The 54634-nt window shown below is 64.8% G+C and carries 54 protein-coding genes and 6 pseudogenes (1 of these 60 cut by a window edge); 26 read left to right on the forward strand and 34 right to left on the reverse strand.

Annotation, left to right across the window (positions count from 1 at the left end; translation table 11 throughout):
• Positions 1-181: 181 nt before the first annotated feature.
• The 3 genes and pseudogenes from AC3A6X_RS33965 to AC3A6X_RS33975 form a co-directional block, all read left to right on the forward strand.
• Positions 182-1183: pseudogene (locus tag AC3A6X_RS33965) on the forward strand (IS110 family RNA-guided transposase); the annotation flags it as partial.
• A gap of 761 nt (positions 1184-1944) precedes the next feature.
• A complete protein-coding gene (locus AC3A6X_RS33970) occupies positions 1945-3516 on the forward strand; it encodes a DUF1501 domain-containing protein (RefSeq protein ID WP_487846295.1) in 1572 nt (523 codons plus the stop codon).
• A 12-nt stretch (positions 3517-3528) separates the two neighbouring features.
• On the forward strand, positions 3529-6813 hold the full coding sequence (locus tag AC3A6X_RS33975; protein WP_487846296.1) for a hypothetical protein: 3285 nt from the start codon (positions 3529-3531) through the stop codon (positions 6811-6813).
• Between the two features lie 687 nt (positions 6814-7500).
• Here the strand turns inward: AC3A6X_RS33975 and AC3A6X_RS33980 are convergent.
• Positions 7501-7824: a hypothetical protein gene (locus AC3A6X_RS33980; RefSeq protein ID WP_487846297.1), complete on the reverse strand. Its 324-nt coding sequence runs from the start codon at positions 7822-7824 to the stop codon at positions 7501-7503.
• 457 nt (positions 7825-8281) lie between these two features.
• The gene (locus AC3A6X_RS33985) at positions 8282-8599 is read right to left on the reverse strand and encodes a hypothetical protein (protein ID WP_487846298.1); all 318 of its coding nucleotides are present in this window, start codon (positions 8597-8599) and stop codon (positions 8282-8284) included.
• Positions 8600-9190: 591 nt separating this feature from the next.
• Between AC3A6X_RS33985 and AC3A6X_RS33990 the strand changes: the two genes are divergently transcribed.
• A complete protein-coding gene (locus tag AC3A6X_RS33990; protein ID WP_487846299.1) occupies positions 9191-9946 on the forward strand; it encodes a hypothetical protein in 756 nt (251 codons plus the stop codon).
• Positions 9947-10242: 296 nt separating this feature from the next.
• Here the strand turns inward: AC3A6X_RS33990 and AC3A6X_RS33995 are convergent, their stop codons facing one another.
• Positions 10243-10506: a hypothetical protein gene (locus tag AC3A6X_RS33995; protein WP_487846300.1), complete on the reverse strand. Its 264-nt coding sequence runs from the start codon at positions 10504-10506 to the stop codon at positions 10243-10245.
• A gap of 457 nt (positions 10507-10963) precedes the next feature.
• Here AC3A6X_RS33995 and AC3A6X_RS34000 point away from each other — a divergent pair.
• Positions 10964-11269, forward strand: a pseudogene (locus tag AC3A6X_RS34000) (Hsp70 family protein); the annotation flags it as partial.
• A gap of 68 nt (positions 11270-11337) precedes the next feature.
• Here AC3A6X_RS34000 and phaP read toward each other — a convergent pair.
• On the reverse strand, positions 11338-11871 hold the full coding sequence (phaP, locus tag AC3A6X_RS34005; protein WP_487846301.1) for a TIGR01841 family phasin: 534 nt from the start codon (positions 11869-11871) through the stop codon (positions 11338-11340).
• Positions 11872-12209: 338 nt separating this feature from the next.
• Complete coding sequence (locus AC3A6X_RS34010) at positions 12210-12674, reverse strand: hypothetical protein (RefSeq protein ID WP_487846302.1); 465 nt, start codon at positions 12672-12674, stop codon at positions 12210-12212.
• Between AC3A6X_RS34010 and AC3A6X_RS34015 the strand changes: the two genes are divergently transcribed.
• Complete coding sequence (locus AC3A6X_RS34015) at positions 12556-13317, forward strand: hypothetical protein (RefSeq protein WP_487846355.1); 762 nt, start codon at positions 12556-12558, stop codon at positions 13315-13317. The genes AC3A6X_RS34010 and AC3A6X_RS34015 overlap by 119 nt on opposite strands.
• Before the next feature lie 105 nt (positions 13318-13422).
• Here AC3A6X_RS34015 and AC3A6X_RS34020 read toward each other — a convergent pair whose 3' ends face one another.
• Entirely contained in the window at positions 13423-13932 is a 510-nt protein-coding gene (locus AC3A6X_RS34020) for a hypothetical protein (protein ID WP_487846303.1), read from the reverse strand.
• 722 nt (positions 13933-14654) lie between these two features.
• On the opposite strand from AC3A6X_RS34020, the pseudogene AC3A6X_RS34025 reads away from it, so the two are divergent.
• Positions 14655-14911 (forward strand): annotated as a pseudogene (locus tag AC3A6X_RS34025) (transposase); the annotation flags it as partial.
• 210 nt (positions 14912-15121) lie between these two features.
• Here the strand turns inward: AC3A6X_RS34025 and AC3A6X_RS34030 are convergent.
• Positions 15122-15885 (reverse strand): IS5 family transposase gene (locus AC3A6X_RS34030; RefSeq protein WP_487845368.1). Its coding sequence is split into 2 segments (ribosomal slippage): positions 15122-15570 and positions 15570-15885, totalling 765 coding nucleotides; the frame shifts between segments, so codons are not numbered across the junction.
• 32 nt (positions 15886-15917) lie between these two features.
• A complete protein-coding gene (locus AC3A6X_RS34035) occupies positions 15918-16100 on the reverse strand; it encodes a hypothetical protein (protein WP_487846304.1) in 183 nt (60 codons plus the stop codon).
• A gap of 146 nt (positions 16101-16246) precedes the next feature.
• Here AC3A6X_RS34035 and AC3A6X_RS34040 point away from each other — a divergent pair, with 146 nt between their 5' ends.
• Both AC3A6X_RS34040 and AC3A6X_RS34045 read left to right on the forward strand, forming a co-directional pair.
• Positions 16247-16540 carry a type II toxin-antitoxin system Phd/YefM family antitoxin gene (locus tag AC3A6X_RS34040; protein WP_487846305.1) on the forward strand — a complete coding sequence of 98 codons (294 nt, stop codon included), beginning with the start codon at positions 16247-16249 and terminating at the stop codon, positions 16538-16540.
• Positions 16537-16929, forward strand: a complete 393-nt coding sequence (locus AC3A6X_RS34045) for a hypothetical protein (protein WP_487846306.1) — start codon at positions 16537-16539, stop codon at positions 16927-16929. Before AC3A6X_RS34040 ends, AC3A6X_RS34045 begins: the two co-directional genes overlap by 4 nt.
• 1049 nt (positions 16930-17978) lie before the next feature.
• Here AC3A6X_RS34045 and AC3A6X_RS34050 read toward each other — a convergent pair.
• The 4 genes from AC3A6X_RS34050 to AC3A6X_RS34065 form a co-directional block, all read right to left on the reverse strand.
• A complete protein-coding gene (locus AC3A6X_RS34050; RefSeq protein WP_487846307.1) occupies positions 17979-18800 on the reverse strand; it encodes an alpha/beta fold hydrolase in 822 nt (273 codons plus the stop codon).
• Positions 18801-18906: 106 nt separating this feature from the next.
• Positions 18907-19992 carry an NHL repeat-containing protein gene (locus AC3A6X_RS34055; RefSeq protein WP_487846308.1) on the reverse strand — a complete coding sequence of 362 codons (1086 nt, stop codon included), beginning with the start codon at positions 19990-19992 and terminating at the stop codon, positions 18907-18909.
• Positions 19989-20510: a DUF2306 domain-containing protein gene (locus AC3A6X_RS34060; protein WP_487846309.1), complete on the reverse strand. Its 522-nt coding sequence runs from the start codon at positions 20508-20510 to the stop codon at positions 19989-19991. Before AC3A6X_RS34060 ends, AC3A6X_RS34055 begins: the two co-directional genes overlap by 4 nt.
• A gap of 17 nt (positions 20511-20527) precedes the next feature.
• Positions 20528-21349: an alpha/beta fold hydrolase gene (locus tag AC3A6X_RS34065; RefSeq protein ID WP_487846310.1), complete on the reverse strand. Its 822-nt coding sequence runs from the start codon at positions 21347-21349 to the stop codon at positions 20528-20530.
• Between the two features lie 170 nt (positions 21350-21519).
• Between AC3A6X_RS34065 and AC3A6X_RS34070 the strand changes: the two genes are divergently transcribed.
• Positions 21520-24381: an ATP-binding protein gene (locus AC3A6X_RS34070; protein WP_487846311.1), complete on the forward strand. Its 2862-nt coding sequence runs from the start codon at positions 21520-21522 to the stop codon at positions 24379-24381.
• 276 nt (positions 24382-24657) lie between these two features.
• Here the strand turns inward: AC3A6X_RS34070 and AC3A6X_RS34075 are convergent, their stop codons facing one another.
• The 4 genes from AC3A6X_RS34075 to AC3A6X_RS34090 all read right to left on the reverse strand — a co-directional run bounded on the left by AC3A6X_RS34075 (position 24658) and on the right by AC3A6X_RS34090 (position 26933).
• Positions 24658-25701, reverse strand: coding sequence for a serine hydrolase domain-containing protein (locus AC3A6X_RS34075; RefSeq protein ID WP_487846312.1), 1044 nt, complete (start codon positions 25699-25701; stop codon positions 24658-24660).
• Positions 25702-25992: 291 nt separating this feature from the next.
• Positions 25993-26241, reverse strand: a complete 249-nt coding sequence (locus AC3A6X_RS34080; RefSeq protein ID WP_309972962.1) for a DUF1272 domain-containing protein — start codon at positions 26239-26241, stop codon at positions 25993-25995.
• Between the two features lie 133 nt (positions 26242-26374).
• Positions 26375-26575 (reverse strand): hypothetical protein, encoded by a 201-nt coding sequence (locus AC3A6X_RS34085; RefSeq protein ID WP_487846313.1) that lies wholly within the window; start codon positions 26573-26575, stop codon positions 26375-26377.
• Positions 26576-26696: 121 nt separating this feature from the next.
• The gene (locus tag AC3A6X_RS34090; RefSeq protein WP_487846314.1) at positions 26697-26933 is read right to left on the reverse strand and encodes a DUF6429 family protein; all 237 of its coding nucleotides are present in this window, start codon (positions 26931-26933) and stop codon (positions 26697-26699) included.
• Positions 26934-27198: 265 nt separating this feature from the next.
• Between AC3A6X_RS34090 and AC3A6X_RS34095 the strand changes: the two genes are divergently transcribed.
• Positions 27199-27678, forward strand: coding sequence for a hypothetical protein (locus AC3A6X_RS34095; protein ID WP_487846315.1), 480 nt, complete (start codon positions 27199-27201; stop codon positions 27676-27678).
• Between the two features lie 74 nt (positions 27679-27752).
• Here AC3A6X_RS34095 and AC3A6X_RS34100 read toward each other — a convergent pair whose 3' ends face one another.
• Entirely contained in the window at positions 27753-28211 is a 459-nt protein-coding gene (locus AC3A6X_RS34100) for a hypothetical protein (RefSeq protein WP_487846316.1), read from the reverse strand.
• A gap of 276 nt (positions 28212-28487) precedes the next feature.
• Between AC3A6X_RS34100 and AC3A6X_RS34105 the strand changes: the two genes are divergently transcribed.
• On the forward strand, positions 28488-28583 hold the full coding sequence (locus AC3A6X_RS34105) for a hypothetical protein (RefSeq protein WP_487846354.1): 96 nt from the start codon (positions 28488-28490) through the stop codon (positions 28581-28583).
• Positions 28584-29013: 430 nt separating this feature from the next.
• Here the strand turns inward: AC3A6X_RS34105 and AC3A6X_RS34110 are convergent, their stop codons facing one another.
• The gene (locus AC3A6X_RS34110) at positions 29014-30783 is read right to left on the reverse strand and encodes a winged helix-turn-helix domain-containing tetratricopeptide repeat protein (RefSeq protein WP_487846317.1); all 1770 of its coding nucleotides are present in this window, start codon (positions 30781-30783) and stop codon (positions 29014-29016) included.
• Positions 30784-30908: 125 nt separating this feature from the next.
• Here AC3A6X_RS34110 and AC3A6X_RS34115 point away from each other — a divergent pair, with 125 nt between their 5' ends.
• On the forward strand, positions 30909-31235 hold the full coding sequence (locus AC3A6X_RS34115; protein ID WP_487846318.1) for a hypothetical protein: 327 nt from the start codon (positions 30909-30911) through the stop codon (positions 31233-31235).
• 30 nt (positions 31236-31265) lie between these two features.
• Here AC3A6X_RS34115 and AC3A6X_RS34120 read toward each other — a convergent pair whose 3' ends face one another.
• Entirely contained in the window at positions 31266-31634 is a 369-nt protein-coding gene (locus tag AC3A6X_RS34120) for a hypothetical protein (RefSeq protein WP_487846319.1), read from the reverse strand.
• A gap of 763 nt (positions 31635-32397) precedes the next feature.
• Between AC3A6X_RS34120 and AC3A6X_RS34125 the strand changes: the two genes are divergently transcribed.
• The 3 genes from AC3A6X_RS34125 to AC3A6X_RS34135 all read left to right on the forward strand — a co-directional run bounded on the left by AC3A6X_RS34125 (position 32398) and on the right by AC3A6X_RS34135 (position 33560).
• A complete protein-coding gene (locus AC3A6X_RS34125; protein WP_487846320.1) occupies positions 32398-32685 on the forward strand; it encodes a hypothetical protein in 288 nt (95 codons plus the stop codon).
• A gap of 245 nt (positions 32686-32930) precedes the next feature.
• Positions 32931-33257 carry a DUF1330 domain-containing protein gene (locus AC3A6X_RS34130; RefSeq protein ID WP_487846321.1) on the forward strand — a complete coding sequence of 109 codons (327 nt, stop codon included), beginning with the start codon at positions 32931-32933 and terminating at the stop codon, positions 33255-33257.
• A 9-nt stretch (positions 33258-33266) separates the two neighbouring features.
• Positions 33267-33560: a GYD domain-containing protein gene (locus AC3A6X_RS34135; protein WP_487846322.1), complete on the forward strand. Its 294-nt coding sequence runs from the start codon at positions 33267-33269 to the stop codon at positions 33558-33560.
• A 48-nt stretch (positions 33561-33608) separates the two neighbouring features.
• On the opposite strand, the gene AC3A6X_RS34140 is transcribed toward AC3A6X_RS34135, so the two are convergent.
• The 5 genes and pseudogenes from AC3A6X_RS34140 to AC3A6X_RS34160 all read right to left on the reverse strand — a co-directional run.
• Positions 33609-33752: a hypothetical protein gene (locus AC3A6X_RS34140; protein ID WP_487846356.1), complete on the reverse strand. Its 144-nt coding sequence runs from the start codon at positions 33750-33752 to the stop codon at positions 33609-33611.
• A 393-nt stretch (positions 33753-34145) separates the two neighbouring features.
• Complete coding sequence (locus AC3A6X_RS34145) at positions 34146-34382, reverse strand: hypothetical protein (protein ID WP_487846323.1); 237 nt, start codon at positions 34380-34382, stop codon at positions 34146-34148.
• A gap of 71 nt (positions 34383-34453) precedes the next feature.
• A complete protein-coding gene (locus tag AC3A6X_RS34150) occupies positions 34454-34822 on the reverse strand; it encodes a hypothetical protein (RefSeq protein ID WP_487846324.1) in 369 nt (122 codons plus the stop codon).
• A 552-nt stretch (positions 34823-35374) separates the two neighbouring features.
• On the reverse strand, positions 35375-35707 hold the full coding sequence (locus AC3A6X_RS34155; RefSeq protein ID WP_487846325.1) for a hypothetical protein: 333 nt from the start codon (positions 35705-35707) through the stop codon (positions 35375-35377).
• A gap of 460 nt (positions 35708-36167) precedes the next feature.
• Positions 36168-36806 (reverse strand): annotated as a pseudogene (locus AC3A6X_RS34160) (response regulator); the annotation flags it as partial.
• Positions 36807-37014: 208 nt separating this feature from the next.
• Here AC3A6X_RS34160 and AC3A6X_RS34165 point away from each other — a divergent pair.
• Both AC3A6X_RS34165 and AC3A6X_RS34170 read left to right on the forward strand, forming a co-directional pair.
• A complete protein-coding gene (locus tag AC3A6X_RS34165) occupies positions 37015-37530 on the forward strand; it encodes a hypothetical protein (protein ID WP_487846326.1) in 516 nt (171 codons plus the stop codon).
• Entirely contained in the window at positions 37506-38495 is a 990-nt protein-coding gene (locus tag AC3A6X_RS34170; RefSeq protein ID WP_487846327.1) for a lysophospholipase, read from the forward strand. Before AC3A6X_RS34165 ends, AC3A6X_RS34170 begins: the two co-directional genes overlap by 25 nt.
• A 25-nt stretch (positions 38496-38520) precedes the next feature.
• Here the strand turns inward: AC3A6X_RS34170 and AC3A6X_RS34175 are convergent, their stop codons facing one another.
• Positions 38521-38646 carry a hypothetical protein gene (locus AC3A6X_RS34175; RefSeq protein ID WP_487846328.1) on the reverse strand — a complete coding sequence of 42 codons (126 nt, stop codon included), beginning with the start codon at positions 38644-38646 and terminating at the stop codon, positions 38521-38523.
• 142 nt (positions 38647-38788) lie between these two features.
• Between AC3A6X_RS34175 and AC3A6X_RS34180 the strand changes: the two are divergent.
• Positions 38789-39028 (forward strand): annotated as a pseudogene (locus AC3A6X_RS34180) (MFS transporter); the annotation flags it as partial.
• A gap of 346 nt (positions 39029-39374) precedes the next feature.
• Here AC3A6X_RS34180 and AC3A6X_RS34185 read toward each other — a convergent pair.
• Complete coding sequence (locus tag AC3A6X_RS34185) at positions 39375-40292, reverse strand: LysR substrate-binding domain-containing protein (RefSeq protein ID WP_487846329.1); 918 nt, start codon at positions 40290-40292, stop codon at positions 39375-39377.
• Between the two features lie 109 nt (positions 40293-40401).
• Between AC3A6X_RS34185 and AC3A6X_RS34190 the strand changes: the two genes are divergently transcribed.
• The gene (locus tag AC3A6X_RS34190; protein WP_487846330.1) at positions 40402-41415 is read left to right on the forward strand and encodes an NAD(P)H-dependent flavin oxidoreductase; all 1014 of its coding nucleotides are present in this window, start codon (positions 40402-40404) and stop codon (positions 41413-41415) included.
• Between the two features lie 329 nt (positions 41416-41744).
• Entirely contained in the window at positions 41745-42905 is a 1161-nt protein-coding gene (locus tag AC3A6X_RS34195) for a pyridoxal phosphate-dependent aminotransferase (RefSeq protein ID WP_487846331.1), read from the forward strand.
• Between the two features lie 593 nt (positions 42906-43498).
• On the opposite strand, the gene AC3A6X_RS34200 is transcribed toward AC3A6X_RS34195, so the two are convergent.
• On the reverse strand, positions 43499-44389 hold the full coding sequence (locus AC3A6X_RS34200; RefSeq protein WP_487846332.1) for a LysR family transcriptional regulator: 891 nt from the start codon (positions 44387-44389) through the stop codon (positions 43499-43501).
• A 104-nt stretch (positions 44390-44493) separates the two neighbouring features.
• Here AC3A6X_RS34200 and AC3A6X_RS34205 point away from each other — a divergent pair, with 104 nt between their 5' ends.
• Both AC3A6X_RS34205 and AC3A6X_RS34210 read left to right on the forward strand, forming a co-directional pair.
• Positions 44494-45471 (forward strand): Bug family tripartite tricarboxylate transporter substrate binding protein, encoded by a 978-nt coding sequence (locus AC3A6X_RS34205; protein WP_487846333.1) that lies wholly within the window; start codon positions 44494-44496, stop codon positions 45469-45471.
• Between the two features lie 30 nt (positions 45472-45501).
• Positions 45502-45801 carry an MmgE/PrpD family protein gene (locus AC3A6X_RS34210; RefSeq protein ID WP_487846334.1) on the forward strand — a complete coding sequence of 100 codons (300 nt, stop codon included), beginning with the start codon at positions 45502-45504 and terminating at the stop codon, positions 45799-45801.
• On the opposite strand, the pseudogene AC3A6X_RS34215 reads toward AC3A6X_RS34210, so the two are convergent.
• A pseudogene (locus AC3A6X_RS34215) lies at positions 45745-46562 on the reverse strand (putative Na+/H+ antiporter); the annotation flags it as partial. The gene AC3A6X_RS34210 and the pseudogene AC3A6X_RS34215 sit on opposite strands and share 57 nt — an antisense overlap.
• Positions 46563-46894: 332 nt before the next feature.
• The gene (locus AC3A6X_RS34220; RefSeq protein ID WP_487846335.1) at positions 46895-47776 is read right to left on the reverse strand and encodes a hypothetical protein; all 882 of its coding nucleotides are present in this window, start codon (positions 47774-47776) and stop codon (positions 46895-46897) included.
• A 931-nt stretch (positions 47777-48707) separates the two neighbouring features.
• On the opposite strand from AC3A6X_RS34220, the gene AC3A6X_RS34225 reads away from it, so the two are divergent.
• A complete protein-coding gene (locus tag AC3A6X_RS34225) occupies positions 48708-49241 on the forward strand; it encodes an H-NS family nucleoid-associated regulatory protein (RefSeq protein ID WP_487846336.1) in 534 nt (177 codons plus the stop codon).
• A 312-nt stretch (positions 49242-49553) separates the two neighbouring features.
• Here the strand turns inward: AC3A6X_RS34225 and AC3A6X_RS34230 are convergent, their stop codons facing one another.
• Genes AC3A6X_RS34230 through AC3A6X_RS34250 form a run of 5 tightly spaced genes read right to left on the reverse strand, consistent with a single transcriptional unit; the run spans position 49554 to position 52721 of the window.
• Entirely contained in the window at positions 49554-49847 is a 294-nt protein-coding gene (locus tag AC3A6X_RS34230) for a hypothetical protein (RefSeq protein WP_487846337.1), read from the reverse strand.
• Positions 49831-50178, reverse strand: a complete 348-nt coding sequence (locus tag AC3A6X_RS34235) for a hypothetical protein (protein WP_487846338.1) — start codon at positions 50176-50178, stop codon at positions 49831-49833. The genes AC3A6X_RS34230 and AC3A6X_RS34235 overlap by 17 nt, the downstream gene beginning before the upstream one ends.
• Positions 50175-51083, reverse strand: a complete 909-nt coding sequence (locus tag AC3A6X_RS34240) for a ParB/RepB/Spo0J family partition protein (protein ID WP_487846339.1) — start codon at positions 51081-51083, stop codon at positions 50175-50177. Before AC3A6X_RS34240 ends, AC3A6X_RS34235 begins: the two co-directional genes overlap by 4 nt.
• Positions 51080-51772 carry a ParA family protein gene (locus tag AC3A6X_RS34245; RefSeq protein WP_487846340.1) on the reverse strand — a complete coding sequence of 231 codons (693 nt, stop codon included), beginning with the start codon at positions 51770-51772 and terminating at the stop codon, positions 51080-51082. Before AC3A6X_RS34245 ends, AC3A6X_RS34240 begins: the two co-directional genes overlap by 4 nt.
• 49 nt (positions 51773-51821) lie before the next feature.
• Positions 51822-52721 carry a LysR substrate-binding domain-containing protein gene (locus AC3A6X_RS34250; protein WP_487846341.1) on the reverse strand — a complete coding sequence of 300 codons (900 nt, stop codon included), beginning with the start codon at positions 52719-52721 and terminating at the stop codon, positions 51822-51824.
• A gap of 177 nt (positions 52722-52898) precedes the next feature.
• Here AC3A6X_RS34250 and AC3A6X_RS34255 point away from each other — a divergent pair, with 177 nt between their 5' ends.
• On the forward strand, positions 52899-53648 hold the full coding sequence (locus AC3A6X_RS34255) for an SDR family NAD(P)-dependent oxidoreductase (protein ID WP_487846342.1): 750 nt from the start codon (positions 52899-52901) through the stop codon (positions 53646-53648).
• A gap of 27 nt (positions 53649-53675) precedes the next feature.
• Positions 53676-54634, forward strand: the 5' portion of a protein-coding gene (locus AC3A6X_RS34260; RefSeq protein ID WP_487846343.1) for a TRAP transporter substrate-binding protein. Its footprint extends 31 nt past the window's final position; only the first 959 of its 990 coding nucleotides appear in the window; it begins with the start codon at positions 53676-53678; its stop codon lies beyond the right edge, outside the window.

Genomic DNA, 54634 nt, shown 5'->3' on the forward strand with positions numbered 1-54634 from the left:
TTGATCTCACCGCCGCCTGAGCGGCTCCTATCCAACCTCCGCCGCAGTGAGAAGGGCGTGGTTCATTGACCGCTTACGATTAAGCCGCTGGTATTGCGGCTCCCGGCAACTGAGTGCCACGATGGGGTTGCGAAGCTCCATCAACTCACTCTGAAGGGGAAGCCCCATGACGATTTAGTACGTTGGCGTCGATCTCGCCAAGAACGTATTCGCAGTCCACGGGGTGGACGAAGCCGGCAAGCCTGAGCTCGTACGCCCGAACGTCGCGCGTGCCAAGTTGCTCGAACTGATCGCGTCGCTGCCGCCCTGCATGATCGGCATGGAAGCGTGCTCAGGCGCACACCACTGGGCGCGCCAGTTCAAAAGCCATGGACACACAGTGCGGCTCATGGCGCCTAAATTCGTCAGCCCGTATCGACTTTCTGGCAAGCGCGGCAAGAATGACGCAGCCGACGCCGCAGCGATCTGCGAAGCAATGCAACGGCCGAACATGCGCTTCGTCCCGATCAAAAGCCTGGAGCAGCAATCGCAACTGAGTGTGCATCGCGTGTGCCAAGGATTCGTCGACCAGCGCACGGCAACCATCAACCGGATCCGCGGGTTGCTCAGCGAATTCGGTGTCGTGTTGCCGTTGAGGGCATCGACCGTGCGCAGCCAGGCCATGGCGTGCCTGGAAGATCTACCAGGATGGAGCAACACCGTCATCGGCGACTTACTCAGCGAGTTGACGCGGCTGGACGAGCGGATCGCGCTCTACGACCAGCACGTCGCGCAGATGGCGCGCGAAGATACCCGGGCCCAGCAACTCATGCGCTTGCGCGGGGTTGGACCAACCACCGCCACCGCGCTGCTGGCGATGATCGGTAACGGGCATGAGTTCAGATGTGGTCGTCAGTTTGCCGCTTGGCTCGGGTTGGTGCCCAGCCAGTACAGCTCGGGCGGAAAGGCACGGCTAGGGCACATCACGAAGGCTGGGGACCCGTACATGCGATCCTTACTGGTCTTGGGCGCCCGGGCGGTTCTCAACTCAGCCAAAAATAAAACTGATGCGATCAGCCAATGGGCCGCGGCGCTGGCCGAGCGCCGCGGCTACTGGCGTGCGATCGTGGCGATAGCTGCCAAGAATGCACGCATGGCGTGGGCAATAGTGTCCCGAGGGGAGCAGTTCACGATGCCGGCATGACCCAGTCACTAGAACATCCGAACCGAGGAACTGCAACGAACCGATTTCCACCGCCGCTTGACGGCTCGCAGTGATGAAGCAAGGTTGGACCTGCGCGGGGTGTGCCTGAGAAAAATACGGAGACGACAATCGCCGTTCTCGCTAATCGAATGAGGTTCCCGCGTGCGTCTCTCATCCGGGTCCGCAGCAACATGCGTGCTGCATCAATGACCGCTTGTAGTTCAGCCTGTCCGCACCTTGTCTACGCCCTCACGCCATGCTGCCCGGCCGATCGGTGTCGCATATCAAACCTTCAATGTCGACGCCCTTTTAAACGAGGGCCGTCAAGGTGAAGCATCGCTTGCATTCTGGGGATGCCCTTGTAGTATTTGTAGTTGCCGCCGAGCGCCGGCAAACATTGGACGGCGTGACACCGTTGAGCCAGATCGCGCCGAAGGAGTAGATTGGCGGCCCCATCCCCGTGGAGGAACCCGCCGTGTCGTTCGCCCAGCGCTTCATTGGCGCGGAGATCCTTCCCTCCAGGATGTCCGAGCTCGACGTGCAGCAGTTCTTTAGTCTGAGCAAGCGTCCGCCTGGGTATCCATCGGGATCGACTACCTATTCTTCAATCGCCTGACGGTGCGCTGGATGGCCGCTTCGTTCCGTGCATGCAGGTCGAAGTGCGCCATCGGTTGGAATGCCTCTACTCAATTTGAGTGATTCGCGAGACCAGCGGCTGTGGCCTAGTCCAGTTCGAGGACGGGCAAACCGGAGGCGTTGCGATGAACGATCGGTCGATGGGTTCGATCAACCTGGGGCGACGCAACACCCTGGCCGCGGTCGCTGCCTGCACGGCCGGCTTGTTGCTGCCGTCTACCGGCCGCGCCGCGGTCTGGGGCAGCATTCCGGCCACAGCCGGCGCGGTGTGGGCCACTCCACCCGACCTGCGCATCCTGGAGATCCACCTCTACGGTGGTCTATCCATGTGGGAGACGTTCTACGCCCGCGCTCCGGCCGCCTCCAACCGCTTTCGCGGCTTCGACGCCGAGGTGGCCGCCCTGCCCTTTGCCGGCTGCGACGCCGGGTTCACCGACCCGGCACCGTCGCCCTTCGCCACTGACGCCAACGGCCGCCCCGTCCATCTGGGCCCCGCGACCAGGCCGCTGTGGAAACCATCGATCCTCGACAAGATGCGCATCGTCGCGCTGGCGCACGAGTTCCAGCCGCACGAGGCCGCAATCCCGCTGACGATGACCGGCCAGCGCCTTGGTAACCCGAAGCTCGCCGGCTTGGGCGCCGCCATCCAGCACCACTTTGTCTCGCGCGACATCGATGTCGGCCCGCCGCCGCCGCGGCCGTATTCGTATGTGCTGTGGCCCGAGACCTTCAGCTTTCCGACCGACAACCTCCAAGCCTCGGCATCGATTGGCCTGCACCCGGCCTACTCGCGGCCGCTGGTGCTGAAGGTAGGGGCGGGCCTGCCTGGGTTCCTGAGTTCGCTCACCCGCAGCGGCATTCGCACCGACCGCGACGCGTTGCTGCGCCAGTACGTCGACCAGTACAGCGCCAGCTTGCGGCACAGCTCGATGCTCTCCACCACACCCCCGGGGCGCACCCGCTCGAAGGGGTTTGCCGCGTTCGAATCGAGCAGCGCGATGGTGTTCGGCGCGGCCTCGCTGCACGGCCTGCTTACGGCCGCTGGCTCCCCCGCGCCGCTGCCCCTGCCGAACGATCCAGCCTGTCCGGGCGGCAGCACCACGGCAACCTTCGAGAACATGCCTGGCCACGGCATCAAGCTTGCCGCCTACCTGCTGGCGCAGACCGGCACCAACGCACCGCGCTATGTGTGCGTGATCGACAAGGGCATGCAGACCGCCTCCGGCGGTGGCGCTTACGACACGCACGGCGGCGCGCATGCGAGCGTGACGAGCGTCAACCTGTTCAACATCTGCAAGACGCTGCGCCAGCTGATCGACGCGGGCACGCTGAACCTGGCCAGCACGATGGTGGTGCTGACCACCGAGTTCGGGCGCACGCCGGCGCGCACGGGCAGCGGCCGTGACCATTGGCCCGAAGGCTTCTGCCAGGTGCTGATCGGTGGGCCCGTGACACGCGGCGTGTCGGGCGCATTGCTCGACAGCAACTTTGCTGGCGTGTCCGCGGCCGACGACGGCCGCGCCGACCCGGCTCACCACTTCAAGCCTGCTGATCTGCGCGCTGCCATCCTGACCGCATGCGGAATCATGCCGTTCGAGAACGACGCCTACGCGGTTCCCGACATCAGCTTCTCGACTGCGGCATCGACGCACGGCGACCTGATGCGCGGGCTGAAGAGCCAGGTGCTAGGTGCATAGGGAACAAAGATCATGACCATCCTCACTGCTCGCGCCCGCTCCTGGCTCGGCGCGCTGCTGGTGGCTGCACTTGGCGGATGCAGCCCTAGTTGCTCGCTGTTCACCACCATTCCCAGCGACGACGCGGGTGACGCGTCGTTCGTGCGCCAGGCCGTTCCCAAGCTGCTGGGCCGCAAGGTGCGCGGGACCGAAGAGACTCGCATGCTTGTCGACGTGATCGCCGCCACTCCCAATGGGCGCGGCCGCGAAGAGGTCCTGGACGCTCTGATGCACGACCCCGAGTTCAGCAGCCACTGGCAGGAAAACCTCGCCGACATGCTGCGGGTCAACCGCAGCGGCGACAAGCAGCAGACAGGTTGCTACGGCGCACCGCTGCGTGCGAGCAGCGATGCCGCACTGGCGGACTTCCTGCTCGCGCGGCGAGCCGATCTCTCGGGCTTCGGCGGTGCGCCGCCGGCCGCCTTCAACATGAGCGACGTGCTTGCATCCTCGTTCGCGTCCGACAACCTGTTCCCAGCCTACTCGGCGCACTTGTTCGCGATGCAGAGCAAGCCGCTGCAAGGCGCCGAGGCGAACGAGGCGAACCGGCGCACCGACATGGCCGAAGGCTTCTCTCACATCTACCTTCGTCGGAAGAACGAGTGCATGCAGTGCCACAACAGTTCGTTCTCGACCACCGGACCGCAGACCTACTGGAAGCGCTCCTGGCCGGTGCTGGGCAAGTTCGAGAAGGCAGTGTTCGCGAACGAGCAGGGTGGCGCCCCAGGGCAGCTGTCGTCGTTGTTTCGCACCGGCGTATCTATCGGCGGCTCGGACGATCCGAGCAGCGCAGCGCCCCGCACGCCGTGGGGTTCGCTCACGGGATGCGGCTCGTTCCGCAGCGCCGCCGCGACAGTGGACACGCACGGGCCGGCGCCCCACCTCACGCAGGCGCTGCCGGTGGGCAGCTCGATCTGGACCGTGCAAAGCCTGCTCGACGACGGTCGCCGCAGCCTGGCGATGAACGGCTTGCTGCGCCGCAAGCCGAGCAGCTGCAATGTGTGCGGCACCCCAGCGTGCACCGGCGGCAGCGGACCGCCGCCGTTGCCGGAACCCGCCACGAGCAACGTCAAGACCTTGCTGACCAACAAGGGCTGCATGGGCTGCCACAGCGGCGGCACCGGCGCGGCCGGCGGCATGGACCTCGACGCGGCCAACTGGACCGCCAACGTCATCGACCAGCCCAGCCAGCGTGATCCCTCCGTGCTGCGTGTCGAGCGCGGCAACGCGGCGGCGAGCATGCTGTCGCGGAAGGTGCACGGCACAGCAGGGTCGGGCACGCGCATGCCGCCGGGCGGCCCGTATCTGAATGCCGCGGAGACGACGCAGATTGACAACTGGATCGCCGGCCTGCCGCCAGGTTCGTCGGCGATGGCGTGTGCCGTATGCACCACGGATGTGTGCACCGCAACCGCCAGTGAAGTCGATGGCCCGCCCGCACTCGCCTTCCTGATGGCCATGAGCGTGACCGACAACGTCTGGACCGAGACGATGGGCGCACCGCTGACGATCGCGAACAACTTCCCGCGCAGCCAGGCGCAATCGAACGTGCTGTGGTACCTGTCCGAGTACACCCTGGTGTCGAACGACTGGTCGCTGCGAGCCTTGCTCAAGCGCATGCTGCTGAGCGACTACTTCAACCGCAAGTCGCCGCAATCGACCAGCGCAGCCTCGCCCTACGACGAGCCCCTGGTGCTGGACCCGTGGACCGAAATCGACCCGCGGTTCCCGCCGGTGGCGCAAGCCGGCTGGACGGCCGCGTCGATGGCAGCGCCGGTGCTCGACCCGGCCTACAGCGCGTCGAGCCAGCCCGCGAGCCACAAGAATTCGATGGCCGAGGGCATCCATCGCTACAGCGCGCGGTCGCTCACCTACTCGATGCACGCCGCGCTCGGCTGGCCCGCGCCTAAGCGCTTCGCGGACGGCAGCTACCCAAGTGCGGAGCTCGCGAAGTCCATCGGCCAGTTCGTGCGCGACGCCGAGCCGGGTTTCCGCGACACCGACTTCCAGGGGCTGTTGACCTGGGAGGCGCAGCACAAGACCTGCACCAAGCAGTCGGGCGGGCCCGACTGGATCAACCGGCTGATCGACGCGGTGGTGGCCTTCAATGCCGCGAACCCGGGCGCGCCGATCCGCCTGCGCGACGCGGTGCTGACGATGAAGGACTGGCTCATCAACGACCCGCAGATCCGCGTGGATGCACTGGCGCAGGACGGCGGGCAGCTGGAGAAGGGGCTGCTTAACTCCTTCTTCGGCGTGGCCGACCTCGACACCGCGCTCGCGGACGTGTCCGACGCCACGGCGCGCAGCGCGCTCGAAGGCCAACTGCGCGAGTACTGCGGCGTGCTCGTGCAGTCACCGCAGTTCTGGCTGGCGGGCATCGCGCCCGGCGGGAGCCTCGGGCCAGCGCCGCGCCTGCGGGTGTGCAACGGCGCGCCCTGCACCTACCTGGAGATGTGCCAGCGACTCGCCGGCGGCATGACAAGCGCGGGCTCGGCTTTGCAGCTGAATTGCGCGGCCGGCAGCGTCACGGTGACCGACCGCCCGCAGCGTCGGCCGTGGCGCGAATGGGCGGCGATCTGCCCCGGCGGGCAATGCGCCTTTTGGCGCTTGCCCATCGAGCTGGACGCGTGCATTCGCAAGCTCGACGCGCACCTGTGCATGCCGCAGCAGCCGCCGCGCTTCGACATCGGCTGCCAGCGCATCGACTGTGGCGGTGGGCCACTGCCGCCGCTTGACCGGACCGGCCGCTTCGCTCCGGCGCTGATGCTGGGCTGGTTCGAAGGTGCCAAGGTCGAAGCGGTTAGCGGTGTTCGCCTGCTGCGCGCGGGCGAGCGTGCGCCGCTGCCGCAGCCCGGGAACGAGGCCCGTCAGGACGCCATGCCGTCGGGTTTCAAAGCGCTCGAGCAAGGAGCCACGCTGGCAGTCGGCGACGTGATCGAGATTCCGCGCGACGCAACGCTGTCGGTCGATACCGCCCGCGGTGCCTTCAAGACGCCGAAAGGCGGGCTGCCGATGGAGGATGGACAGCAGGCCTGGTACCTGATGGTCACCGGCCCCAGCGTGACCCGGGGGAATCACCAGGCGCCGCCGGAGCTTCGCTGGGGACTGTCGGTCCAGGACGAAGCCTTCATCCACGCCCAGCGTGCGCTGGTCATGGGCCTGGGGCCGCAGGAATTCAAAGGCAAGAGAGGCGCGTATGACGAAGCGGTGCGCAATTCGTCGCGGGTGGACGAAGCACCGGAATCGCCGAGGTAGCCGGGATCCGGGGTGTGGGGCTGCGCGACTTCGCTGCCTGCATGTGCCGCGGCACGGTGTGGATGGAGCACTCGCACAGCTTCCGAAAGCGCGACCGGTTACTCACACCGCCGGCTGCGGCGCCAGACGGCTTCCGTCGGCGTGTACAGCCACGTACTGGACCGCGCGCAGCCCCGTGCCCATCTCGCGACAGATCGGCGTCGCCATCGAAGGTCGTTCGACGGAAACGGCTCGAGACGTTCACCATGGAGAGCATCACATTCCTGGGTGTTGGCGCCGAAGTAATACTGACCCACTGGGGGTGTGCACTGCAACAAATCCCCGGCGGCACGACGGCTTGCCCAGATGGCCGGCCAGTGGCCGTCCCCGAGCCGATCTTTGCTGCACTGCACACCCCCAGGAATGTGATGCTCTCCATTTTCGCTCTCATCGTGTCATTCCGAACCGAAAGTACGATCACCCCGAGGCAGGGGTTACATGGACACGTCTTGCATTCTGTTGGGGCGACTTGACTACCGCAGCGCGAGAGCCCCAGCGCCGAGAGGCAGAATGCGGCTAGGAACGGACATTCCGTTTCCTCCGCTGATGAATATCATCCGGTCTCTCGGCCCCATGCCGCTTCAGGTCGCGAACGCAGCCAGTGACCAGCCGGTTCCGTGCGCGCAGGCAGGGCGCGCACAACGCCCTCTAGAGCCCCGTCTTGGTGGTCTTGCAGTTCTTCTGATCAGCGATCACGTCCGATAGATAGCTGACCGTACCCTCGCCTGCGACGCGATCAATTCTCAGATCGGCACGACCGGCTTCCTCTTGCCACTTGAACTCGGTGTCGGAGATCGTGCATGGCTGCCCGTTGCAAGTTCGTGCGTCCATGTCAATGCGGTTCGTTCTGTCGTCAAGCTGACCCAAGCGCTTGTGCCAATACTCACATTTCACTTCAAGCTTTTCGGCGCTCACCGTGGGCGTCCAGAATGCCAGCACTGCGACTGTCAACAAAACCTGAACGTTAGTCATTGAGGCCTCCTTGGCCAGAGTGCCCACGTTGGAGATGAGTCGGAATCGCTCGCTATTGCATTCCGTCTTTCTTCTTCGGTTACGCACTTGCGGAACGCCCGAACGGCGTCGTCGCCGCAGCCAACCGATCAGAAGAACTTGTCGCGTGTTTGTGGCCCCCACCACCTCCTGACCAGAGCTTGGTTGCCCGCTCGAGCGTTGTCAATACAGGTCGCCCGTCAGCGAACTCACGTCAGGTTGGGACCAGAGCTCTTCGCCAGCATGCGGCCAAAAGGCGACTCCACGGACCGAGGCGCCGGTTTCGAAGGTCCTCTTCGTGGTTCGAGAAATGTCTCTTCTGGGCCCTGTACGGCTGTACGGCCCGCTCCAAAGGGTGAGCAAGTACTCGTTTGGGCATCCCGGCGGCCGAGCTCGAATCCTGGGCACTGGGAGTCGTCCGGTGGCGCGCGTAATCGGTCTACTCCAACGCGGCGTTCCGGTACTCAGCCAACGTCGTGCGACGGAAATCGATCACTGGTACCAGCTTGTCGCCCGAATCAGGAAAGCGGGCACGAATGTTGGCTCCTTCGCGGACCCAACATCCGCGCGAAGTCGTGCCATCCCATGACGTCAGGTAGCAAAGTCGATAGGGCGTGACGCATTCTTCCTCGGCATCGGTCAACTGCAGCATGTGAAACACGCTTCCCTGCGCCAAGAACAAAACGCTGGGCTGCGTTTCGCAGCCGAGAACGAATGTGCAAGTGGCGACACATGCCACGACTGAAGATGCCTTCATACCTGGCTCCAGTCGACGTCGGGGAAAGATCGATTGAGCGCTTTAGTACTGGGCTAGTCAACCTCGACATGAGGAGCCACGCTGCATTCGATGGTCGGGATGCCGCCCTGGCTCCGTCAGCGCGTGAGCCAGCCGTTGATTTCGTCAATGACTTCGGTTTTGGCGCCGCCCGAGAGTGCCTACAACCGTATCCGCGACATCAGGTAAGTAAAACGAGCCTGCGCCAGATCACGCTGGGCGGAGACCTTTTGATGCTCCGCGTTCAACACATCAGGCAAGTTGCGGCTGCCAGCTTCCGTAGAGGAAAGTAAATCTGGTTCAACGGTAAAGGTAAATGTGGTTTGTCGCCTGTTGCGAAGTGCCGAGATAGCTCTAGGGGCCGCAGCCCTCGCATCATCCTGCGCAGCGGCGGTCTGTTGGACTTGATGCGAAGTCCCAAAATTGCTTCGCACGGATGCGAGGTACCAGATTTACTTCGCTTTGAGTGACAGTAAATGTGGGACCATCGGACGGGTTCCCAGAGGCAGGCTTGGCTTAGCGGCGGTACCAGATTTTCTTCTACGACGGCCGGCCGGCAACGATCCGGACGGCATGCCTGTGGGCGTGCGCAATGCCGCGAAGCTGCTGTGGGAGACGGCGCGCCGGGAGGCCGAGGAAGTCCAGCGCGGTGAGCTGGAATCGGTGCGCTCGGAGCTTCAGGTGCGGGAGGACGCGCTCGCCGAGGCCCAAGCAACGCTCGCGCAGCGCGAGGAAGCCTTCGCCCAGCCGCGAGTGAGCCTGGATGCGGCACTGGCCTCCTCGCAGCAGGCCCGCGAGGCGCTGGAGCGCCAACTCAAGGAGCACGCCCTCGAGGCACACCGGGTGCGCATCGGCCTGGACGAAGAAATCAAGCGGCTGACCGCCCTGCTCTCCCACGCGGCCGAAAACCAGGAACGGATGCGCCGGGAGCACGCCGAAGCGATGGCAGAGCGCGACCGGGATCTGCGCCAGGCCGAGGAGCGGCACGCCGGCCAAGAGCGGCGAATGCTGGCGGAGGTGGATCGGGCCAGGCAAACGGCCAAGACGCTGGAATCCGAGTTGGCCAGGGAGCAGCAGCGGCGTTCCAAAAGCGAGAAAGCGGCGGCAAAGCGACTGGAGGCAGAGCTGGAGAAGCTCCACCAGCTTCGGGAAGCGGCGCGGCAGGCCGAGGCCGGGCTTCGTGAGCAGCTAGCCTCCCAAGGCATCGACCTGGCGCAGGCGCGGACCCAGACAGAAGCGCTAGCGGCGAGCGTCGAAGCGCTCGAGGGCCGGATCGACGAGGAAAAGCCTCACACGAGAAAACGCGGCGAATGCTGGCCGAGGCCTTGATCAGCAAGGCGGCTGCGAAGGGCGATGCCTCCGTGCGTCGACGGCGGAAGCCTTGAGCGGGGGGCGGGAGAGGTTTTCGTCGTCGCTGATGGCGCCGGTGGAAGTTCCCCTGTACGGCGGGTTCGCTGCCAGCGCGCACTGTTCCGAATCGGTGCACGTCTGGAGTAGAACGTTCCGCCACTGATTTGCTGCAGTGCGCACCCCCAGCTTCTGGATGCTCTTCAAGGAAGCAATTGCCTGAACCAGAGGCCCGTCGTGACGCGCCGCATCGCGCTCCCCGACGTTGCCCTGGCGTGTCAAGTGCCCTGTAGACTCTTGCCCTCGTTGATAAGCAGGCGCTTGCCGACGGCATAGCGATAGATCCACTTCAATGCAACCGTCTCTGCGAGGCTCTCGGCTGCGTCCTCCGCAGCGCGGAGCTCCTCGGCCAGGCTCATGACGCGGTGGCGCGCAAGGCTATGGACGGTGCCCTCGAGGTTGGGGCCCAAGGCTGCAAGCTGATCTTTGGCGCGAACCAGATCAGCACGAATGACGGTGACGGGGCGGCGATCGTCTTCCATGTCGTTCTCCTTGTCTGACACTGAGTTGCAGCAACCTCAGATTGAGTTCTGTTTGATTGACAAAATGGCTCTCGCTTCGCCTTGAGCTGGCGGGCGGCACCGTCGGGCACTTCTCCGCCCAGCGACTCCGGTCGGTTTGCACGAGCTCATTTCGTGGGCAAGAGGCCACCACCACGTAACAGAGACCCCAGGTGCGTACTCGCCGCTCGCGATGGCCGAGAAGATGCGCTCGGCGATCTGGTCGGGCAGCGTCATCAGCTGGCGGGTGACGGGCTTGGCGCGCGCCGCCGACACTTCGGCTTCAGCGCCGTTGGTGCCGAGAGCATCCAGAATTTGGGGGTGTGCGGCGCAGCAGAAGTAGGCTTTAGGGATGGAGGCTGGGGCGCGATCTGGGCAAGAAGGCCCGCAGTTGAAGATTGCTGCAGTGCACACCCCCAGGAATGTGATGCTCTCCCCTTACGGCAGTGCCCACGGCGTGGTGCCGGCCGACGCCGCCGCCGCCTGGCTCGACGCGCTGCTCGCGCTGGACTGGAAACGCATGGAAGGGGCTGCGGCCGCCGCCGCGAACCTGGCCCGCCTGAGCGGTGATCGCGCGCGCGACCTGTCGCCCGACGTGCGCGAGCGTGTCATCACCCGGCTCGAGGCCCATCGGGCTGCGCCGGCCTGGATCGCCCGCGTGCGCGAGGTCGTACCGCTCGACGAAGCCGGCGAACGCGGCGTGTTCGGCGAGGCCTTGCCGCCAGGCCTGAAGCTGATCGCCTGAGCGCCGACGAGAAAAAGGGGGGCCGGTCTTTATCGGCCCCCCTCATCGGGAACGCGAGGCTCGAAGGATCAGTCTTCGATTTTTGCGAGCGAGGTTTCCGCCACAGTCTCGCTGACCTTGGTGACGTTGGCAACCACGGCGTCGGAGACTTGTTTCGATGCCTTGTTTGCGCCTTCATAGGCGTTATTCGCGGCAGCCACTGCGGACTTCGCCAGCGCCAGCATCGGCTCGAAGCCGGGGGCGTTGTTGAGGGCGCCATTGAGCGTGTCGAGGAACTTGGCTTGCACATCCGCCATCTGTGTCTCGAAGGCGGCATGCTGCGCGGCGCCCAGGGTGGTGAAGATTTCTTGCACCTGACGGCCATAGGCCAGCGCCTTCTGGGGAGCGGCTTGCAAAACGGCGGTTTGCAGTTCCATGAGTTCTGGCAAGCTCTTCGCTGACAGGGCACTCTGGCCACTCTCCTGGGCCTCGGCCAGCAGGGTCTTGATTGTCTGCAGGTTCAGTTTGGCCAGCTGTTCCGCGCCTTCGAAGGCCTGGCCGGTCAGGCCGAAGAGAGTGGCAACGGAGGCCTTGTTGGCAGCGGTGAATTTCTCTGGTTTCATGATTGGGCTTTCTCTGGGATTGAGGGTGGACCACGGTGCTTGCTGCACCGCAGCATGACGAAGTCTAGTTCGGGGGTCCACCGATGCAAGCGATGTTTGCTGCGGTGCAGCACATTAGAGGATGGAGCTTAGACGTCAATGGTTCGATAGCCTTAAGCTGGGCTTGGCGCTGTACATTGGCTTTGCCCTCATGCCCGGGCGGCCGCTGAACAGCGTGCGCGCAGTGCCCCCTGCCCTGGCCCCGTCCGTGAGCGCCAGGATCAAGGAGCCGGCGCGCACGCTCGAGGTGAGCTGCTTCCTGCGCTACTGCCTGCTCACGGCCACCGATCAACTCAACTTCATGTTCCAGCGCCGCGTGGCCGACCTGTGGCGCCACTGTGCCGACGGTGTTGCCGCCTCCGTGGATTGGACAAAGCAATACCAGGGCCTTCTGCAGCAGCTCTCCGAGCTCGCGTCCTATGACACTGTTCCCGATGCCGAACTTCGGTCACGTCTGCGCGAGATCGTCGTGGCCAAGCGCGCCCAGCATCGGCCGACGCTCCTTCCGCATGGCGGCACAGGAGGTCGTCGTCATCCAGATTCAGCAGGGTGCGGCACGCCATGGGTCGCAGCTCGTAGACCGAGCAGCGCCCCGCCCGCAGGTACGGACAAGGCGCGAGCGGACCCGCCTGCAGCTGACGTTCCATGGCAGCCAGGGACTCCATCGAGGTCTCGTCGGTGACGCGAATGCTGCGCCGTGGCGCACTCGGCACCCTGCTGCTGGCGCGGGCTAACAGCTGGGCCTCGACGAGCGAGATCGTCACCGGGATGTGGCAGCAGTGGCTGCAGCCCGTCCTGCATGCCGATACCGCTTTCATCGGCTTGGCCCAGGCCGAGGCCGCCCGCTGCAGCCAGATCACCCGTTGTGCCACGGTCTTTGCCTTTTGGGATGCCTTGGAGCAACGGCCCGGCACCGGCATCGGCAGCGAGGCTGGCCAGCTTGGACTGCGCGCGCTGCATGGCCAGCGGCAGGCGCTCGCGCTGCTGTTGAGCCAGGTTCGTTGTGGCAATGTCGGCCGTCATGTCAGGAGCTTACCGTCAGCCGCGGCAAAGAATTGCCAAGCGCTGCGCGGCGGATCACAAGGAGACCAACGGGACGCGCCTCATCGCAAGTGTGGTGCGATCGTGCACGTGCGCACCTCGGTGGGCGTGGCGGCGACGTCTCGCTGGATGTCGTCGCGCAAAAATCCCTGGCCTTGCTGCGGTGGGAACGAACAGGCTCGCCTCACCAACCCGCGCGAATCGATGTTCCTTGCCATTGAGCACAACCGACTTCACGTTCGCCCATACCCGGTATTCGTGGCCGCCGGCGACAGGCGTTGTTTGCAGGACCTTGAAAACCGGCGGCACGTCCACCGTGAAACCGATTCGCGCTGTGGCGCTGCGGGTCCTCACGCTGGACTCTGACGCACACGGGAATGCCCATGGCAGCGGGACCATGGCGAGGAGCAGCGTTCACGTCGGCACTCCTGCGGAGTTTCTTCGAAGCTGGCCCGCCCGAATCCCGGACGGCTATTTCAGGTCGCTCAACTCCATGAAGTTGCTCTCGATCCAGACCCGGCCCTCTTCGTTCAGCGCGAAGGTCAGCGCCTTCTCCTTGGAAAGCTTCTTTTCCTGAATGGCTCGGGAAAGCGGATTCTCGATGCCGAACTCACCGCGCCGGTGGTTGTAGACGTGCTCGGTCCCATCTTCGTCGCTGTAGATGTAGGAGACCGTGATGCCGTCCAGGTCGGCAAGAGGCTGCAGGAACGCGATGAACTCCGAGGCCGTGATGCCGTCGGCTCGGATGGCGTCCCAGTGCCTGAAGAGCGTCGACTTCGCCGCCATCGGTTCGCTCTGGGCGGCCACCGAGGCCTCTCGGATCTGACGGGCTTTGGCGACCATCGACTCTTGAGCGTTCGTGCCGCCGCTCTTGCGGAAGAAGTCGGCCACGGTGCCTGCAAACGTCCTGCCGTTCGCTAGGGCCCTGGGCCCGGATGGGCCGTCATCCAATTGATGGGGCTCTGTCTCGATTTCATCCATGCGTTTGCTCATTGCTCAAATCCCTCGTGTCCTCGTTCGTCCTCGACGACATCGTACGGTGGCGATCGACGATGTGTCCGCATTCTGGGGCTCCGTCCTACAGGCGAAACGTGCATATCTGACGAAGTTGGCATGGCCCCCGTTTGCAGGCATAGGAGGGCCTCATTGCGATATGAGGTCGAAAGTTTTCAAGCCGTGTGGAGTGGCCTACCGCCCGAGGCCCTTGATCCGAATAAATAGAAGAACGAGTTGAATTAACGGACATGGTCTGGCCAAGTCGCCGCATCGTGCATACGACGCGGGCTCATTGAAAGCCAGTTCCCGACGCAGCCCGCGTTCGTGGCGCGCAACGACGTGACCATGCCCTCGCTAGCGCACTTCGACGAACGTCACGTCCGTCCAGCCGAGCCGACGTGGCTGCCATCCCTGAATCGAGGCTGTTCAGGACGCGTGCGTGCCGCGAGTGTGAGTTCGCCGGCGAACCCGGCAGCAGTCCTTCGGGCCAATGGCTTGGTTGTCCAATGACTGCTGTTAGCGCACCTCGGGAATAGGCGGTCCCGGCCGACTACGGTAGTACGCGAGCATGGGCCCAAGGTCGGCAACCGCTGCGCTTTTGCCCTTGGCGGTGCGACGGTCATCGGCAGCAATGGGCCGAGGTTGTGTGGAAACTCCCTTGATGGTCGCCTGTATTGAGCCAACCCGTCTGAGCGAGGTGGCTGCCCGTGAAGCGTTTCATCGAAGGCGAAGACCGACAGCAGGTCACTCTGCTGCCAGAGTGCCTTGACGACTATATCGGCGAAGACAACCCGGTGCGAGTCGTCGATGCCTTTGTCGAGGAACGGACCTCTACGCATTGGGCTTCGAAGGCGTCGATCCGGCAGCCACCGGTCGGCCCTCCTACCATCCATCAGTCTTGCTGAAGCTCTACATCCACGGCTGCTACCTGAACCGCATCCAGTCGAGTATTACGGCGGAACGTCGAGGAACTGTCACTCGTGCCACTCGGGGAAGGCGGATCGGCCGCATCAGCTGGGTGAATAGTCCGGGTGCCATCCTGCACTTGGGCGGATTGTGCTGGCGTCTGCCGCTCTGTGGCACGGCCCCTTGCACCCGCGAGAGGTTTTTTGCGGCGTCAGGTGTCCGATTCGAATCTTGTCGAGAAGAGATCGGGAGCGGGAACTAGGGCCTGTTAACACAAACGAAGCCCGTCGGCGATCAGCGCGAAGCTGATGAAGCCAACGAACATCACGTCGAGCTTCTCGAAGCGGGAGAAGATGCGGCGATAGCCCTTCAGGCGCCGGAACAGTCGCTCCACCTCATTGCGGCGCTTGTACATCTCGCGGTCGTACTCCCAAGGTTCGACTCGCGTCTTCACAGGCGGCACGACGGGGATAAAGCCCAGATCGAGCGCGAGCTGCCGCGTCTCGTTGCCTTCGTAGGCGCGGTCCATGAGCAGATGAAGCGGCCGATCCGGCGCGCCCAGGCGGCTGAGCAGTGCGCGCCCGGCAGGTGCATCGTGCGCCTGGCCAGGCGACAAGGAAAACGTTACGGCCGTTCGAGCATCCGCGGCAACCATATGAATCTTGGTGCTCCACCCGCCTCTGGATTTGCCGATGGACTGGGGGCCGTTTTTTTTAGCGCCCCCGTGCCATCGGGATGCACCTTCACGATGGTGCTGTCCAGCGACACCGCCTCGATGCGGATGCGCACCACCTGGGCTCTTTGAAGCTCCTCGAATACACGGTCCAACACGCCGCTTTTGGACCAGCGGTTCATGCGCGTATAGATGGTGTGCCAGTTGCCGAAGCGCTTGGGCAGGCCGCGCCATTTGCAGCCGTGCTCGGCGACATACAGGATGGCGTTCAACACACTCAGATTCGACAGACTGACATTGCCGCGTTGCAGCGGCAAGCAGTGCTCGATCTGGGCAAACTGGGCTTGAGTGATCTCCATGCATGAAGTATCTCTCGTCATCCATGGTCAACTCAATTAGTGTTAACACGCCCTAGTCCCGGAATGCTGAACGCCTTCAATGCCGGTGCAATGCGATCGGACAGCTCTGGACCGCTCACCCATTCGTCCATGCGGAAGAACACGCCATCGAGCGTGACCGAAGCCGTGCGACTGCCATACAGGGCGTCGCCTTCGTGGTCGATGCCGACACGCAATCCGTCCTCTTCGCTCCGCAGAACGACCCACTCGACCGGGGGCCAACTGCGGACTTCCGCAGGGCCGAACATCTCCGGCGGCGATTGCAGGGTACAGGTTTGGCTGCTAGACTGGCATTAAAGCAAACCTTAACGGATACTGCAATATGGCGTTGAGAGCATCAGACATTGTTCCCATCAGCGAAGCGCGCGCCCGGCTCACCGAACTGGCCGAAGACGTGGTCGGCAGCGGCTCAGAGAAGGTGCTGACGAAGAACGGGGCGAGCTACGTTGCCTTGGTCGATGCGCGCCGGCTGGACTACTACCATGCCCTCGAGTCGGAGCACGCCAGCCTTGTGCTGGCTGAAGACGCCATCACCGGCCTGCGGCAGGCCTTGGCAGGACAGTTCGTGTCTGACGAGGAACTGGACCAGGCACTCGGCGTCGCATCGGCGCCGTGAGCATTCCCGTCAACGCAAGGGTTCGGGCGGTCCCGAACTTTCTGGTGTGCCTGCACGCTGCGCGTAGCTTCATGGAGGAACAGGACGCCGCTTCTGCGCCTGTGCGCTTCAAGAAATTGCAGGCTGAAGTGGTCAAAGCGCGGGCGCTTCTTTCATTCGCACCCACAAGCGGGCGACCTGCTCGATTCCTTGGTGCCAAGTCGGGCTGGGGGCAGTTTCAAGCTGAACAGGCAAGGCAAATTGCCCAGGCACTTGGCTTGCCCGAGTTGCGGGAGCTGGTGCTGGCTCGCCATGTCTTGCTATACGCACATTCTGAGGGAGACGTGGTATTGCTCTCAATGCGGCACGAGCGGGAGTTGGGCTACGGGTTGCCCAGGCCATCCACCTGACGAGCGCTGACGAAGACTTGGCCGCCGGCAGTCGGCCATTAGCAAGCCTTCTCCGCGTCGTTCCAATTTCAACGTTCATGACCACCGCCGTTCGACCTCTCTCCCGCGATGGTGCGGCTTCGTAAGCCAATCAGATGAAGAACTCAGGAGCCGGTTGTGGACGCAAATAAGGTGAGTTGGCTCAGGTTGCTGGTGGCCATGATTGTCTCGCCTGCGCTGCCGATCCTTTCGCTTGCGACTGTTTACTCAGTTGCTGCACCAGGAGGTCAAGACAGTCTCGGATGCCCAAGTCAACTCCGGCACCGTCTCGGCGACCTTCACCTGCCCCCGCTGCGGCCATCCCATGATTGTTCTGGCGATCTTCACGCGCGACCAGGCCATTCCTCAGCAGGCTCGACCACCACGACGGCAACACCGAGTCCGACTGCGCGTCACGCTCTCGCCCTTCATCTGCCAGTGCCGATGAGGGGGTGCCTTGCCCTCGACCTGAAAACCGCCCCGGCGCAGCCAACTTCGCACCGCGCAACCCGGCACGCCGCGTGCGGTCCGCGGCCCCTTGCCGCCGTTCTCACCCCGGTGATCAGCTCGCTCGTCGCCAGCAGTGCGCGCATCAAAGTTCGAATCGCCATAGGTTCGCGCCCCACTGAGTTCCTGCGCTGAATTCCGCGGTTTCCTCCCTGGGGGCTTGTCCAACACCTGGCCTCAAGCCGTTGTCGTGCCGCCGCCTGTGCGCCCCAAGGGCAGGTGTCGGACAACCCTTCACCAACTCAGTCCTTCAACCCTACGCCCCGGACGCCTGCTCTACTGGCGCGAGCGGTCGTCGAGCGCTGCATGTTCGATCTGGCAAACGGCCCTGTGTGACCGCTTGATGCAAGTCGGCTGCGCTACCTTCCGGAAGGAGTGCAGGGACCACGCAAGGGGTCGCGTCGTGATGAAATGATTCATCCGGTCCCCGCCGCGCCGGCAGGCGGCACCATAAGCAAGACGCCGAGCACTGCGGCCACGGAGAGCTTGAAGGCTTTCATGATTGAGCTCCGGAAGCGCGCACATCAGCCTTTGATGAACGCCAGCAGGTCGGCGTTGATCACGTCGGGGTGCGTCGCGCACATGCCGTGCGGCAGGCCGGGATAGACCTTGAGCTTGGCGCCTTTCACCAGTTCGGCCGACACCAGCCCCGAAGCGCCGATCGGCACGATCTGGTCGTCGTCGCCATGCATCACGAAGGTCGGCACGTCGATCTTCTTCAGGTCTTCGGTGAAGTCGGTTTCCGAGAAGGCCTTTATGCAGTCGTAGTGCGCCTTGATGCCGCCCATCATTCCCTGCAGCCACCAGTGCTGGCGGATGCCTTCGGAGATCTTCGCGCCCGCGCGGTTGTAGCCGTAGAAAGGCAGGGTGATGTCGCGGTAGAACTCGGCGCGGTTGCCGGCGACGCCGGCGCGGATGCCGTCGAACACATCGATCGGAAGCCCGCCGGGATTGGCCGCTGTTTTGAGCATCAGCGGCGGCACAGCACCGATCAGGACCGCCTTGGCGACGCGCTTCGTGCCGTGGCGCCCGAGATAGCGCGCCACTTCGCCGCCACCGGTGGAGTGGCCGACGTGGATCGCGTCCTTGAGGTCGAGCGCGGCGGTGAGCGCGGCCAGGTCGTCGGCGTAGGTGTCCATCTCGTTGCCGGTCCAGGTCTGGGTGGAGCGCCCGTGCCCGCGGCGATCGTGCGCAATCACGCGGTACCCCTGCGCCAGGAAGAACAGCATCTGGTTGTCCCAGTCGTCGGCCGACAGCGGCCAACCGTGGGAGAAGACGATCGGCTGTCCCTTGCCCCAGTCCTTGTAGAAGATCTCTGTGCCATCCTTGGTCGTGATCGTGCTCATGATGTTCCTTTCCAGTGGTGTGTCGCCGCGCGAAAGCCTCTTGGACGCCGCGCGCGGATTCGGCGGCCGAGACAAAGAAATCGTCTTGCTTTCCAGCCACGCGCGGTCAGCGCATGGCGCCGGGGATCCTGAAGCGCACCAGGTTCCACCGTGTCACCTGCTCCTCCCACTCGTCGCCCTCGGCGGTCGTTAGCGGCAAGGCCAGGTTCGTGACCACCATCCAGTCGCCCTGCACGGCGGTGGTGGCCGGAAACAGCAGGCCGCGCGGCGCACCGTCACTGCCGATGCCTTCGAACTCGCCGGCACGAACCAGGGTCCGGCCCTTTTTGTCCAGTCCGAGCACCACGTCCGCCTGGTTGGACGCGATCCACAGGAGTCCCTTGTGGAAGAGCAGGCCGTCGGCGCCGAACACGCTCTCCGCGACGATCTCGACCGCGCCGGTGGACGGCACCATGCGCAGCAGCCGGCCGTCGCCGGCATTGTTGACGTAGAGCGCGCTCTCGTCGGCATTGAAGGCCAGCCCGTTGGCGCCGAAGGGCAAGGCTCCCGCAGTGGCCAGCAGCGGATCGCGCGACAGCACCTGCAGCGCACACGGTGCGCAACTCGTCGCGCGCTCGATGCGGTAGATCGCGCCCTGGAACGAGTCGGAGATGTAGAGGTTGCGCGCCTTGTCGAAGACCATGCCGTTGGGTGCCGCGAAGCCGCTCGACCCGAAGGTGATCGCGTCCTTGCTGCCGTCGGGGTTCGGGATCGATCTCGGCGACGGTGCAGGCGGTGTCAGCGCCTTGAACTCGATCAGGTCCTCGATCGGTGTCGAGGCGGTGAACTCGGCGTCGATGCGCTGCAGCTTCGACGCACCGAAGTTCAGGATGTAGAGCTTGCCGTCGGCATGCTCGATGCCGGTCAGGGGCGTTGCCCCGAAACTCTTCTGCGCCAGCAGCCGACCGTCGTGCGAGTAGCGCAGCACCAGGTTGTTGCGCGCCGACTCGGGCGCACGCGCATCGAAGGTTGCGACGTAGATCTCGCGGGTCGCCGGGTTGGATGCCAGTCCTTCCGGATGGCGGACGTTGTCGGGAAGGCTGATGAAGGGCTCCACCCTGATGCGGAGCGGACCCTGGTCGGCGGCCTGCGCCACGCCGGCCAAGCCGAGCAGCGCGAACGCGGACCCAAGGACGCACATGAATGGGTTCATGGCCGTGCACCCCGGCCGGCCGGCATCGAGGTTTGCGAACGCAGCCCGAAAAGGCGGCGAACCTGCAGGGTGGTGCCGGCGACGAACAGGACGAAGCAGGCGCCGACGGCCTTCTGCAGAGCCGGGTCCTCGGGGCCCGAGAACAGGGGCGCGCCGAGCGGCAGACGGGTGAAAGTCTCGGTCAGTCCCGGAATCATGTGGAAGAACAAGGTGGCGCTGTAGCCGACGGTCGCCACGTAGGGCGAGACGTTGCCAAAGACGCGCCTCCTTGTCGCCAATCCTGCCAGCGCCAGCACCAGCAGCGTGACAACGCCCAGCGCATGCGGCTTGCCGAAGCCGCCATGCTGGAAGATGCCGAAGCCGGTGAGGCAGGTCAGCACCGTGGTCCAGACATAGACGCGCCCGAGCCACGTGGCGGGCGAGATCTCCAGGTGGCGCACGAGCGCGAGTACGCCCGACGCCAGCGCCACGAGGCTGATGGCTGTGTGGATTGCGCCCAAGGGTGTCAGTCCAAGCATGGTGTGCTCCTTTGATTTCAGTCTTCGAAAAAGGCCAGCAGATCGGCATTGACCCGTTCTGCCTGCGTCGAGCAAATACCGTGCGAGCCGCCCGCGTACACCTTGAGCGTCGAGTTCCGGACAAGCTTCGATGCTGCGGAGGCGGAAGCGGCGAAGGGCACGATCTGGTCGTCGTCGCCGTGGATGAGCAGCGTGGGCACGTTGAACTTCCTGAGGTCTTCGTTGAAGTCCGTCTCTGAGAAGGCCTCGATGCAGTCGTATTCGGGCCGGATGCCGCCCCGCATGCCGAGGAGGCAGAACGAATCGATCACCCCTTGCAAACGCTTCGCGCCAGGCCGGTTGTAGCCATGGAACGCCATGGCGAGTTCCTGGAAGAACTGCGGTCTGTCGGCCGCAACGCCGGCCCGGATGCCGTCGAATATTTCGATCGGCAGCCCATCCGGATTCGCGGCCGTCTTCAGCATGAGCGGAGGCACCCCACCGATGAGCACGATCCGCCCGATCCGCCGGGTGCCGTGGCGGCCGACGTAGCGGGCCACCTCGCCGCCGCCGGTCGAGTGGCCGACCAGGGCGGTGGACTTCAGGTCGAGTGCCTCGATCAGGGTCGCGAGATCGTCCGCGAAGGTGTCCATGTCGTTGCCGGCCGCCGGCTGGTCGGAGCGCCCGTGCCCGCGGCGGTCGTGCGCGATCACGCGGTATCCGTTGTGCAGCAGGAACAGCATCTGGGCGTCCCAGGCATCCGCGTCGAGCGGCCAGCCATGGGAGAAAACGACGGGCCGGCCCGTGCCCCAGTCCTTGTAGAAAATCCTCGTTCCGTCCCGGGAAGTGACGTAGCTCATGGTGTGCTCCTGATCCAGCGGGGGCGATGGCGCAACGGTACCGGGGCACCTGCCGGGCGTCCCGGATGCGCGCTGGCGAAACCTGAAAACACCTGAAACCTTGTCCATGCACCCGGGCACCGACGCCACTTAAACTGCGCCCACCCGGCTGCGCAGCCCCCTTTTTCAGGATGAAACTCGCCGCTTCCCCGAGCCCGTCGTTCGCATTCGGCCGCTGCCAGGTGTCTGTCCAGCGGCGCGAGTTGCTGCGCGAAGGCCGCCCCGTCAGCCTGGGCGGCAGGGCTTTCGACATCCTGGTCGCCCTCGTCGAGGGGCGAGGCGACGTGGTCACCAAGGACGACCTCATGCTGCGGGCCTGGCCCGGCCGGATCGTCGAGGAGAACACGCTCGAGGCGCAGATCTCGGCGCTGCGCCGCGCGTTGGGTGAGGACCGGACGGTGATCCGAACCGTCGCCGGCCGCGGCTACCAGTTCGTCGCCGAGATCGCGGACGGGCTCGGCGCGCCGGGGGCCGAGGACCTGCAGGCCGTGTCGCCCGTCGCCTCGGCGGTGCGCGCGCTGCCGGTGAGCATCACGCCCCTGATCGGTCGCGACGCGGCGCTGCGGGAGATCGTCGAGCTGGCCGCGAGCAGCCGGCTGATCACCCTCGTGGGAGCCGGCGGAGTCGGCAAGACGCGGCTGGCCATCGAGGCCGCCCGTAGCCTGGCAGGCGGCTTTCCCGATGGCGTGTCGATCGCCGAACTGGGGCCCGTGGGGGCGGTGGAATTTCTTCCCGCCACCGTTGCGGAGGCCCTCGGCTTCCCGCAGGGCGCAGGCACCCCTTCGCTGGACCGCATCGCCACGGCAATCAGCCATCGACGCATCCTGCTCGTGCTGGACAATTGCGAGCACCTGATCGACGCTGCGGCGCAGATCACCGAGAAGCTGTTGCGCGCCGGGCCATTCGCCAGCGTCATCGCCACGAGCCGTGAGGCGCTCAAGATCGACGGCGAGTACGTTTACCGGGTCGCGTCGCTCGACGTGCCCGGCGAGGAGATCCGCGACGTCGACCAACTGCTGGCCTTCGGCGCCCTGCAGCTCTTCGATGCCCGCGCCGCTTCCGCCGGTGGCGAGGAACCGACCAGCAAGGCGCAGGCTGCCGCGCTCAAGGCGCGCATCTGCCGGCATCTCGACGGCATTCCGCTGGCCATCGAGCTGGCCGCGGCGCGCGTGCGGGTCTTCGGGCTGGAGGGGGTTGCCGACCGCATCGACGACCGGTTCAACCTCCTCACCGGCGGCGCGCGGACTGCGCTGCCGCGGCAGAAGACGCTGCGCGCGACCCTGGACTGGAGCTACGAGCTCCTGTCTGCACAGGAGCGCGAGGTGCTCGGCAGGTTGGGCGTCTTTTCCGGTTCGTTCTCCGTGGCGTCGGCCTCCGCCGTCGCTTCCTCCGCGGACATTCCGCCAACTGCGGTGGTCGAGTGCCTCTCGCAGCTGGTGGAGAAGTCCCTCATCACGGTGGATGGTGCCGCAGCCCGCGCGAAGTACCGCCTGCTGGAGACAACCCAGGTCTATGCGCGCGAGAAGATGCAGTCCCGGGGCGCCCTGCGGGAGTACTCGTTGCGCCACGCGCAACACCACCGGGACCTCTTCGGGCGCGCCGAGATCGAGTGGGAGACCTTGCCCACGGCCGAGTGGGTCGCCCTGTACGCCGGCCATCTCGAGGGCCTGCGGGCGGCGGTCAACTGGTGCTTTTCGCCGGAAGGCGACCCATCGCTCGGCGTCACGCTGACCACGAGCGCCGTGTCGCTGTGGATGCAGTCCGGGCTGCTCGAGGAATGCCTGGCGCGCGTGAACCAAGCGCTGGCCCATCTCGACGACGAGGAGATCGTAAACAGCCGTTCACGGATGAAGCTGTATGCCGCGAAGGGCGCCTCCCTGCTGTACCAGGGCGTCGGCTCGGAGACCGGCGCGGCCTTCAGGCGCGCGCTCGACTACGCGGAGAGCCTGGGCGACGATGAGTACCGGCTGCGTGCGATCTGGGGGGTGTGGAGCGTCACCTACCTCAACGGCAACTACGAGGCCGCCCTGGCCCTAGCCCGGCGCTTCTCTGCACTGGCCGACGCGCGGCCTCACAATGCCGACCGCTTCATCGGCAGCCGGATGACAGGCATGTCGCTGCTCTGCCTGGGACGCTTGGGCGAGGCCCGCAGCGGGCTGCAACGCGTGGCCGAGTGCTATGAGGCGCCGGTGCGCCGCTCGCACCAGACCCGCTTCATCTACGAGCAGAAGACGATTGCGCTGAGCTCGCTGGCGCACACGCTGTGGCTGCAGGGCTGCGCGGATCAAGCCATGCGTGCGGCCCGGCAGGCGGTGGAAGGCGCACGCGCGCTCGACCACGCGCCCTCGATCTGCTACGCCCTCACGGAAGGGCTGTGCGCGATCACCGTCCTGAGCGGCGGCGTGGCCGCGCTGGGGGAGGCGGCCGCAGCGGCCGTCGCGGCCACGCGCCGCCACGGCATGTCGACCTGGAAGGCCCGCGGACGCATGTGGAACGGCCTGCTCGCGCTGGGCGCCGGCGACGGGCTGGCCTACGAGCGCGACCTGCGTCCGGCCTTCGACGAGATCGGCGAAGCGCTCTACGTGCTGCACTACACGGGCTTCGTTTCGGCGGTGTGCGAGGCGCTGGGCCGGCTCGGCCGCGAAGCCGACGGGATCGAGCTGGCCACGGCAGGCATCGAGCGTGCCAGGCGCTTCGAGGATCGATGCTCGTTGTCGGAGCTGTTGCGCGCGAAGGCGGACCTCATGGGCCACAGGCCCGAGACAAGCCACCTCGCGGAGGCCCTGCTGGTCGAAGCGGTGGAGACATCCCGGCAGCAGGAGGCCTTGGCCTGGCGGCTTCGATGCGCGACGAGCCTGGCGGGGGTGTGGATGAAGGATGGCCGGCTGGAGGATGCGCGCGGCTTGCTGCGGCCGGTGTACGAAGGCTTCTCGGAGGGATTCGACACGCATGACGTGCGGGCGGCCAGGCGTCTGCTCGAGGCGATGCGCTAGCGGCGAATCTATTCAAGTTCTGCCCAATAGCTCACATTTGCCGGATTTCGAGGTGACCAAAGCGGACGCCGACACCATTCGTACACGGTCCGCAATCAGTCCTGAAGCTGGCGTACAGCCCGCTGGCGCGAATGGGGGCTCATGGCCGCATCCTGCCACATCCTCGCGACGGCGCCGGCGGGCCTAGCGCGTCCTTAGAAGCAGTCGTTCGCGGTTCGTTTTCTCGGCGTTGCCGCGCGGCGCGTGTCCTAACCCTTAGGCAGCCCGGGTCCAAGTTCAGCCGGGCGGTGAAATCGCCCGCAGGACGTCCCTGAACACGTCGTACTGCACTTGAAACGCTTTCGGGCTGTAATCCTGGTAGTACCCAGCAGTCACCACGACGATGAGATCAAGCTTCGGGACGATGCGGATCGACTGGCCACCTCGACCCAGTGCGCCAACCCAATGGACCTGTCGTCCCTGGATCAAGGAGCGGCCGAGCCACCACAGATATCCATAAGACTGATTGTCCGTCGCCTTGATCAAAGGTGCCGTCGATGCATCGATCCAACCTTTGGAGACGATCTGTCTGTCGTTCCAACGCCCGTTCGCAAGGACAAGTTGCCCAATCTTGGCCATGTCACGCGGCCGCAAGCGCAACCCACCTCCGGCGTCGGTATTGCCGCGGACCCGGCTCCACTCTGCACCGGAAATGGCCAAAGGTTCAAACAGAGTCGCTCGCGCGAATTCGTCGAGGGGGCGTCCGGTCGTCTTGCGAACGACGGCCGACACGAGCGCGAGCGCGCCGGTGCTGTAGTGGAATTCTTGTCCTGCCGGCGCTGTCACTGCGCGACTGAGCACGAACCGGCACGGATCTGCCGCCATGCGCATGCGGGCCTCGTCGTTCCAGAAATCTCCAGTTGTTGGCGTCGCCTCAACCCACGCCAGGCCCATCGTCATCGTGAGCGCATGCAGCAGCAAGATGCGCTCCGTTTCAGGGGTGCGCAAGTCGGACAGCTCGGGGAAGAAGCTGAGGATCGGTTCGTTGACGCCGCGTATCAGCCCCTGATCGATCGCAATCCCGAGGGCTAGCGATGCGACGCTCTTGGACACCGACTTCATGGCGTGGAGCGAATCGGCATCAAAGGTGACATTTGCCTCCCGGCTGCCGAAAAAGCGACCGGGAATCTCGTCAAGACCCTCCAAGTAGCGCTCGAACACCAGCTTGCCCCCGTGGGCGACCAGGACAGCATGGATGTTTTCGCCCGAAGTCAAGAGCCGGTCAGTCGTCCTGCACAGCGCAGCGCCGTCAACGCACCGGTCGCCGTTGACAGCGGCCACGGGCCAGCCGTCGTCTCGCTCGCGTGGGACACCGCAGTCCTCGAGCGGATCCGCGTACGCTGGCCAACCGGTGAGCGACGCAAGCGCAGTCCCCCCGAGAAGTGAAGCAAACTCGCGCCGTCTCATGTTAGGACCTTCGATTCAGGTTGAAGCGGGCGCTGTTGTAGCGCCTGCCTCCTGGCTAGATCCTGACGGAGCGCTCCGAGGTCCGCAATCGAATTCTGGGCCAGCCGTGACCGACCGGTTCTAGCCGTGATGAGTCGACCAGGCGGCCGGGCTGGCAAGTAAGGCTCAGGTTGCGGCCGCGCATCCTTCAGGCTTGAACACCCGCGTGGTCGAACCAGGGTACTTCTCAAGCTTGGCCGCCGACCGCGAAGGGCGCGGGAGCAATTCACCGCCGCAGTTTGGGCACGTCCCGGCAAGGCGCCGATTCGAGCAATCGCTGCAAAACGTGCACTCGAAAGAACAGATACGGGCATCGGCCGAATCCGGCGGCAGATCTCGGTCGCAGCACTCACACCCTGGGCGCATTTGAAGCATGGCGGATTCTCAGAAACTTGGTCGTGGAGCTTAGACGAAGTCGAATTGGGCGACACCGGCGACCGTCGGGTCCTGGCTGCATTCTGCCTTCATGCTCACTTCGCAGCTTCCTCTTCACCCGGTTCGCCGGGGCCTAAAAGTTCGCCGTCGTGGTGGTGTGGTAGCCGGTGAGCCTGCCGCCCTGCGTCGCCTCAGCGCCGCGCGCCTTCCTGGTTGAAAACAGCAGTGTCGCGGCCATCACTCCGAACAGTGCGGGCAGGGTCCATGCACCGAAAGCGTAGACCAGGCCAATCGGTACGAGAGCAGCAAGAATCAGAAAAAGTGCCCTGAACATGGCCTCAGTTTGCCTCCCTGCGGCCATCTTGTATCGTGAAGAAGTGGACGCACGGCACAGAAATTGGCCGAACGCGATGGAGGCGAGCCGAGGTCCGTTGTTGGGCCGGATTCTGCCGCAGCTATTGGCGCGCCGGCGCCGCCCCGTTGGTCCCGAAGTGTTTGGCCGCGAGCTCCTTGGCACGGCGCATCCCCTCGTCCGTCAGGTAGACCGACTCCTGCCGCTTGTGGGGTTCCGTGATGAGCCCCTTTTCATGCAGACTCTCCATAGTTGCGAAGTCATATCGCTTCCATACACGTCCGTTCTCGAACTCGAAGACGCCGAGCAAGGCCAGAAGCGCCTCTTCGACCTTGACCATGTCGTATCTCATAACATCGCCCCTCAACGTTCGAAGGTGGACCGTTTGCACGGCACCGCCCCTGATTGGCCGCGGCTGCCGCAAGGCGGCAGTTCGACTTTACGATGGTACTTTGGGAATTTGGTCTGCGCCCACAGCATGGTCTCCCCGCGGCAGGAGTCGTACAGGCTTCAAATCTGGCAGCGCACAGAGATGAAAGCAAGCAAGACTAAGAAGCCCACGTCCTGGAGCGACGTCAAGGCCAGACTGACCCACTTCGACCACGATGGACTGGTCGGCCTGGTTGCATGACCTGTACACGGCCAACAAGGACAACCAAATATTCCTTCATGCCCGTTTCGGGCTGGGCGAAGATGTCCTGGCGCCGTACAAGGTCACCATCAACCGTTGGCTCTGGCCCGACATGTTCCGGAACCAGAACGCGTCCGTCGCCGAGGCCAAGAAGTCCATCGCGAGCTACAAGAAGGCCATTGGCGACCCGGAGGGTCTGGCGGAGCTGATGGTCTTCTACTGCGAGCGCGCGTCGGGCTTCAGCGTCGAATTTGGCCTGCAGGATGAGGGGTTTTTCATCGCGTTGGTGCGAATGTTCGAGCAGGCATTGCAGGCCATTGCGAGACTGCCAGATGCGCTGCGCCCCTCGCTCATCGAGCGTCTGGATGCGGTGTGTCAGATCAGTCAGAACATCGGCTACGGCGTCGAGGATGCCATGAGAGACCTGCTGGTCGAGTACGGCACCCACGATTGACGACGACGCTCAAGATCAGCTTCTGGCCGGAAGCGGCTGGCCGCAGACTGCACCCTCTCGCTCGTCGGTACCGCTCATCGCACTCCGAGAGCGTTCGCAAGTCGCTCCAGTGTTGCGAGCTGCCAAGTCCTCTCAGCGACAAATGACTCGGGATCGCAGACTGCGCCATAGCCGCCGTCGCCGTAGACCGCAGCGTACGCGGCGTAGTCTGCCGCCTGAACAACACGGCCGCCCAGTGCATTCGCCACGGCATAGCTTGCTGATACAGCTGCGTGACCCACGCCGTCCAATGATCGAGAGCCTTGATGCCGATTGGCCAAGACCGCGGCTTCAGCCGCAGCCCGATCGAGGGCTCCTCGATCCGCTTCCCCCTTGACGTACGCCTCCAGGATGTCGAGGCAGCGCGCGACACCCTCGTCCTCAAGCAAGTGACGGACGCGTTCGACGCATTCCCAGCCAAACGCCAACTTCAGCGCCTCATATTGCGCAGACGATTCGCAGGCCAGCAGGGCTGAGGAAACTGCATCGGTCATGGCTTGTAGTCCCTTGTGAATCACTCGCTGCGAACTGTCCCGAATACAGCTGGCTGCCCATTCTTGACCACTGCGCCGTCAGGCGCACGCGCTTCAATGCGACCGGGGCGCGCCCCACCCTGCCCTGCTCGCTATCCAGGACGGCAGCGATCAGGTAAGGCGGCGGGCCGATTTGTCATCGAATCAACGACTTGCGCGCGCCGTCGTCAAAGTTAGAACCTAATTTTGATGGAATTCCGGTCTAACTTTGAACGAACTCATTTGGTGAGTTAGCGACTGGGGTGCTCGGAAGCCGAACTGCTGGAGGCAGAGCAGCCGGTAGGCCGCTCGGCAGACGACGTGCGGCCGTATCTCGCAGGAAAGCGCCAGTAGCGATGGAGTCTGGGTTTCTCATGACCACGAAGATCGGGGCCACTTGACAAGAGGCCCAGCCCGAACTTTCGTTTCTGGGCGGGGCCTCCGCGCATTTGGGGTGTCCGTTTCCGGCTTTCCCAAACCCGAAACGCCACCTTGGCCACCGCCGACCCAGGCGCGGCATCGGCTGGTGTCGCTGTACCTCGCAGGACGCCGCTTACGAGCGCTAGAACCGCGACGGCTCTTCGGACGGCGGCTCCTTCGGCCTGGCACGCTCCGTTAGGGTTTTTGGCGCCCGCGAGGGAGCCGGCGGCGCTGGGCTCGCCTCGAAGATCTCGGGCGGCGCCAGCTTGAGCAGCAGCTGCGCCGGGTCGATCGTGCCTTCCAGGTGCTGGTCGAAGTCGCCGGCGGCGCAGCAACCCGAAGAAGGCCGCAGCGCGCAATCAACCTATTGGTCGGGCAGCCCCGCCTTCGCCAGCCCCGCGTAGTAACGCTCGCGCTGGGCGCGGCAGAGGTCGTTCGCGCACAGCCGCTCGTCGCGGAACGACGAAATCGTGTAGGAGGGCAGCCGCCGCCTGAACTCCGCCAGTGCCGCGCGCGCAGTTTCCGTCTCGCCCAAGTTTGCTGCCGCCGCTGCGACCCACGAATGAGCCACCGCGTGCTGCGGCCGCTCAAGCACCGAGCGCCGCGCCCATTCGAGCGCCTCGCCGTCGTGGCCCAGGTACAGATGCGCCGCCGCGGTGACGACGAAGATGCCGTTGAGATTTGGATCGCGCGGGCTGAGCCGCCGCGCCTGCTCGAGGGCGGCGATCGCTTCATCCTGCCGCCCGAGCGTGCAACGGGCATAACCGAGCCAGAACCAGGCGCTTGCATCGTTGCGATTGAGCCCGATCTGGCGCCCGAGCAACTCCACCGCCTGCTCGGAGCGGCCGGCCAGCGCTAGCGTCGTACCGCGCACGCCGACGACGCGTGCATCGGCGGGATCCAGTTGGAAGGCCTGCGCCGAGAGTCTGTCGGCCTGTTGCAGCCACTGCTCGCGCGTCGCGCCGCGCAGGCTCAGCCAGCGCTGCGACACGTCGTAGTTATAGGTCTGCGCCAGCAGCGCGAAGGCGAGCCCCGACCCCGGGTCGCGCGCGCTCACCTGCTCGAGCAGCCGGCGCGCCTCCTGCAGGGAGTCCGGCGTGGTCCGGTTGAACTGCAGCAGCCACCGCGCCTGCAGCAGCAGCTCTTGCGAGTCGGCCCCGGGCTGCGCTCGAGCACGTGCGGTTTCCACCTCCTGCAGCGTCAGGTCCAGCGACCTCGCCACCGTCCCGGTGACTCGGCGGTACAGCGCAGGAAGGTCGGGTAGCTCGCCATCGATACGGTCTGCCCACAGGGCGCGCCCGCTCTCGCCGTCGACGAGCTGCAGGGTCAGTCGAACCGTGTCGCCCAGGCGCACCAGGCCGCCGTCGAGTACATAGCGCACGCCGAGCTCGCGGCCCACGCGACGCGCGTCGACGCTGCGGCCGCGGTAGCTGTCCGCGGTCGCCCGTGCGATCACGAAGCTCTCTGGGATGCGCGACAGGTCGACCGTGATCTCGTCGGTGAGCACGGCAGCCAGCCGGTCCTGCGCCGGGTCGCCGCCATCACTTGCAAGGGGCAGCACAGCGATCGACAGGCGAGGCGGTGCGGGTGGCACCACCGGTGCGCTGCGCTGCTGCCACCACCCAGCCAACGCTGCCGCAGCGACGGTGGCAGCCGCGAGGGCGCTCCAGAGCGCGGCGGCAGCAGCGCGTGGCCTCACCGGCGCGGCGGCCTCAGCCGTGACCGTGCCAATCGCCGCCCGAGCCGACGAGGACGGCACCGCCGTTTCGCCAGCGGGTGTGGCCGGCCCCGCATCGGCGGCGCGTGAGGCCGGCACAGGCTCGACCGGAGCCGCGAAGAGATACCCGCGCCGTGGCAGCGTCTTGATGATGTGCTGCCCGTGCTCGCCGAGCACCTGCCGGATGTCGGAGACACAGCGCGTCAGCGACTCCTCGCCGACAACGACATCGGGCCAGACGGCGGCCAGGATCTCGTCCTTGCCTACCGGCCGGCCTGCGGCCTCGGCCAGGTAGACCAGCACGTCGAAGCTGCGCGGGCGAAGGTCGAGCCTCCGACCGGCCCGGCGCAGCGTGCGGCAGCCGACGTCGAGATCGAACTCTTCGAAGCGCAAGCGGTTGGCGGCTCGAACCTGCATCTGGTCTCCCCGGCCTGTGGGGAGGAATTTTCAGCTTTTTTTACCCCGCGTGCCGGTTCCTTCATGACGGCGCGAGCTGTGGAGGCGCAATGTCAGCGGCACCCTCACCCGACATCGGAGGCCCCATGCCCCACCCTCGTACGCTGTCCATCGCGGCCACCATCGCTGCCTCGCTTCTGCTCGCGACCCTTGCTTCGAACCCGCGCGCGCAGCCGCCCAACGGCATCCACGCGGCCGTCGACCGCGAAGTGCGCAGCCTGAAGGCGGCCTACCTGCGCTGCGACCGGGCCGCGACCGAGCGGCTGCTCGGCATGGGCGAAGCGGCGAACTGCTCGGTCATCTACGAAGAGCTGCTCAGGGTCGGCTTCGGCGGCGACTTCAAGCGTCTGCTCGCCTGGTGGCACGCCGAACGTGTCGCCGAGGCGCGCGGCGAGCGCAGCGCTACGCGTTGAAGCAGCGGCGGTCCGTCGGCGCGTGCATTTTCACGGTGTCGATCGGCGTTTTGGACGGGGATAAATGTATTTTTTCGACAGATTGACACGGTCGTCGCCGAGCGCCGGGCAGTAGATCGGCGGCCCTATCCCTGTGGATGATCCCGCCGTGTCGTTCGCCCAGCGCTTCGCTTCATTGGCGACGAGATCCTTGCCTACAGGATGTCCGAGCTCGACGTGCAGCAGTTCTTCAGCCTGAGCAAGGACGACATTGCTGCGACCGGCGAATGATTCGGCGACGACCGCCGCGTCGCTGCAGCGAACCAGATGCTCTTCCTGCGGGCAAGCAGCCGTCCGATGGACCGATTTGCCTCCTCCCGAAGTTCCTGTTGCGTTCAGTGTGCGAAGCGTTGGGGTCACTGAGCGTGAGCATCGCCAGCCCCCGTTCGCTCTACGAACGCCGCCAGAGGCTACGAGCACCAGGCCTGCGCCCGCCCGTACGTGAACGCGTAGGACTTCTCTCGACTACGACGATGCGGACTTGGAGCGACTGCACAAACTGATCTCCCTTGAACGAGATCACGAGCGACGAGAATGGGCGCTGATCCTCGGTTGCACGAGGATCAGCTCCGCTTCGCAGTGACGAGCGTGGACGATTCTGTCGATGCGGTGCGCAAGTATCTCGGGGAGTATCCAGGTTCCAATCGCCAATGAAGTGCGCCCAGTGCTTGGCTCGGGTTGCGTGTTCGTCTGGGTGAAAAAGCCTCCTGGCACAGTGAGCCCACCAGATAGCGCGTCGACCGCGGCTGCCGCCTCATCTCCCAGTACTCCGGCCATTAGATAACGATGCAGGCTGGCGACGTTCGCTCCTCCCGGATCGCCTGACTTGGGCGCAACCGCCGTGCGCCGGCCCAGCCTCGATGTCATCGCGGTGCCCCAGTTGCCCCTTTAGACGCCACCGGTGAACGATCGCGAACACATGCAATGGGGGTCCGAATTGTTGTCGTCCCGCCCCGCGCTCCGCTCACTGGTGCCGGTGCGGCGAAAACTGTGGAAATATGCAGTAGTTCGAAAGAACTACAGACGGCTAGGCATTCAATGACTAGGCTTAGGGGGTTGTTCACGCGCGGCCACGTCCCCTATGAGGTGGCACGCAGCATCTGCAGGACGTGGAGGGACCGCGGTGATGGCAGGACCGAGCCTTGACCGGCGCATCGATGTGCGAACGGGCTGCCGTTCTTTTGTCGCTTGGCTGAGCGGCGGGCGTGTACCAGCCTCGACCAACTCGGAGCGTCGACTGTCAGTTCGAATCGTCAGGAGTGAGGAAGGCGATTTCCTTTGGGTGGTGGAAGAACGCATGGATGGGATTTGGCTGCGCGATCTGCAGATCTCCGAGCACCAGTTCCTGACCTGTCAGGGCGCGCTTTCTGAGGGAGAGAAGGTTTTGTACAGCTTGCGTCACATGTCGTGACTCAATCCAGCCGCCGCCTGGGCCGCAGGCTTCCTGCCGGAGGCCCGGGCAGACGTACCTCAAAACGGAGGCCCACGTATGCGCAAAAGTCGATTGAGCGCCGTTGCCGCACTGGCGCTCTTTGGCCGGGTGCCTGATTGGCGCCGGTGGCATGCAGGCGTTGCACGCCCAGCAGAAGCCGCGCCCCGTGGCCTATGTCATCTCGGAGATCGAACTGACGAACCCCGACGCGTATGCCAAGGAATATGTGCCGCTCGCAAACAAACGCCCTGGCCGAAAGCGGCCAGAAGCGACTTGCGTCGGGCGGTACGACAGTGTCTTTGGCCGGAGAACCGCCCGCCCCGCGCATCGTCCTGTCCGTGTTCGAAAGCCTGGATGCGGCCAAGGCGGCCTACACCTCGCCTGCCTACCCCGAGGCAAGAAAGGTCGGCGACCAATACGCACGGCTCAGGATCTTCCGTCGAAGAGCTATAGACCGAGGTTCCACCGTTCATTGTCATTTCACCGGAACGACGTTCGGCGGCCGCGTCCGTTCAAGGCAGGTGGCATCGGCCGCTCATGACGAACCTTGAGGAGTTGACATGGTCACCTACGTTGGATTGATGAGCTTCACGGACAAGGGCCTACAGGCGGTCAAGGACACGACCAAACGTGCCGCCGCCGCCAAAGAGGCGGCGAAGAAGGCAGGTGTCAGCATGCGGGAACTTGTCTGGACCATGGGAGAGTACGACCTCGTTTCAATCATTGAGGCAGAGGACGAACAGGCATTGGCAGCGTTCAGCCTCGCCACGGCCATGCAGGGCAACGTGCGTTTGCAATCGCTTCGCGCGTTTACGAGCAGCGAGATGGACGCGATCCTCGCCAAGCTGCCGTAGGTGAATGCCAAACGACCGGGACGATCTGAGCCGAGGGTGAAAGCAGGGTCAGCAGTTGCCCTTCTTTGCTTGTCCCGGAGGGCACTGCTTTCCGTAGCCGCCACCGGGATAGCCTGGACCTTCGGAGTAGACAGCGCAGCCGCCGAGGATGGCTGTTGCAAGGAGTGCAGCAACGAGCTTCTTCATGAACATGGCCTTTCCATTGGGGAGTTCGAGCAGAATTCTCGCACCCTTGCTCGTCGGCCGTGGGCGACTATGCCGCCCAGCTGGCGGCCCTCGGTGGCGCGCGCGTGATCGGGACAGTAGGGTCTGCCGAGAAGGCGCGGCATGCGCTCGACGCGGGGGGCACGCGACGATTGACTACAGGCGGGAGTCGGTTGCAGAGCGCGTGAGGTCACTGACCGACGGACGCGGTGCGGACGCGCTCATTGACATGAACTTTTCGACCACCGCCCCGCTGCTCGCAGGAGCGCCGGGCAGCGATCGACGGTCTGTCGGAACTGCTGCGTGCCGGTCGCTTGCGACATACAGTGGCCGGGCTCTGGAACCTGAAGGACATCGCGGCCGCGCACAAGGCGCATGCCCTCAGAAGCTGGGGACGTCCGGCTCCTGCGGCCTGGACGCGAGTGCCTTCTGCACCTCCGAGAACCGGTCGCCAAAATAGGCATCGAGACGCTCTTCAGTGGGCTGCGCGTCCACGGCCTGAATCTTCTCAACGGCTTTCGAATCCTCAAGCGATTGCCTGCTGTGCTGGTAGCACGCAGAGGCGGCGACTGCAACGCACACGAGCACCGATGCGTGCATGACCCTGAGTAAGTCCATAGCGACCTCCTGGGTGGTGGCAAAGCCGAAACGTTTTGGATGAAGTGGCAGCGACGCGCCTGGCTGGGACGTCATCCGCCCAAAGCGCACACCCGATGCCAACGCACGACACGTTGCGCGCGGTTCTGCGCCACGACGCGCGCAGTCCGTTCTGCCCGGCTGGAGGCCTCCCACAGCCTGTCGATTCGGACGTTGGCTTCGTAGAGCTCGTCACGGTCGCTGGTCTGGTCGTCGCTGTCCAGCAAGGCCGTGGGCAGGCTCAGGTTCGCAAATTCGCTTCCGCCCGCTCCTTCAACGCGAACTTCATCGAGCCCGGGCCGCCCGGCGAATGTCGAGGAAACGTTTGGGGTGAACTGCATCGGCTTTCGCGGCAACTCGACATTCGAGCGTGCTTTGGATCTCATGAGTCCGGAGGCAAGGCCAAGGGCGAGCGTTGCCATGGCCAAGCCAGCCATGGATGGACGACGCCTTGACGATCGAAGCATGAACGGCCCCTTGTTGCCGCTGGGCAATCTCGCGAGGCGACGATTGGCGGCAATCGATAACTCCTGAGGGCTGCGTGCAGCCTTCGCCAGACGCAGACCCTGGCAGCGTCGACCGCAGCTTTCGACGCACTCGTCATCGTATAGAAAGCGTCAGCCAACACAATATTCTTAACGGCCTAGTGGAGACGATCAGGGCCGGTGCGTTTGAAGGCATGAACCTCGTTTGCAATTGGGTGGCGACCATGGAGACCGATGCAAGACAGCGCGATGCCCTGCAGCGCCTGAAGCCCGGTGCCTTGGCGAAGCTGCGATCCGTGCCCGTTGCCGTGTCGCACACCCAGCCTGCGTTCGGCCGGTCCCATGCCGCACTCCGGGCGGGCAACCTCCCTCCGCGGGAGACTCGCTCCCTCGCTTTATGCCAGCAGAATGTCCCGCGTGCCGCGTTCAGAGGCGCTGCTGGCCTTGACTTGGGCCCTAAGGCCTACCGGCACATCGTGCTTGCCCAGTTCAACAACGTTCGCATGCTGCAGGTTGGGTAGGGGTCTGCGGCGCGGACACCGCATGCAGTCTCTCGCTGCGCCACCATGCCAGCAGCCGATCGAAGCTGCCGTCGAAGGCTCGCTGCTGCAATGCTTCGCTGACTGACGAACAATGCGCTGCCGACGCAATATCCAGCACCTGACGTGATGCCGCCAGATCACACGCCAGATAGATCCGCTTGAGTTGATCGATAGGCACTGCAGCGAGGGTGCCGGTACCCGCCTGAGCAAATGCCACCGATGTGCCGAAGGCAAGTGGCATCATCGCGGCAAGAATCGAAACGCATCGGTCTGATTGCACGGTCCACCTCCTAGCCAACGTACCGCTCGCAAGCGCGTCAGGCAAGACGTTGAAACACGGTGGCACATCCTGCGAGCGGCACCGAAAGATGATGTGAGATCCGGGTCGGCTCGAACTCCTCTGCCATTGGCATCGTAGGCGCTGAGCCGTTGGCGTCAATAACCTGAACGAACTAGTGCTCCCCACGTCGAAGGAGTGCGTGTAACAAAGCCCCCTGCCACAGCGCAACAGCAGCCAATCGCGGCCCTGACATTCGATCGCCGCTGCGACACATCGGCGTCTGGTGATCAGCGCAAGGCCAACACGATCTCCCGAGCATGGCCTTTGGCAGATTCACTCGAGCCCCCGAGCATCGGATGCTCTAGCCGGCAAGTATGCTCAACTTCGGCGCTCGGCCAGGCTCGCGGGCGGTCACGCCGGCGAGCAGGCAGAAAACTTCAATCAGTGGGAGAAATTTAGCGATCAGCTTGTTCTTCAGCGCGTAGTACGTGAGGTCGCTGTTGGAGGAGAGGTTCATCTTCTCCATGAGGCGCGTGCGGTAAGTGCTGACCGTCTTGACCGAGAGCGACAGGGTCTTGGCGATGTCTCCCGCCGTCTCTCCCTTGGCGAGCTTGAGGAAGACTTGAAACTCGCGTTCCGACAGCTGCTCGTGTGGGGCCGCGTCGTCCTTGCGGTCGAGCTGCCGCGCCAACAGCTCGGCCATGGCGGGCGTGATGTACCGACGGCCCAGAGAGATGGTGCGGATCGCGTTCACGATCTCGATCGGATCGCATTCCTTGTTGAGGTAGCCGCTCGCGCCCTGCCGGATCAGGTTCATCGCGTAGTGCTCCTCGGGGTAGCCGCTGAGGATGAGGATGCCCACATCCGGGGCCTTGGCGCGGATCATCGCCAGCGCGTCGATGCCGCTTTGCCCGGGCATCGACAGGTCCATGACCAGCACGTCCAGCTCGGTGGTGCGCACGAGCTCGATCGCCTCGCGCCCGCTGGCAGCCTCCCCCACCACGCGCAAGTCGACATGTTCCGAGAAGAACTGCCGCAGGCCGGAGCGGACGATGGCATGGTCATCCACAATTCCGATCTTGAATCTACGCCAAGCTATCAGATCGATCGCGGCATCTTTGAGAACTACTTGGGCGAGGAAGCTCGCCCCGCGGCGTGCGCTTCGTCGACGATGCGATGGTGCGCAGCATCGCGCTGGACCAGGGCGGCGACGGGTCCAGCAAGCTCCATCACGTCGGCTGGACCGAGGCGGCCAGCGGCGCGAGGCCACCTGCCGCTGGTTGGTGGACGCCTGCGGCCGCGCCGGGTTGCTCAAGCGCAAGCTCTTACTTGCCGAGCCCGATGCGCGCAATGTCAACGCCGTATGGTTCCGAAGCGGCGAGCACATTGTGCTGGACGAGTGGAGCGACGAACCGGCCTGGCGCGCGCTTGCGAACCTCAGGCTCGCTGGTTGTCTACCAAACCGGCCCTGCGGCGCCGGCCACTGGGTGTGGCTGATCCTGCTGGTCTCGGGGTCGCCGGGATTCGATGGCCGGCTGCTGTTCGGCGATCAATCGCGGAAGGTGTACAGCGGCAACGGTGGCCCGGTGCTGTACATGATGTGCGAACGCTGGCTACCGGTGTCGGGCCAGGTGCAGACGCACGCGAGTGACGATGCCGGAGTGCTCTTGGCTGATCAGCGCGCGCGGTCCGGGCGCCTGGTCGTAGGATTCGAATGGGTCCTGACGGATGTTGATCCCACTCCTATACTGTGCCGCGCCGGCCTTGAGCCGAGCGTCAACGAGACGAGGAGACGACCGTGCACCCCAATCGTCGCGACGTGATGTTCGCCTTTGCCGCCAGCGCCGCCCTCGGCGGCTGTGCCACCCCAGGGGCGCCGGCTGCCGACTGGCAGCAGTTCTCCGCCGGCGACGGCACCGCTATCCACTACCGGCGTTGGGTATCGGCCGGCGCGGCACCGAAGACAGTGCTGCAGATAGTGCACGGCGCAGCCGAGCACGTCAGCCGCTACGATCGTTTCGCGCAGGCGGCCGTCGCGAGCGGCTATGCGGTCTACGGCACCGACCATCGCGGTCACGGCCGCACGCGGCTGCGCTCGGGCCGCACCGGCGATGCCGGCCCCGATGCCTGGAACCGGATGGTCGAAGACGAAATCGCCTTCACGCAGCGCCTGCGTGCGGCGCATCCCGGTGCCAAGCTCGTGCTGTTCGGCCACAGCCTCGGCTCGTTCATGGCGCAGGACTACATCGAGCGCCGCGGCGATCTGCTCGATGCGCTGGTGCTGAGCGGCACGTCGTACCGTCCGGCGGTGCCGCAGCAGCTGATCGATCTGCTCAACGACGCGGTGCGCAAGGAGCCGCTCGGTGACTCGGCGGTATGGGCGGGCCTCTTCAAGGACTTCAACAAGCCCTTCAGCGGCCCCACGGGCTTCGAGTGGCTGAGCCGCGATTCTTCCGAAGTGAAGAAGTACGTCGACGATCCGCTGTGCGGCTTCGCCTTCAGCAACGAGCTGGCGCGCGACATCTTCGTCGGCTTCGCGCGCATGCGCGACCCGGCGCTCGAGGCGCGTATTCGCAAGTCCTTGCCGGTGCTGGTGATCCAGGGCGAGCTCGACCCGGTGGGCGAAAACCTCGTCGGTACGCGGCGCCTCGTGGCGCGCTACCAGGCGCTCGGGATGTCGCGCATCGAGACCCGCTACTACACGGGTGCGCGGCACGAGTTGCTGAACGAGACCAACCGCGACGAGGTCCAGCGCGACGTGCTGGCGTGGCTGGCGAAGACGGTTTGAGCGGCACTGAAAGCCACATCCCGAGTCATTGCTCGCAAGAGCCGACGGTCATGACAGCATCCGACGGCCAATAGAGACGATCACCAGCGGCTGCTGCTTTCATCGCCACGCCGGTAGCAAGACGACGTCGCGGCACCAGCGTCAGCTCCATCAGTGCGGAGATTCGCCGAGCCCAACATGCCAGCCCACGAAGGGCGGTCGGCGCAGGCCCTGTCGCACGAGCGTCAGTCGAAGAACGCCAGCGCGCTCAGGATCGCCGAGGCCAGTTCTGCACCGCAATGGCCAAGGCCTGTGGCGTCGGCCCGCTGGTGACTGGCTGGATCATCGGCGTGTTCGGGCTGCGCTGGCAGGCGATGCTTGGAGGCGTGGCGTTTGTCAGCCACCAGGTCGGCAGCTTTGTCGGCGCCTACGGCGGCGGGCTGCTGCACGACCTGCTCGGCTCGTGCCCGGCAGCGGTGCAGGTCGGCGTGTCGCTCGGGCTGGCGGCGGGCATCGTGCAGATCGGCTTCACGTTGCACCGTCGAGCAAGGTGAGTCCGGCGGCAACCTGACACGGACTCGGCGTCCAACGGATACCGTTGCGCAGCACCGTGCAAGGGCAGCAGCTCGCGACGCGCCGGCGCACCACGCTCCACTGGCCCGCCATCGCCAGCAGCGTCAGCGAGACCTCCCTTCGGGTAGCCGTGCACGGGGCCCCGCGGCGGCTTTGTGGCGACGCGATCCGGCAGCGGACGTCGCTGAAGGGCACTGAACGACGACCGAGATATGCGGTAGTTCTGGTGCGGGGGGCGGAGGGCAACCTCCGTCCCTGCCGCAATCCCCATGTCGCGAAGCCAGGCACGGTAGGAACATCGTTGAGTGCGTCTACGCACCAGGCGGGTCATCGGTCGTCGATGCCTGCCTTCGCCATCAGATCAAGCCTGCTGTTGACAGCCTCGGATGCACATAGTCGCCTCTCGAAGGCCGATATCGTCGTGCCCGCGGGGATGCCGCTCCGCCTCACGAACAGGGTCTCGACAATGAGCGGTTCCGGCACAAATGCCTCGACGCGAAGTGCGCACCGGCTCTGACTGGCTTCGACGACGCTGCGCGGCAGCACTGTCACACCGACGTTGCCGCCGACACATCCCAGGATTCCTTCCACGGTGCCCATTTCCAGGCGCCGATAAGGTAGCCATCCGCGAGTGATGAACTCCGCGTCCAGGCGCCGCCGATAGGAACAGCCTTGCCGGAACGTGATGACTGTCAGTCCCCCCTGTGCCAGCCGCTCGCTCATGGTGGTCGTGCCCAGCGCAGTCACCAACACCAGCTCTTCGCGAAAGGCCGGTCGAGTCACGAGATCCGGGTGATTGATCGGCCCCGCGACCAGGGCGCCATCCAGGCGATGGGCCAGGACATGCTCCAGCAACTCGGTGGTGGGACCGGTGCGGACCTCGATCTGCACCTCGGGATAGGCCTGGTAGAAGTCGGCCAGCAATTTGGGCAACCGGACAGCGGCGGTGGTCTCCATGGAGCCGATGCGCAGGTTGCCCTGGACCACGCCGACGTCGGAGACCACCGCACGGGCCTCGGCCGCAAGCGCCTGGAGGCGCTCGGCGTAGACCAGCAGCCGCGCTCCGGCCGGCGTGAGCGTCACGCCACGGCTGTGGCGCACGAACAGCGGGACGTCGAAGTCTGCTTCGAGCTGCTTCATGCGCACCGTGACGTTCGACTGAACGGTGTGAAGCTCGAGTGCAGCGCCGGTGACGGAGCCCTGCCGGGCCACGGCGAGAAAGGTTGCGAGAGCGGTCGAGTCCATGCTGCCCCCATCTGGATTCCCGAACGCAGACATCTTAAATATTCGTTTTTCAAGATGCCAGCGAAAGCCGAAAGTAGTGCTCTCGTCATCACCCTCAGCAGAGGTCGCCATGGCACTGCAAACCGCGCTAAATTCAATGCTCCGTGTCGAGCATCCAATCCTGTTGGCGCCGATGGACATCGTTGCCGACGCACGCCTGACGCTGGCGGTCGCGGACGCCGGCGGCTACGGATTTCTGGGTGGGGGCTATGGCGACGAAGCATGGCTGCATCGGGAACTCGCCGGGCTCGACGGCGCTGCCCGCGAGCGGAAACTTCCCTTTGGTGTCGGCTTCATCACCTGGAGCCTTGCGCGCAACCCGGGACTGCTGGATATCGCGCTCGAACACGGCGCGGGCGCGATCTGGCTCTCTTTCGGCGACCCGGTACCGTTCGCGCCGCGAATCAAGGCGGCGGGTGCGAAGCTGGTGTGCCAAGTGCAGACGGAGGCGATGGCGAAAGCTTCCCTCGATGCGGGAGCCGACATCCTCGTCGCGCAGGGCGCGGAGGCTGGAGGTCACGGTGTCAGCCGCGGCACATTGACGCTCGTGCCGGCCGTAGCAGACCTCGCCGGCCCGCACGTGCCGGTGGTGGCAGCGGGAGGCATTGCCGACGGACGCGGACTGGCGGCATGCCTGATGCTCGGCGCTGCTGGCGTCGCGCTGGGCACGCGCTTCTATGCGACGGCCGAAGCCGCTGGGTTTCAGGCAGCCAAGCAGCGCATCGTCGAAGCCACCGGAGACGACAGCATGCGAAGCGTGGTGTTCGACATCTCCCGCAGGAATGTCTGGCCCATGCCGTTCACTGGGCGATGTCTGCTAAACGGGCATCTGAAGCGCTGGTCCGGCCGCGAGCTGGACTTGATGCGCTCGATCGATGTGGAAGGTCCACGGTACGCCGCGGCACGCGCAGCTGGTGACATCGAGACCGCGGCGGTGATTGCAGGCGAAGCGGCGGCACTCATCCACGACATCCCCAACGCAGGCGAGATCATCACGCGAATGATCGGCACAGCGAGCGAGTTGCTGGACAACGGAGCCAATCACTGGTGCCGGGGTCTGACCCGCGCCGTCGCCGCACGGTAGCGCAGTTGCCCGCAACGGCGCGACAATGACGGCGTGTTTTCGCAGTCCATCGTCCAGAATGCAATGCAGCGCGCCCTGGCAGACGGTGCACTGCGGCCGATCGAGTCGCAAACCCCATCCTCCTCGACAGCGAGGGCGTCCGGTTCGTCTTGCGCACGGTGTCGAGCCTTGCGCGCAAGGACAAGGCGCGCCAGCGATGCGACGCGCCAACCGCCTAGGGCGATCGCCTCGCTGATTTTTTCGGCGGGCGCCGCCTGCCGTGCTCGATCTGGAAAAGCTGAGGTTGTGGGACTATATTATCGACAATCGCTAATAGGGTGGAGCCGGCAATGCGACAACGTCCCGCGCGAATGCACGACATCGTGAGTATCGGCGTGGAGCGCGTCGGCGATCTAGCTGATAGTTCGAGCGCGGACCTGCTGCGCCTCGAAAACCTCGATGTTGACCTCCCGCCATGCGAGGCAGCGATAGAACGCACGTGCCGGGCGACGACCCATGACGCCGACAACAGTTACTTGCCGTTTGTCGGCCAACACAGGCTGCGCGAGGTGGCCGCACACCACGTCTCGCAGATCAGCGGCGTGGCTTATGACCAACGCAATTGCGTCATCGCCCCTGGAGGACTGGCCGGCATCCTGAACGTGTTGCTCGCGACGATCGACACGGCGAACGAAGTCATCGTGACCGACCCTACCTACGCGGGCCTGCTCAACCGTATTCGCCTCGCCGGAGGCGTGCCGAAGTTCGTTCCGTTCGAGTTTGTGCCCGGCGCCCCTTGGAAACTCGATCGCGACGCGCTGCAGGCGGCGATCGGGCCGCGAACGCGAGCGATGCTCTTGATGTCGCCGTCTATGCCAAGCGGCGGCTTGCTGAGCAAAGGCGACTGGCAGCTCGTTGCCGAGCTCTGCTGCGCGCATGACCTGCTTCTCGTCCTCGATGCCGCGATGGAGCGGCTGGTCTTCGATCGCCAGCACGTGATCCATCCCGCTGGTTTTGCAGGCATGCGCGAGCGCACGGTGACGGTTGGCAGCGCGTCGAAGGAACTGCGCATGATCGGCTGGCGCGTCGGCTGGATCGTTGGGCCCGAGCAATACATGGCGGATATCGCGGCAGTGTCGCTGGCCAACTGCGTCGTGCCTGTTGGCATCGCACAGGATGCCGCTGCGATCGCACTGGAGGAGTCGCATGCCTCCATCGGAGCCTATGTGTCGGAGCTCGAGCGGCGACGCGACCTGCTTGTGAATGAGCTGCGGGGCCTGCCGGTCGGAGTTCCGGGCGGCGGATGGTCCATGTTGATGAGGGTCAGCGACTTCGGGATCGATGGGACCCGCATGTCGGCCCGTTTGCTCGAGCAGGGAATCGCGGCAACGGGCATGCTGGGCTGGGGCGAGAGGCACGCGCCAGAGTACATCCGCTTCGTCTATTCCAACGAGCCGATGCATCGCCTGCGCGGCGTGGGAGACAAAGTGCGGCGGGCGCTGGACGGCTAGTCGCGTCAGCCGATTGCTCATGTCAAGGACAGCTATTGGGCATGCTTGCCAAAGTCGAGTGTGGGCGGCACTGTGAGTTCACGAACGAGCCTGCTGAAGGACCCGCTCTTACTTCGTACGTGAGTCATGGCGCTTATGGCCCACCGGCCGAACTATCCGCGCCTTGCGGCCGTAAAGGCAATGGTTGACCCGGACGGCCTCCTCATCGTGCACCATGCCCTCGGCGTTTATCGGCTGGTTGCCGAACCGCGGAAGCGCGTGACCAGGGCAGCGGTTATCAGGCAAACAATCGCCCCGTAAGAAGTATCGCGTGCGCGTATCCCCCTTAGCTTGGTAATGCCAGCCAGCCAGCAACAGGACGCAGGCAGCCCCCATGGCTTGCAGTAGGGAAGAGCGTATGGCGTTCGGCTGCTGCTCCACGTATGCCGTAGCCGACAGGCTGGACGGGTTGTAACCCGCCCAGACACCGAACGGTGGTCCCGACGACCAATGAGAGAAGTGGCAGGAGGATAAAGAGTGCTGCGATTGTGCCTATGGCTTGCTCCGTTCGGAAGCCGAGCACACGCGACTCTTCAGCGACTTGACAGCTGCGACTACGCCGGCGCCATCGTCCTGAGCAGATGGATCAGCCGCAGAGCGGCAGGAGAAAGATAGGAATCCTTTCGGTAGATCACGCCGAAGGCACGACGCCACCTCAAGTGCTCGACCGGAAGCTCCTTGACCCGCAAGCGCGGTGCAGCGAGTTCTAGAGACCGTCGGGCGTTGAAGCTGAGCAGACGTGTCGATGCACAGATCTGCAGGCGCAGGCGCAGTGGTCGTGCTTCGATCGCAACCCGTGGCGGCGGCAGACCGCTTGCCTGCAATGTGCGATGAAGGTATTGCACGTTAAGGACGGAAGGGACCGAGAGCGTCCACAGCTCGTCGGCGAGGTCAGCGATCGCCAGACGTCTGCGCTTGGCCAGCGGGTGGTCAGCAGCTGAGCAGACGACAAACACGTCGTCGAAAAGACGCTCCTGTACACACCCGGCATACGGCGAATCGGGGAGCACATTGAAGATCAGGTCCAGGTCGCCGTTGGTCAGCGCTGGCACCATCACGTCGTTGTCGGCGACGGTGATCTGCACGCTCAGGGCGGGGGCTTGCTGCAAGAGAGGAGCACAGCAGTGCGGCAGGTCCTCGACCGTGGTGGCGCCGACGCCGAGGCACAGGTGGCCTGCCCGCCCTTCGGTGAGGTCTTCCATTTCGCGGCGGATATCCATCAAGGTGACGCGGAGCCGATGCACCTGCGCCAGGAGTGCCGCTCCGACCGAGGTCAACGCCACACCCGTGGGCGTCCTCTCGACCAGCTTCGCATGCATCGACTCCTCCAGCCGGCGCAGACTCTTGCTCAGCGCGCCGGGGCTCAGCCCCAGCGCCTCAGAGGCGCGCCGCACGCTGCGGTGTTCCGCAATGACGGCGAAGTATTCGATGTCCCTCAGCTCCATGCGTTTCCTGAGATTCAACGATCGATGACAACCGGATAGTTGCAGGAACCAATGCGCAGGGTCAAGATGAAAACCACGTTCTCGTCGGAAAGGCGGATAACGAAATGCGACACATCCTTCAGGCGTTCGCCCTCGCGCTGTGTTTGTCGTGTGACGCGACTGGCCTCGCGTTCGCGCAAACGTATCCGGCCAAGCCGGTGCGGATGGTCGTCCCCTTCCCGCCGGGGGGCGCTGCCGACCTGATCGGCCGCGTCCTTGCACAGAGGCTGTCAGAGCAAGTTGGCCAGCCAGTGATTGTCGACAACCGTGCTGGCGCCAGCGGCAACATCGGTGCCGAGGCCGTAGCGAAGGCGCAAGGCGACGGCTACACGATCTTGATGGGCGCGCTCACGTCGCACTCGATCAACCACACCTTGGAGCGCAAGGTTCTCCGGTACGACTTGGAACGGGATCTGAGCCCCGTGATGATCGTGGCCACGGTGCCTTACGTGTTGGTAGTGCACCCGTCTGTCCCGGCCCGGTCGATCCGGGAGCTCATCGCCTATGCACGGGCGAAGCCGGGGCACTTGACCTACGGATCCTCGGGAGCCGGCGCGCCGCAGCGGCTTGCGGCCGAGATGTTCAAGTTGAGAGCCGACATCGACATGCTCCACGTACCGTACAAGGGCAGCGGCCAGATCATCAACGACCTCGTCGGCGGCCAGGTGCTTGCGGCCTTCGAGTCCGTGCCGGCGGCCCTGCCACACATCCGCGGTGGGAGACTGCGCGCCCTCGCCGTCACGACGACACAGCGCATCCCCATGCTCCCCGATGTCCCGACCGTCGAAGAGGCCGCATCGTTCACCTTCGAAGCGAGCTCGACCTTCGGCATCCTGGCGCCGGCCGGAACACCCGGAGCCATCATCGAGCGCCTGCACTCGGCGCTCGCCGACGCCGTGCAGTTTCCCGATGTGAAGGAAAGACTGCTTCAGCAAGGCGCGTTCGCCGAGTCGACGACACCGGAAGAGGCAGCCCGACGAATCCGGTCGGAAATCGCGATGTGGGCCAAAGTGATCAACGAAGCCCACATCAAGCCCGACTAGGGCCGTTCACACGGGCTTGAAGGAGCGTCGATGCTTGCCACCGAAGTCTTTGCGCGCCACGCTGCGCGCTTTCGCAACGAGCCGCTCCACGAGGACGTGCTGCACCATGCCAAGCGCGCCGTCATCGATTGGTATGCATCGCTGTTCTCAGGGCTCGAATCGCCGGCCGTGCAGGCACTCGAAGGCGTGCTCGCCGACGACCTGCACCATGGTGCAGCCCGCCTCGCTCGCGGGCGTCCCGCCACCGCGCTTGCGGCAGCGTTGACTCACGGCAGTGATGGCAGTGAGGCCGAGCGCACCAATGAACAGTGCGAGAGGTTGCAGGCTTGAGACGATGGGCTGCAGCCACCACCGCTGCATTCCACCCAGCACCACCAGCCCAGCCAGACAAAAGCCAACCAGAAGCGCTTCTCTAAGGATGAGCGGGCTCTGGTGGCGCTCGTAGGCCTGTGCGAAGCCAAGGAACATGAGGAACAAACCGATGAACACCATTGGGTGGTGGGCGAACAGCACTACGCCCGCGAGCAAGCCCAGGTGCCTGCGGCAATCGACCACGGCATTGGAGCCCCGTCCGACTCATGCGCGCTTGCAGGCAGTGGGCGGTGCAGGTACTCACGCAGTAGGATGGTGGCGGCAGTAGCGTTCACAACCACCGCGAGCGCGGCCTTCCAACCGAAGGTCGTGAGCATGAACGTGCTGTCCCATTGCCAGGTGGTCGCCACCATCAGCACGGGCGGGGCGGCAGACGACGTCAGCGTGCCGCCGATCGACACGTTGACGAACAGCACACCCAGTGCCAAGTACCTGGCGCCTTCAGGCACCTGCGGGCGGAAGATCTGCGGAGCCAGCATCAGAGCGGCGATAGTCATGGCCGCCGGCTCGGTGATAAGCGAGCCGAGCAGCGGTACGGCGGCGAGCCCAAGCCAAGCAGTGGCCAGCGGAGTGGGCACCGGCAGCACCCTGGCCACCAGGCTGACGGTCGAAGACACCGTGCGGAGGGCCGGCCGCGATCCGGCGATCACCATGACCACGAAGACGAACAACGGCTCGGTGTTGCGCGATTCCGCATACTCCAGCGCTGTCCCGCCTCCGGAGGGTTCGAAAGCATGCATACGCGGTATTCTGACGCTAGACACGTGACCGATCCACCTCTATCGTCACGCACCACCTACCCGCCTATCAGGCTCGCGTTCGTGGCGGCAATGCGTTCTGAGAAGAGAAGAAGATCGCGCCGAGGGCCATCTCTCGGCCGTGGCGCAACACCTTCTTTGTTGCGTTTTAGGATGAACGCTTGCAGATCAGGGACCTCGTCAACGCGCAACACACAATTGGGATTACATAAGGCCGCCGAAGTACAAGTATCTGTCGCGGAACTTGGGAGAAGCTTAAAAGGGCTGGCGCCACGAATGACCCGATAACAGGATCACCGGGCCTTCAGATAGGCCGCATACAGGGATGGATGGGCGTCGCGCAGTGCCTTGCGTCGCGCGACCACGTCGTGGTGCCGGCCCTGCCGCTCCAGGCCCAGCAGTTCCAGCAGAAGTCGCATCGCCTGTTCGGGCTCGGTGTGGAGACAGCGTTGCGCTTCGCCCAACTGGCGCGACAAACCGGGCTTTTCCGTCAGGACCCAGGCTGGAAACCAGGCCAAGTCACGCACATCGCCATGCCCTTCAAACGTCGCGTCGAAGGTCTTGCGAAGTCTCTCCAGCAGCGGGTCGGAGAGCCTCTTCGTGAGCTGATCGAAGCGCTCGGCTGACAGCCAGGCGAGCTCGGCGAGCAGGCCCCATGCACCGTCAAGATCGTGCACGCGGTAGCGCGCCTCCGCCATCCATGCGAGGGGCGCTGGAATTCGGCGCCACGATTCGATACGAGCGACGGCGTCGCTCGCTGCGGACCAATCACCGGCCCGCAGCCACAGCGGGGCGGCGTGGTCGTCGCTGCGCTCGTTGCGAAATCGGAGTGGTGCGGCCCGCTGCGCTATCTCGCGCCACTGCGTGACGAGCCACGCGGCCCCTGCGCGCTTCCCAAAAATGCGCACGGCTGCGGGCTCGATCACCTCGCTCAACACACGACACGCATCGTGCATGGCGTCGTGATCCTGGAACGGTGCGGCCGTGCGTTGCTCGAGTGCATCCACGAGTACCCCAAGCGGCGCCAAGGATTCGTGGTTCGGAAATTCGTCGGCGAATGTGCCCCATGCCGATCTGGCGCAGGCCGGGTCGTGACGCTCGAGGGAGGCCGCCACGTCGTTGCACAGCACGGTATCGCGGCTGTGGTCGAAGATGTCGAGTTGCTGCGGGGGCATGGGTCCATCCGGACGGGCTGTTCTTTCGCGACTGTAAATCCTCTCGTCCTGACGGGAGGATTTTGCTTAAGCTGCGCAGCTGCCGCACGCCCAGAGATTCATCGTGATGAGTTCGTACCTAAGAGCGGGACCACATAAATACACTAACGGCATCACCCTTGCTACCAGCGACCACATCTCAAGCCCCATACCCCGACCACCGAAACTCAAGTTCGCCGTCGCCAATCAAACTCCCCTGCCGTTAGCGTATTTTCCCACCGGCTCGTTTCTCCTAGAAGAAACTCCGGCCGCCAGATCCGGCTTTCACCTGGCGGCAGTTGCGCAAACGCGTCGCCGTTGCGCTGCAGTTGGGCGGCGGCCCGACGCCACGCGATGTGCGGGTGCTCACCGTCGATGCACCGACATCCCGAGGCGGCCACGTGCGCGAGCGGCCATGGAAAGTGGCCGTGCCTGCCAATGGCAACTCGCCGACGCGCGAGACGCGGGTCGCCCCGGTTGCGGGCGAGCTGCTGCAGCACTGGCTCCAGGTCCGCACAGAGGCTCGTATCCTGGGGAACTTCCCTTTTCGTCGACACGCAGCGGCAAGCTCTGGAGCAAGGAAACGCAATACAAGACTGCCAGGCAGGTGTCGGAGGAAGCAGGGCTGGATTCAACGGATGGCGGTTCATTCCGTTTGCGGCATGCCTTCATTTACGAAAGCTGCGGCGCGGGACGGACGTCGATCAGGTGACCCGTTGGCTGGGCGTCGAGGCAAAAGCCATGGGCTAATATCGCCGAGCCGTGAGCACTCCCGAGGATTGATTTAGCCTCTGATTCACGCTATCGAACGGGCACAAATCATCAGTCGTATTCGTTGACTGTGAATGGCTTTATCCGCTCTTAATTGGCAATCAAGTAAAGTCGGCCCCTTATTCATTCGATGGAAGTGCTCATGGCGCAAACGTACAAGCAGATCCAGAAGCAGATCGAACAACTGCAACGACAGGCAGACGCTCTCCGAAACAGTGAAGTCCAAGGTGTCGTCGACCGTATCAAGGTGGCGATTGCGCACTACGGCTTGACGGCTGCACAACTGGGACTCGGCGCTAGCCAAGGGCTTGCGCGGCCGAAGAAGGCCCTGAGCCTTTCGGGCAAGTCCGGTGCGAAGTTCAGCGATGGCAATGGCAACGCCTGGTCCGGTCGTGGACCGCGTCCTCTCTGGCTTCGTGACGCTCTGACGGCGGGTCGATCCATCGACGAATTCCGAGTGGGATCGCCCAGGAAATCGAAGCCTGTCTCCGTCGACCGAGCATCCGGCGAGACTGCGGCGCCAACCGCCCGCCGCGCCCGCAAGAAGGCGAAGCGCACCGCGAAGACCAGCTACAAGGATGACGCGGGCAATTCCTGGAGCGGGTTCGGGCCCAAGCCCAGATGGCTGAAGGCCGCACTGGAAGCCGGAAAGTCATTGGAAGACTTCGCTCAATAGAGCCGGCGTCGAGCCCGCAGCACAAGGGCACGACGGCGCTCGCTACTACCCCAGCGTCAATGGACGGCTCCGACCAACAGTACTGTCCAGCCGTGCCCGCTCCGCCAGTGCGCAATTCCATCGCGTTCGTGTACGCGTCGTTGGAGTCTCTCGCTCGCTCTGAAATAGCTGTGTCTTGCGTTGCCTTGCGATTGAGACGCTCGGCCGGCATTGTTGGCCAAGACCTTTGCCTTGCCGAACGCGTAGGCGAACCAGGTGCGCCGCCCCGCCCAAACCCTGCTTCAGAGTCGACTGAGGAATCCCTGCTCTCGGTCATCCCCTGCGCGTCTGCCTCGCCAGTTTGGCCATCTGCTTCTCGTAGGCGAGCAGTGCCGCCTCGAGGGCCTCGGCGGGACCACGCAGCGTCAGTTCGCCATCGTCAGCCGAGTTCAGCACGGCCTTGCGGATCGCATAGATTCGCTGCAGGATCACCCCGTATTCGGCCGACAGCAGCTTGGGCTTCTCATGGTGGATAAAGAGGCGCCGCGCGATCTCCAGTGTGCGGGGATCGAACTTGCGCAGCCTCGCGATGCACGCCAGCTGCTTTTCGTCAACGCGCGTGGTCATGCGATGGCAGTGTCATGAACAGGCTCATCAGCCCGAGGTAGAGCCAGTAGAGCATCAAGGCACCCACCGAGAGCGCCAGCATGCCCCAGCGCGGGAAGCGCATGTCGCCGATGAGGAAGCCGAAGATCAAGGTCACCAGAAAACTCAGGAACGCGACTGGCACCAGCACCGCACGCACAACGGGTTCACCCAAAACCAGCAGCGCGCAAATAACCCATCGCGCGAGCTGCAAGCCCGCACAAAGGCACCACCACGCCGCCGCCGCCATCCAATGAAGCGCCGTCGCACCGCGCTGATGCCGGGAATCCGCTCCGACTCGCAGGTTGCTCATGGCTGTTCCTCCGTGGCCCAGCAGACGGGGCGCAGGTCCGAAAGCGGAAGCAAGGTGCGCGTGCCATCGCCGAACCTCACTTCGCCCACCTCGCTGTCCTGCGCTTTCAGGCGCAGGGATCCCCGCCGGCCGCCGTGCTCCACCACCAGCACGGTCCGGCCGCCACTGACCACTCTGGGCGACTGGACGATGCCCGGAGCCGGCGATGCGACGGGTGATGGCGCCTGGGCCGCCTCGCCGAACAGTGCTTCGATGCTGGCCCGATTGATCGGCGTGTCCCCCGCCAGCAGTTCTTCGACCCGCTCCGGAAAGCCGCGTGCGGCAGCGACCAGGCGGTGGAGGGTTCGCACGTCGGAGCCGAGGCGACCGGATTCCACGGCATGTCGGACGCGCTCGGGCGCATCGATCAGCGCCGCTGCCTCGCTGATGTAGCTGCGCGGCTTGGCCAGACGCTTGGCAATCTCGGATTTCGACAGCCCCTCCTTCTCTCTCTCGCACACGAAGACGGCCAGGTCGAAGGGCGACATGTCCTCCCGGTGCAGGTTCTCCGCGGCCTGCGCGAAGGGATCGACGCGCTCGTCGATGAAAGCCGGGACCGTGCGCAAACCCGCCTTGCGCGCCGCGCGCACGCGGCGCTCTCCCCGGTTCACCACGTAACGCCCGGGCAGCTGCGGATGCGTGCGCAGCGACACCGGTTCCAGCACTCCGTGCGTGCGGATCGACTCGCCCAACTCCTCGATGCTCTCTTCCCTGAAGGTGCGGCGAGGTTGCGAAGGGTCGAAATCCATGAGCTCCACAGCGATCAGGGCGGGGCCGCCCCGATCGGAACGCTCCTCTGCAGCCGCCAACAGGTCGGAGGCACGAAACTGCGAAAGACCGCTGAGGTCCAACTCAGGCCCTTTCATGCCGTGACTCCCACGGCCGAGGCGCCGACGCCAGCCGAGTCCATGCGCTGCTGAAGAAGACCGAACAGCGTCTTGAGCTCGGCGTTCGCCTCGCGCGCCGAGCTCTTGCGCAGATCCCACACGGGAAGACCGCTGGCCAGCGCCTCCGGAATGGCCGAACGTGTCGAAATCCGCGCCGGGATCACGAACTCCCGATAGTGGTCGACCAGTTGCTGCATCGCCAACTTCTGACGCACCGAATGCGGATTGAAGCGATTGAGCACGATGCCCGCCAGCTGCAACTTGGGGTTGTAGCGCTGACGAACCCCGAAGATCGTCTTGAGCATGTCGGTCACGCCGTCGATGCTGTACTCCTCCAGTTCGATCGGGCAGACCACCGCCGCGGCAGCGATCAGGGCAGCACTCATCCGCAGTCCCAGCGCCGGCGGCGTGTCGATCACGACCGTGTCGAAGTGCTGCGCCACGCTCGCCACGTTCTTGCGAAACGACGGGATCACGGCCTCCGGGCGCGCCAGCTCGATGTCCGCCAGCCGCTTGCCGCCTGCCACCAGTGCGATTCCCCGTTCCGACCCGCCTGGAATCTCAAGGTTTGGCTCTTGTCCAAAGAGTTCAACCGCGCTCGCACCGCAGTCGAATCGCCGCAGTGTCTTCGAAGTGTTGGCCTGCGTGTCCAGGTCGATCACGCACACGGCCTGGCTCGGCGGGCGGCCAAGAGAGCTGAAAAAGGCGACAGGCTGCTCAGCGCACCACCGTCTCAGTTCGGGCAGCTTCGCCGTGCACCCAGGAAAGAAAGGCCTCGACCGGTGGCCGCTTCGCGTGCTTGGCCGGATAGACCACGAAGTGCGCCTTAACCCGAACGGCTTTGTCCAGCCCGAAAATCGGCTTGAGCTTTCCAGTCGAAAGATGCGGGCCGGCGTTCACGGCACTCTCAAGGGCGACGCCGAGCCCTTGCGTCGCGGCATCCAGCGACATCTGGGCGCGGTCGAACCGCAGAGCGAATTGTTCCGGCGCACGCCTGTCGGAGAATTCCCTGAGCCAGTCTGACCACTGGACCACGCTGACATTGCTCTGGATGAGCGGTACGTCGAACAGTTGCTCGATCCGCTTGAGCCGATGTTCGCGAATGAAGGCAGGGCTGGCCAGCGGCACGATGCGCTCGACGAACAAGGGCTCGACCACCAGGTCATCCCACTGAGGCACGCCATAGCGGATGTCCAGGTCGGCCTGCCCCAGCGCGAAATCGCTGGGCGTGTGCGCCGCGGACAGGTTCAGGACGATGTCGGGGTGGGCTTGAGCGAAGCCGCGCAGCCGCGGCATCAGCCACAGGCTTGCGATACTGGGCGCCGAGTGCACGTACAGGCTGTTGCGGACGCCCTTGCGCAAGTCTTCCGTCGCCGTCGAGATCGCAGCCAGGGCGCCCGCCACCCGCTCCAGGTATCGCTCGCCGGCATTACTGAGCCGAACGCCATGTGCGCTGCGCTCGAAGAGCCTCACTCCCAGATCGGCCTCCAGACGTGCGACCTGGTGGCTGATGGCCGACGCGGTCAGGTGGAGTTCCGCAGCGGCCAATCCAAAGCTGCGCCGGCGCGCCACCGCTTCGAAAGCGAGGAGATTGGCAACGGGTGGCAGGGAAGCCATAGGGTTCTCCCGGTCGTATGGTGACGGATCGTCATCTTAGCCTGACGATTAATCGTTTGCGGTCAGCTCGGGCAGCGCCGAACATAACGCCCATCGACGGAGACAGCGGCCGGGAGCCAAGCGGGCACCAGGCTGCTCCTGCAAACCCCCTTCCTATTTCTTATGGAGATCGACGAAATGTTGCTCAAGGACAAGGTCGCTCTGATCACTGGCGGGGCCGGGCTCAACGGACTCGGCTATGCGACGGCGCGCCAGATGGCGACCCAAGGCGCCAAGGTGGTGATCCTCGATCTGGCTCGCGCCGAGCCAGCTGCGGCCGCAGCACGGCTGGGCGAAGGTCACCTCGGTCTGGTCGCCGACGTCACGGACAAAGCCGCCTGCGAGGCCGCCGCCACCGAAGCGCTGAAGGCATTCGGCCGGATCGACATCCTGATTAACAACGCCGGCATCACCCAGCCGGTCAAGACGCTGGACATCACCGGCGCCGACTACGACCGGATCCTCGACGTGAACCTGCGCGGCACGCTGCACATGTCGCAGGCCGTGCTGCCGGCGATGCGCCAGCAGCAGTCAGGTTCGATCATCTGCATCTCTTCGGTCTCTGCCCAACGCGGCGGCGGCATCTTCGGCGGCCCTCACTACTCCGCCGCCAAGGCCGGCGTGCTCGGCCTGGCGCGCGCGATGGCGCGCGAGTTCGGGATCGAGGGCGTCCGCGTCAACTGCATCACCCCGGGGCTGATCGAAACCGACATCACCCAGGGCAAGCTGACCCCGGAGCGCAAGAAGGAGATCGCCGAGTCGATCCCGCTTGCCCGCCTGGGCGCGGCTTCCGACGTGGCAGGGGCGTGCGTGTTCCTGGCCAGCGATCTTTCCGCCTACTGCACCGGCATCACGCTCGACGTCAACGGCGGCATGCTGATCCATTGAATCCAATGCTCAAAAGGAGACAAGACCATGCAACGCAAGACCTTTGCTCGCACCCTGCTCGCCGTTGCCGCCGCAGCCACGCTGCCTCTCGGGGCCCAGGCCCAGGCAGTAAAGTTGACGCTCGGCCACGGTGCGGCCCCCGGCAACCCGCGCCATGAGGCGGCTGTCAAGTTCGCCGAGGTACTCAAGGCCAAGACCAGCGGGCGCATCGAGGTGCAGGTGGCGCCGTCGGCGCAGCTGGGCGACGACGCGGCGATGGTGACTGCGCTGCGCACGGGCGCGCTGGACATGAGCGCCAACTCGCAAGGTGCAGTGGCCAACGCAGTGCCCGAGTACGCCGCATTCGGCATGCCGTTCCTCTTCTCGAGCGCTGCAGCCGCCTTCAAGCTGCTCGACGGCCCGCTCGGCAAGGAGCTGGCCGACAAGTCCGCCCAGAAGGGCCTGATCGCGCTCGGCTACTGGGACAACGGCATCCGCCAGATGACCAACAGCAAGCGCCCGATCACGAAGGTCGAGGACTTGAAGGGTCTGAAGATGCGCACGCCACCGGACACGGTGCTGGTGGAAATCATGCAGGCGCTGGGCGCCGAGGCGCAGCAGATCAAGTTCGCCGAGCTGTACGTCGCCTTGCAGCAGGGCGTGGTCGACGGACAGGAGAACCCCGTGGTGAACGTTTACGCCAGCAAGCTGTACGAGGTGCAGAAGAACCTGTCGCTGACGAACCATCAGTTCCAGATGACGCCGTTCCTGATGAGCAAGCGCGCGTGGGACAAGCTTTCCGACGCCGACAAGAAGGCTGTGCAGGAGGCGGCCGCCGAGGCCACCGCGCTGCAGCGCAAGCTTTCGCAGGAGTCGGAGGACAAGCTGCTCGCCGATCTCAAGGTCAAGGGTGTGCAGGTGACGACGGTGGACAGGGCAGCCTTCGCGAAGGCCACCGCACCCGTCACCGACAAGTGGATGGCGGGCCCGATCGGTCCCTACGTGAA

The organism is Variovorax sp. Soil_C_12, assembly GCF_057657375.1.

Coding starts and splice junctions, on each gene's coding strand:
- AC3A6X_RS34255 (WP_487846342.1), top strand. CDS start 52,899: ATGTTGCTCAAGGACAAGGTCGCTCTGATCACTGGCGGGGCCGGGCTC.
- AC3A6X_RS33980 (WP_487846297.1), bottom strand. CDS start 7,824: ATGACTAACGTTCAGGTTTTGTTGACAGTCGCAGTGCTGGCATTCTGG.
- AC3A6X_RS34050 (WP_487846307.1), bottom strand. CDS start 18,800: ATGAGCACGATCACGACCAAGGATGGCACAGAGATCTTCTACAAGGAC.
- AC3A6X_RS34055 (WP_487846308.1), bottom strand. CDS start 19,992: ATGAACCCATTCATGTGCGTCCTTGGGTCCGCGTTCGCGCTGCTCGGC.
- AC3A6X_RS34150 (WP_487846324.1), bottom strand. CDS start 34,822: ATGGCAACGCTCGCCCTTGGCCTTGCCTCCGGACTCATGAGATCCAAA.
- AC3A6X_RS34175 (WP_487846328.1), bottom strand. CDS start 38,646: ATGGAGCTGACGCTGGTGCCGCGACGTCGTCTTGCTACCGGCGTGGCG.
- AC3A6X_RS33985 (WP_487846298.1), bottom strand. CDS start 8,599: ATGAAGGCATCTTCAGTCGTGGCATGTGTCGCCACTTGCACATTCGTT.
- AC3A6X_RS34085 (WP_487846313.1), bottom strand. CDS start 26,575: ATGTTCAGGGCACTTTTTCTGATTCTTGCTGCTCTCGTACCGATTGGC.
- AC3A6X_RS34200 (WP_487846332.1), bottom strand. CDS start 44,389: ATGGAGCTGAGGGACATCGAATACTTCGCCGTCATTGCGGAACACCGC.
- AC3A6X_RS34210 (WP_487846334.1), top strand. CDS start 45,502: ATGCTTGCCACCGAAGTCTTTGCGCGCCACGCTGCGCGCTTTCGCAAC.
- AC3A6X_RS34205 (WP_487846333.1), top strand. CDS start 44,494: ATGCGACACATCCTTCAGGCGTTCGCCCTCGCGCTGTGTTTGTCGTGT.
- AC3A6X_RS34250 (WP_487846341.1), bottom strand. CDS start 52,721: ATGGCTTCCCTGCCACCCGTTGCCAATCTCCTCGCTTTCGAAGCGGTG.
- AC3A6X_RS34140 (WP_487846356.1), bottom strand. CDS start 33,752: ATGTTCATGAAGAAGCTCGTTGCTGCACTCCTTGCAACAGCCATCCTC.
- AC3A6X_RS34020 (WP_487846303.1), bottom strand. CDS start 13,932: ATGGATGAAATCGAGACAGAGCCCCATCAATTGGATGACGGCCCATCC.
- AC3A6X_RS34225 (WP_487846336.1), top strand. CDS start 48,708: ATGGCGCAAACGTACAAGCAGATCCAGAAGCAGATCGAACAACTGCAA.
- AC3A6X_RS34110 (WP_487846317.1), bottom strand. CDS start 30,783: ATGCAGGTTCGAGCCGCCAACCGCTTGCGCTTCGAAGAGTTCGATCTC.
- AC3A6X_RS34195 (WP_487846331.1), top strand. CDS start 41,745: ATGCGACAACGTCCCGCGCGAATGCACGACATCGTGAGTATCGGCGTG.
- AC3A6X_RS34015 (WP_487846355.1), top strand. CDS start 12,556: ATGGCAGCCAGGGACTCCATCGAGGTCTCGTCGGTGACGCGAATGCTG.
- AC3A6X_RS34220 (WP_487846335.1), bottom strand. CDS start 47,776: ATGCCCCCGCAGCAACTCGACATCTTCGACCACAGCCGCGATACCGTG.
- AC3A6X_RS34115 (WP_487846318.1), top strand. CDS start 30,909: ATGCCCCACCCTCGTACGCTGTCCATCGCGGCCACCATCGCTGCCTCG.
- AC3A6X_RS34240 (WP_487846339.1), bottom strand. CDS start 51,083: ATGAAAGGGCCTGAGTTGGACCTCAGCGGTCTTTCGCAGTTTCGTGCC.
- AC3A6X_RS34190 (WP_487846330.1), top strand. CDS start 40,402: ATGGCACTGCAAACCGCGCTAAATTCAATGCTCCGTGTCGAGCATCCA.
- AC3A6X_RS33995 (WP_487846300.1), bottom strand. CDS start 10,506: ATGGAAGACGATCGCCGCCCCGTCACCGTCATTCGTGCTGATCTGGTT.
- AC3A6X_RS34095 (WP_487846315.1), top strand. CDS start 27,199: ATGGACTGGTCGGCCTGGTTGCATGACCTGTACACGGCCAACAAGGAC.
- AC3A6X_RS34070 (WP_487846311.1), top strand. CDS start 21,520: ATGAAACTCGCCGCTTCCCCGAGCCCGTCGTTCGCATTCGGCCGCTGC.
- AC3A6X_RS33990 (WP_487846299.1), top strand. CDS start 9,191: ATGCCTGTGGGCGTGCGCAATGCCGCGAAGCTGCTGTGGGAGACGGCG.
- AC3A6X_RS33975 (WP_487846296.1), top strand. CDS start 3,529: ATGACCATCCTCACTGCTCGCGCCCGCTCCTGGCTCGGCGCGCTGCTG.
- AC3A6X_RS34080 (WP_309972962.1), bottom strand. CDS start 26,241: ATGCTTCAAATGCGCCCAGGGTGTGAGTGCTGCGACCGAGATCTGCCG.
- AC3A6X_RS34065 (WP_487846310.1), bottom strand. CDS start 21,349: ATGAGCTACGTCACTTCCCGGGACGGAACGAGGATTTTCTACAAGGAC.
- AC3A6X_RS34100 (WP_487846316.1), bottom strand. CDS start 28,211: ATGACCGATGCAGTTTCCTCAGCCCTGCTGGCCTGCGAATCGTCTGCG.
- AC3A6X_RS34135 (WP_487846322.1), top strand. CDS start 33,267: ATGGTCACCTACGTTGGATTGATGAGCTTCACGGACAAGGGCCTACAG.
- AC3A6X_RS34130 (WP_487846321.1), top strand. CDS start 32,931: ATGTGCCGCTCGCAAACAAACGCCCTGGCCGAAAGCGGCCAGAAGCGA.
- AC3A6X_RS34230 (WP_487846337.1), bottom strand. CDS start 49,847: ATGACCACGCGCGTTGACGAAAAGCAGCTGGCGTGCATCGCGAGGCTG.
- AC3A6X_RS33970 (WP_487846295.1), top strand. CDS start 1,945: ATGAACGATCGGTCGATGGGTTCGATCAACCTGGGGCGACGCAACACC.
- phaP (WP_487846301.1), bottom strand. CDS start 11,871: ATGAAACCAGAGAAATTCACCGCTGCCAACAAGGCCTCCGTTGCCACT.
- AC3A6X_RS34060 (WP_487846309.1), bottom strand. CDS start 20,510: ATGCTTGGACTGACACCCTTGGGCGCAATCCACACAGCCATCAGCCTC.
- AC3A6X_RS34145 (WP_487846323.1), bottom strand. CDS start 34,382: ATGGACTTACTCAGGGTCATGCACGCATCGGTGCTCGTGTGCGTTGCA.
- AC3A6X_RS34090 (WP_487846314.1), bottom strand. CDS start 26,933: ATGGTCAAGGTCGAAGAGGCGCTTCTGGCCTTGCTCGGCGTCTTCGAG.
- AC3A6X_RS34040 (WP_487846305.1), top strand. CDS start 16,247: ATGGCGTTGAGAGCATCAGACATTGTTCCCATCAGCGAAGCGCGCGCC.
- AC3A6X_RS34235 (WP_487846338.1), bottom strand. CDS start 50,178: ATGAGCAACCTGCGAGTCGGAGCGGATTCCCGGCATCAGCGCGGTGCG.
- AC3A6X_RS34185 (WP_487846329.1), bottom strand. CDS start 40,292: ATGGACTCGACCGCTCTCGCAACCTTTCTCGCCGTGGCCCGGCAGGGC.